The organism is Kluyvera sp. (assembly GCF_047971185.1).
Classification (GTDB): Bacteria; Pseudomonadota; Gammaproteobacteria; order Enterobacterales; family Enterobacteriaceae; genus Kluyvera.
This window is the reverse complement of sequence record NZ_JBKDZH010000072.1, coordinates 1-43,525: the sequence shown is the minus strand read 5'-3', so window position 1 is coordinate 43,525 and position 43,525 is coordinate 1. Positions and strand designations below refer to the sequence as shown.

Genomic DNA, 43,525 nt, shown 5'->3' with positions numbered 1-43,525 from the left:
GCCGCCGAGCCTATGGGTCGGTGTCGGCGTAATCCGAGTCACCGAGTTATGGATACCGCCGCGCTGGCCGGTAATTTCTGAACCCGGCAGGTTCACAATACGTTCCTGCGCGTGGTACATCATGGTCATCCCGGCCGGTACACGCTGGCTCACTACCGCACGCGCGGTCAGCGCACCGTTGTTGTTGAAGACTTCAATCCAGTCGTTGTCTTCAATACCGATCTCTTTGGCATCTTCTTCGCTCATCCACACTACCGGGCCGCCGCGGCCTAAGGTCAGCATCAGCAGGTTGTCGCTGTAGGTGGAGTGAATGCCCCATTTCTGGTGCGGCGTCAGGAAGTTCAGCGCCTTCTCCGGGTTACCGTTCGATTTACGGCCCATCACCTCTTTCACCGAGCGGGTGTCGATTGGCGGACGGTAAACCAGCAGGCTTTCACCGAAGTCACGCATCCACTGGTGATCCTGATACAGCGACTGACGACCCGAGAGCGTACGCCATGGGATCAGCTCGTGAACGTTGGTATAGCCCGCGTTATAGGAGACATGCTCGTCTTCCAGGCCAGACCAGGTCGGGCTGGAGATAATCTTGCGCGGCTGCGCCTGAATATCACGGAAGCGAATTTTTTCGTCTTCTTTATTGAGCGCCAGATGGGTATGGTCGCGACCGGTAAATTCGCTCAGCGCCGCCCAGGCTTTCACCGCCACCTGGCCGTTGGTTTCCGGCGCCAGGGTGAGGATCATCTCCGCGGCGTCAATCGCCGTATCTAGCATCGGCTGGCCTTTGGCCGGGCCTTCCGCCTTGGTGTAGTTGAGCTTGCGCAGCAGATCCATCTCGCTCTGGGTGTTCCAGGCAATGCCTTTACCGCCGTTGCCGATTTTCTCCATCAGCGGACCGATAGAGGTAAAGCGCTCGTAGGTCGCCGGGTAATCACGTTCAACCGGGATAATGTGCGGTGCGGTTTTGCCCGGGATCAGGTCGCATTCGCCTTTTTTCCAGTCCTTCACGTCTAACGGCTGCGCCAGTTCGGCGGCGGAGTCGTGCTGGATTGGCAGCGTGACAACGTCGGTTTCTTTACCGAGGTGGCCAACGCACACTTCAGAGAATTTCTTCGCGATGCCTTTATAGATTTCCCAGTCGCTTTTCGATTCCCAGGCCGGGTCAACGGCGGCAGACAGCGGGTGAATAAACGGATGCATATCCGAGGTATTCATGTCGTCTTTTTCATACCAGGTCGCGGTTGGCAGCACGATGTCGGAATACAGACAGGTGCTCGACAGACGGAAGTCCAGCGTCACCACCAGATCCAGCTTGCCGTCGAGGCCGTTATCCTGCCATTCCACTTCTTCCGGCTTCACGCCGCCCTGCTTGCCAAGATCCAGCCCCTGAATGCCGTGCTCGGTACCCAGCAGGTACTTCAGCATGTATTCGTGGCCTTTACCGGAGGAGCCCAGCAGGTTCGAACGCCAGATGAACAGGTTTCGCGGATGGTTTTTACCGTTTTCCGGCTGCTCCGCGGCAAAGCGGATGGTGCCTTCTTTCAGCGCCTTCACGGTGTAATCGACCGGGGTCATACCGGCTTTTTTCGCTTCGTCGGCGATGCGTAGCGGGTTGGTGCCCAGCTGCGGCGCGGACGGCAGCCAGCCCATGCGTTCTGCACGGACGTTGAAGTCCAGCAGATGGCCGGTGTAGCGTGATTTATCCGCCAGCGGCGACAGCAGTTCCTGCGCGGTAACCGACTCGTAGCGCCATTGGCTGGAGTGGTTATAGAAGTAGGAAGTGCTGTTCATGTGACGCGCCGGACGCTGCCAGTCAAGAGCAAACGCCAGCGGCTGCCAGCCGGTCTGCGGACGCAGTTTTTCCTGGCCCACATAGTGCGCCCAGCCGCCGCCGCTCTGGCCGACGCAGCCGCAGAACACCAGCATATTGATCAGGCCGCGATAGTTCATATCGAGGTGATACCAGTGGTTCAGACCGGCACCGACGATGATCATCGAGCGACCGTGGGTTTTATCGGCGTTATCGGCAAACTCGCGTGCGGTACGGATGATGTGCGCGCTGGAAACACCGGTGATTTTTTCTGCCCACGCAGGGGTATACGCTTTAATATCTTCGTAGCTGGTTGCGCAGTTTTCGTCGTTCAGGCCGCGTTCCAGGCCGTAGTTGGCCATGGTCAGGTCGTAAACGGTGGTGACCAGCGCGGTAGAGCCGTCGGCCAGCTGCAGGCGTTTCACCGGCAGTTTGTGCAGCAGGATATTTTCCAGTTCGACGCTGGCGAAGTGCTCGGTACCGTCACCGCCAAAGTACGGGAAGCCTACCTGGGCGACGTCGTCCTGGCTGCCCAGCAGGCTGAGGCGCAGCTCAACTTCTTCGCCGGTTTTGCCATCACGCTGTTCGAGGTTCCACTTGCCTTTGTCGCCCCAGCGGTAACCGATAGAGCCGTTCGGCGCAATCATTTCGCCTTTTTCATCAAACGCGACGGTTTTCCATTCCGGGTGTTCTTCCTGGCCCAGGCCATCAACCAGATCCGCAGCGCGCAGCATACGGCCCGCAGCGTAGTAGCCATCGCGCTCTTCCAGCATCACCAGCATCGGCATGTCGGTATAGCGACGTACGTAGTCGGTGAAGTACTGGCTCGGTTTGTCGAGGTGGAATTCACGCAGCATCACGTGACCCATCGCCAGCGCCATCGCCGCATCGGTACCCTGCTTCGGTGCCAGCCACAGGTCGCACAGCTTAGCGATTTCTGCGTAGTCCGGGGTGATAGCAACGGTTTTAGTGCCTTTATAGCGCACTTCAGTGAAGAAGTGGGCGTCCGGGGTACGGGTCTGCGGAACGTTAGAACCCCAGGCGATGATGTAGCTGGAGTTGTACCAGTCGGCGGATTCCGGCACGTCGGTCTGTTCGCCCCAGGTCTGCGGAGACGCTGGCGGCAGGTCGCAGTACCAGTCGTAGAAGCTCAGGCAGGTACCGCCAATCAGCGACAGATAACGTGCGCCGGACGCGTAAGAGACCATCGACATCGCCGGGATCGGCGAGAAGCCCGCCACGCGGTCCGGGCCGTAGGTTTTCACGGTATAGACGTTAGATGCGGCAATCAGCTCATTCACTTCCTGCCAGGAAGAACGCACAAAGCCGCCACGGCCACGCGCCTGCTTGAAGCTTTTGGCTTTATCCGCATCTTCAATAATGGAGGCCCAGGCATCAACCGGATCGCTGTGCAGTTTTTTCGCATCACGCCACATTTTCATCAGGCGTTTACGCATCAGCGGGTATTTCAGGCGGTTGGCGCTGTAGAGGTACCAGGAATAGCTCGCACCGCGCGGGCAGCCGCGAGGTTCGTGGTTAGGCAGGTCCGGACGGGTGCGCGGGTAGTCAGTCTGCTGGGTTTCCCAGGTGACCAGACCGTTTTTAACGTAGATTTTCCAGCTGCAGGAACCGGTGCAGTTTACGCCGTGCGTTGAACGCACAACCTTGTCATGCTGCCAGCGCTGGCGGTATCCATCTTCCCAATCCCGGTTGGTATCTAGAATCTGTCCGTGCCCATCGGCAAATGTTTCACCCTTTTGTTTAAAGTAGCGAAACCGGTCCAGGAATTTACTCATCGGGTCTCTCCTGTTTGGAGCCTCACGGCTCTCTGATAAATCGACATTGCTGAATTTGCAGCGAAGGTAACGCGCTGAAAGATGGAGGGAATTGATAACGATCAAGGAGGACTTGCTTAACAACCACCGCAAAAATATCACATACCACCAAGGTGGTATTATCTCTTATTTTTCAACCCACTGTAAAATAAGGGGATTTATGGAAAATATAATATTTCCAGGTGTAAAAAACAGCGCGGGCGGTATTAAGGGGTAGAAACATTCCTGCTACAACTAAGCCTCACCGGCACGCTGCCGACAGAGTGAGTAATACCAGTAGTATGTTGTAACTAAATGAATAAAATAATAAAGGCGCGAATAATCGCGCCTTTATTTATCAACGACGATAGCCGTTATTTCTTCGCTTTACGCCCATACACGGCCCACGTCACGATAACGCAAACAATGTAGAACACGAGGAACACTTTCATTGCGCCAGCCGGTGAACCGGTTAAATCCAGCGAAGTACCAAACGCCTTCGGAATAAAGAAGCCGCCGATCGCGCCAATCGCCGAAATAAAGCCCAGCGCCGCCGCCGTATCGGTTGCCGCTTCACGCATCGCTTTCTCGTCGGAGCCGCCTTCTGCTTTCACGCGGTCCATGGTCAGCTTACGGAAAATCACCGAAATCATCTGGAAGGTCGAGCCACTGCCCAGCCCGGCGGTCAGGAACAGCGCCAGGAACACCCCGTAGAAGGCGATAAAGTTGCCGCCCTCACCGTTGCTCGGCAGCGTCATAAACAGCAGCGCGCTGAACAGCGCCATCAGGATAAAGTTAATCAGCGTAACGCGAGTCCCGCCCAGACGGTCAGAGATCGCCCCGCCTGCGGAACGCGCCAGCGCGCCGATGAACGGCCCGAAGAAGGCGTAGTGCAAAATCTGGATATCCGGGAACTGGGTTTTCGACAGCATCGCAAACCCGGCAGAGAAACCGATGAACGAGCCGAAGGTCGCCAGATACAGCAGGCTCATGATCCACAGGTGACCACGCTTCAGAACCGGCAGCTGCTCTTTCAGCGACGCTTTAGAAGTGGCCAGTTCGTTCATACCAAACCAGGCGGCAATAGTGAAGATGGCCAGGAACGGCACCCAAATCCACGCGGCGTTCGCCAGGAACAGCTCAGAGCCGTCCGGCTGCTGTACGCCCTGGCTGCCAAAGGCGGCAAAGATAGACAGCGAAATCGCCAGTGGAGCCACCAGCTGCATCACGCTCACGCCCATGTTGCCCAGCCCGCCGTTAAGGCCCAGCGCGCCACCCTGCTTCTGTTTCGGGAAGAAGAAGCTGATGTTCGCCATGCTGGAGGCAAAGTTCGCGCCGGCGAAACCGCACAGCAGAGAGATGATGATGAAGGTGCTAAACGGCGTAGTGGTATCCTGAACCGCGAAGCCCAGCCACACGCAAGGAATGATTAAGATCCCGGTGCTGAACGCCGTCCAGCGACGGCCGCCGAACATCGGCACCATAAAGGAATACGGTACGCGCAGCAGCGCCCCTGACACCGACGGCAGCGCCGTCAGCATGAACAGCTGGTCGGTGGTAAACTGGAAGCCCACTTTTGGTAAATTGACCGCAACGGCGCTGAACAGCATCCATACGCAGAAAGCCAGCAGCAAGCACGGTACTGAAATCCACAGGTTCCGGCTCGCGACGCGATGGCCGCGTTCCTGCCAGAATGCCGGATCTTCCGGACGCCAGTCGGTAATGACAGCGCCGGTTGCCCTTTCGGGGGCAGTGGAGTGACTCATAGACACCTCTGATTATTAATATCAACCCTCGCCACATTAGGGTTTACACCGCGAGGTAAGTTGATATAAATCAAAGGAAAAGTTGGCTGTGGAATGCGCAAAAAAACAGCATCACCCTTAGGGAGTAGTCTTTTTTGCCTAAAAAAACCTGTTTTATCACGTGGCTGTTACGTTGCTACCCCTCTACCCCCGACACCCTGACCATTCCGGAAATAAAGGAGTAACTCTTTATAGGTATGGGTATACTCCAGGCGATAGCCGAAAATAACGCCACTCGCCGGAGAGTCTTCCGCCAGGAGCCGTATCACACAATGTTTAGACGTTTTTTTACACCACTCACGCTGGTGAATCAACTGGCCCTCATCGTCCTGCTGTCTACCCTCATCGGGGTGGCGAGCATGATGATTTCCGCACGCCTGGTCAACGGCGTCCAGGGCAGCGCGCACGCCATTAACCAGGCGGGGTCACTGCGCATGCAGAGCTACCGCCTGCTGGCGGCTATTCCGGTGCAGGAGAGCGACCAGCCATTGTTTGATGAAATGCAGAAAACCGTGTTCAGCCCGGAACTGCAGCTGGCGGCCGAGCGCGATGGCCAGGTGCCACAGCTCAGAGCATTGCAGCAGTACTGGCTTGCGCATCTGGCCCCCGATATTCGCGACGCCAGCAGTCAGGATGAAGTGCAGCACGATGTTTCCGGCTTCGTAAACCGAATTAACCAGCTGGTGACGGTCTTCGACCATACCACCGAAGAACGGATCTCTCATGTGGTCTGGATGCACCGCCTGATGGCTTTCTTTATGGCGCTGCTGTTTCTCTTTACCGTGTTCTGGCTGCGCACCCGCCTGCTGCATCCGTGGCGTCAGCTGCTGCGCATGGCGGAAGCCATTAGCCATCGCGACTTCACCTACCGCGCGCAAATCAGCGGGCGCAACGAGATGGCGACGCTGGGCATGGCGTTAAACAACATGTCCGCTGAATTAGCGGAAAGCTACGCCTCGCTGGAACGCCGGGTGCAGGAAAAGACCGCGGGCCTGGAGCAAAAAAACGCCATTCTCTCCTTCCTGTGGCAGGCCAACCGTCGCCTGCACTCGAGCGCCCCGCTGTGCGAGCGCATCTCGCCGGTATTGAACGGGCTGCAGGAGCTGACGCCGCTGCGTGAAATTGAAGTGCGGGTGTACGACACCGAAGATGAAGAAAATCACCAGGAATTTAGCTGCCATTCAGGCTGGGAATGCGATGATAAGGGCTGCTACCTCTGCCCGCGCGATGTCGACATGTCGGCGGCAGACGGCGCAACGCTGAAATGGCGTCTTACCGACCCGCGTAACCAGTACGGCATCCTGCTGGCAACCCTGCCCCACGGGCGCGAACTGAGTCACGATCAGCAGCAGCTGGTCGACACGCTGCTGGAGCAGTTAACCTCAACGCTGGCGCTGGATAAACAGCTCGAGCGCCAGCAGCAGCTGATCGTCATGGAAGAGCGCGCGACCATTGCCCGCGAGCTGCATGACTCCATCGCCCAGTCGCTCTCATGCATGAAAATGCAGGTCAGCTGCCTGCAGATGATGCAGAACGAACAGTCGTCCGCGGAAAGCCGCGAACTGCTGGGTCAGGTGCGCAACGAGCTGAACACCTCGTGGGCGCAGCTGCGCGAACTGCTGACCACCTTCCGCCTGAAGCTGACTGAGTCGGGCCTGCGCCCGGCGCTGGAGGGCAGCTGCCAGGAGTACAGCAAACACTTTGGTTTCCCGGTGTTGCTGGATTACCAGCTGCCGCCGCGCCATGTACCGTCGCATCAGGCGATCCACGTGCTGCAAATCGCCCGTGAAGCGCTCAGCAATGCGCTGAAGCACTCTCAGGCCACGGAAGTCAAAGTGACCGTGACCCAGCAGGGTAACCAGGTCAAGCTGGTGGTGGCGGATAACGGCTGCGGCGTGCCGCAGCACGCTGAACGCAGCAACCATTATGGTCTTATTATTATGCGCGACCGCGCACAGAGCCTGCGTGGCGATTGCCAGGTTCGTCGTCGCGAAAGCGGCGGTACTGAAGTCGTGGTCTCGTTTATCCCCGAAAAATCGCTTTCAACTTTCCAAGGAGAAATCCATGAGTAATCAGGAACGGGCTACTATCCTGCTAATTGACGATCATCCGATGCTGCGCACCGGGGTGAAACAGCTGGTCAGTATGGCATCGGATATTCAGGTCGTGGGCGAAGCCAGCAACGGCGAGCAAGGCATTGAACTGGCAGAAACGCTCGATCCGGATCTGATTTTGCTCGATCTCAATATGCCCGGCATGAACGGCCTGGAAACCCTCGACAAGCTGCGCGAAAAGTCGCTCTCCGGCCGCGTCGTGGTGTTCAGCGTCTCTAACCATGAAGAAGATGTTGTCACCGCCCTGAAACGCGGCGCGGACGGCTATCTGCTGAAAGATATGGAACCGGAAGATCTGCTGAAAGCGCTGCAACAGGCCGCCGCCGGCGAAATGGTGCTGAGCGAAGCCTTAACCCCGGTACTGGCCGCCAGCCTGCGCGCTAACCGCGCAACATCGGATCGCGACATCAACCAGTTAACGCCGCGCGAGCGCGATATCCTGAAGCTGATTGCCCAGGGGCTGCCGAATAAAATGATCGCCCGCCGTCTGGACATCACCGAAAGTACCGTGAAGGTACACGTGAAGCATATGCTGAAGAAAATGAAGCTGAAGTCTCGCGTTGAAGCCGCGGTCTGGGTCCATCAGGAACGTATTTTCTGACTGCCCGCCTCTTAATTGTCGTGGCAGCCCCTGTCACGCACAATTAAGGCGTCATGCTCGACCAGCCGTTTTCCATCGGCGTAAAGCTGACGACCGGTTCGGTCAACGCCAGCGTGATCTCATTGGAGGTGACGCGCTGCCCTTTTTTATCTTCCACCACCACTGACAGATGCCAGGTATTGCTGGCTCCAGGCGTAGGATCCCACGTCGGCATAATGATGCTCCACCCTTCCGTACTGCTATTGGACGGCGGCGGCGTCAGGCTGAGCGCGGTCGTATCCCCCTGCCAGGTCAGCGATTTCACGCCGTACTGGTCGCGCACCTGCATTTTCAGTTCTACCGTTTCGTTGCTAGTCAGGTTCCACGGCGGCGTCGCCAGATACACCGTCAGGCTCTTACGCTGGCGATACTCCATCACCGGCAAACTGTTACGTTCCGGCGCGTCGTAACGGCTACCGCGCAGAGTACGGGTTTGCGCCACTTCATCCGCCGCCAGCTGCTTCTTCAGCGGCACGCCGAAGCGGAAGTTAACCTTCATGCCGAGGTTGTTCTGGTTCACCCCGCTCTCGCCCTGCTTGTGCTGGGCGCTAAAGGTGAGAAGCGGAATGGGGGTATAGTTGAGGCCGAGCGAAACCGCGACCGGGTTATGGTAGCCGGTGCCGCTGCGGAACAGATCGACGCTCTCGCCAAAGTACTGTTCTACGCTCAGGCTGGTATTAATGTGATTCCAGGCGGGGATCCAGGCCTGCGCGGTCACGTCGTAGCCGCGCGCCATACGCTGTTGCAGCGTGGTGCCGCTGTTTTCCCAGGCGTGAAGCGGATGGTAGTAGTTGGCCGAGAAACGCAGGTTTTCCCCCCATGCCTCCGCGCCAACGCCGCCTCGGTTGAGGTCATCACCCAGCAGGCTATCGTAAAAGGTGTTATAGCCCAACAGCCAGCGCCCGGCGACCCAGCGCTGGCCCACGCCCAGGTTACCCACCGTGCCTTCATCCTGCTGGCTAAGCCCAACCTGGGTCCAGGTGAGATAACGCGTATTGTCCTGCAGCGGTACAAACCAGCTGCCGTGGCTACCGGTCAGCTTGCCCTCTTTATCCACCAGCATCTGAAAATCGGTGTTTCCCCACGGCGACAGCCAGCTGTCCAGCTGTTGATTGAGCTCACTGTTCAGCTTTTCCTGCACCTGCGTCAGCGCGAAAAGCCGCGCCTGCTCACCGGTATCCAGGCCGTTATCGGTCATGCTCGCTTCACCAAAAGACTTCACCATTTCGGCAAACTGCTTTTCGCCATCGTGACTTTCCGGCGCGATACCGAGATCCGGCAGATTATCGAAAGGGTGTTTCGCCTCTTCAACAAAGTTCTGCCGCGCCCGCGCGCTGCCGCTGGTCAGTACCAGCAGGACGAGAAATGACGAATAAAAACGCAAAGACAAAAGCACAACCTCATAGCCAGCGACAAACTGAGGTCGGAAGTCACCCACCCCAAAGTCTTTAGTTTACCCCCTTTACCCCCATCCTTCAGCCTTCGCGCCCCATTCCAGGAATAGACTGAAAGGCTACAAAACCACCGTTTTATGTGCCGCGCAGGCCAGCAACGCTTTCAGCTCAGGGATGCAGGAACCGCAGTTCGTCCCGCATTTCAGGCGATTGCCCAGCTCGTCGACCGTTAAACAGCCTTGTTTTTCAATGGCTTCAGTGATGATTTTTTCGCCAACGCTGAAACAGCTACACACAATTTTCCCCATCGCCGGGCGTGCCAAATCGCGCCCGCACAGCAGTGCATGGCGTTCCGCGAGGGTCTGCGGCGCTTCGGCAAAGGCGCGTAAGATCAGCGCAGCGTCAATCTCCGGCAGCGTTCGGCTACTCCAGAAGCCGAGCATCAATCGTCCCTCCTGCCACGCCAGCAGATGCCAGGTCTCGCCGAGGCTGGCCACCTGAATCTGCCAGCCCTGCTGCTGGCACACCGCCAGCAGTTCCGCCTGAATGGCGCGATCGCCGCACAGCGTCAGATGATGTAGCCCCGGCGCGGCTTTTCGCCACCAGTGCAGATGCCGCGGCAGCGTGAGCGGCGCACGCGAGAACAGTTCGCCCTGCCACTGCGGCCGCCACGGCGCAATTCGCACCGCCGTTTGTTTACTCTCTGGCTGCCCGGAGTACGGGTCGACTACCGGCGCAACCAGACTGTTGACCTTCCCCTGGCGAGCAAAGCAGTCATTCCAGTGCATCGGGGTAAACAGCGAGCCCGGACGCTGTGCTTCAGAGACGACCACCCGCGCAACCATCACGCCGCGCGGTGAGCTAACGCGTGCCAGCCCGCCGTCCTGTAGCGCAAAATGGGTGGCGTCCTGCGGCGCCACTTCAACAATGGGCTGCGCAATGTGCTGCATCAGGCGTGGCACGCTGCCGGTGCGGGTCATGGTGTGCCACTGGTCGCGAACCCGTCCGCTGTTAAGGATCAGCGGATACAGCGGCTGGCGGCGCGCCTGCATCCCGCTGGGCGTCACCGGCACCATGCGTAGCTGGCCGTCGGCCCGCCAGCCACGCAACAGATCCAGCCCGTTACCGCGTCGCGTCACCGGCCAGCGTACGGGGGCCAGTTGATCCCACTGTGCTCGGGTCAATTCCGCTAAGCCGCTGATATCAAAAGCCCGCTCGCCATCATTTTCAAAGCCGGAGAGCGCCGCATGTTCACTGAACACCTCATGCGGATGCTGCCAGCTGAACGCCTCGGCGAAACCCAGCTGCCCCGCCACCTGGGCGATAATCCACCAGTCGGCGCGGGCTTCTCCCGGCGCGGGCAAGAAAGCCCGCTGGCGGGAAATACGCCGTTCGGAATTGGTGACGGTACCGTTTTTCTCCCCCCAGGCCAGCGCCGGAAAGCGAATATCGGCATACCGCGACGTGTCGGTATCGGCGGCGACGTCAGAAACCATCACCAGCGGGCAGGCCGCCAGCGCCTGGCTAACCGCGTGGCTATCCGGCAGCGACACCGCCGGGTTGGTGCCCATAATCCACACCGCCTTTACTTCGCCGCGCGCGATGGCGGTAAACAGATCCACCGCCATCAGCCCCGGCGTCTGCGCCAGACGCTCAGTCCCCCAGAAGCGCGCGACGCGGGCCAGATCTGCCGGTTCGAAGTTCATCTGCGCCGCCAGCATGGTCGCCAGGCCGCCGACCTCGCGCCCGCCCATCGCATTTGGCTGTCCGGTCAGCGAAAACGGCCCGCAGCCCTCGCGGGCGAATTTACCGCTGGCCAGATGGACGTTAATGATGGCGTTACACTTATCGCTGCCGCTCGATGACTGGTTAATCCCCATGGTGTAGAGCGTGATAGCGCGCGGCGCGGCAATAAACGCCTGATAAAATGCCTGCACCTCCTCCTGTGACAGCCCACAAAACTCGGCCACTTTCTCGACCGTCCAGCCCTCGGCGGCGGCCAGCGCGGCCGGCGCATCGGCATAGCGGTCATCGACGGCACCGGCCTGGGCCAGCGCCTGTAACAGGCCGACAAACAGCCCGCCGTCGGTACCCGGGGCAATCGCCAGATGATGGTCGGCAATATCGCAGGTCGCGGTGCGTCGGGGGTCGATCACCACCACCTTCATCTGCGGGCGATTCTGTTTGGCCTGCACCAGCCGTTGATACAGCACCGGATGCGCCCAGGCGGCGTTTGATCCCACCAGAATCACCAGATCGCTGCGCTCAACGTCCTCATAGCTGCACGGCACCACGTCGGCGCCAAAAGCGCGTTTATAGCCCGTCACCGCCGAGGACATACACAGCCGGGAGTTGGTATCGATATTGCCCGCACCGATAAACCCTTTCATCAGCTTATTGGCGGCATAATAGTCTTCGGTGAGCAGCTGCCCGGAGGCATAAAAGGCCACCGCCTGCGGGCCATAGCGGTCAATGATTGCTTGCAGACGTTCGCCCGCCGCCGCCAGCGCCTGCGGCCAGCTAACCCGCTCGCCATCCAGCTGCGGAGACAATAAGCGCCCTTCCAGCCCGATGGTTTCGGCCAGCGACGCGCCTTTTACGCACAGTCGGCCAAAGTTCGCCGGATGATGCTCATCGCCCTGCACGCTGACCATACCGTTCTCGACCCGCGCCAGCACGCCGCAGCCTACGCCGCAATACGGACAGGTGGTTTTGGTTTCCGTCATGAGGCCTCCGCGCGCATCACCAGCGCCTGATTACCCACCCACACCGTGCCGTCCTCGATTTTCACCGGCCAGGCGCGCACCACCTGCTCGCCGCTCTCGCACTGCCGCCCGTCGCGCAGGCGAATACGCTGTTTATACAGCGGCGAGATAACGATCGGCTCGCCGCTCGCGTCGCCCAGCAGCCCACGCGACAGCACGTTGGCCTGGCTGCCTGGCTCCTGGTTATCCAGCGCGTAAACCTTGTCGTTGAGGCGGAACAGCGCAATCTGCATATCCCCCAGCCGCGCGCCGATTCCGGCCTGCGGCGGAATATCCTCCAGCGAGCAAATGGCCTGCCACGGTTTGCGGCTGCCCGGCAGCGATGGCAACTCGGCCACCACCGCCAGCTGCGGCTGGCCGCGCACCGCCTGACGCTGCACCGCTTCGTCCGGCGTATCGCTGTTAACGAAGGAGCGGAACAGCGCCAGACGCTGCGGATCGCTGAGGGTGGTTTGCCACTCGCACTGGTAGCTGTCGATCACCCGTGCCATCTCCTGCTCCAGCTCCTCGCCAATCCCCAGCGAATCCTCGAGAATCACGCGGCGTAAATAGTCGATCCCGCCTTCCAGATTATCCATCCAGGTGCTGGTCCGCTGTAAACGATCGGCGGTGCGGATATAAAACATCAGGAAGCGGTCGATGGTCCGCAGCAGCGTGGCGTCATCGAGGTCGCTGGCGAACAGATCCGCATGGCGCGGCTTCATCCCGCCGTTACCGCACAGATACAGATTCCAGCCCTTGTCGGTGGCAATCACACCCACATCTTTCCCCTGCGCTTCGGCGCATTCCCGGGTGCAGCCGGAGACCGCCATTTTGATTTTGTGCGGCGCGCGCAGCCCTTTGTAGCGGTGTTCCAGCGTCACCGCCAGAGCGGTAGAGTCCTGCACGCCGTAGCGGCACCAGGTTGAGCCAACGCAGGATTTCACCGTCCGGAGCGATTTGCCGTAGGCGTGGCCGGTCTCAAAACCGGCATCGCGCAGCTCACGCCAGATTTCCGGCAGCTGTTCCAGCCGCGCGCCGAACAGGTCAATCCGCTGGCCGCCGGTAATTTTGCTGTACAGCGCGTAGCGTTTGGCAATCTGGCCGATGGCAATCAGCCCGTCCGGGGTTACTTCACCGGCGGGCATCCGCGGTACGACAGAGTAGCTGCCGTCCTTCTGAATATTGGCGAAGTAGCGATCGTTGGTGTCCTGTAGCGGCAGATGCGCCGGTTTCAGCAGATAGTCATTCCAGCATGACGCCAGCACCGACCCCACCAGCGGTTTGCAGATTTCACAGCCGTCGCCGTGGCCGTAGCGGGCAATCAGCTGTTCGAAGGTATGAATGCGGTTAACCCGCACAAGGTGATAAATCTCCTGGCGCGAATAGGCAAAGTGTTCGCAGATATCCTTCTTCACTTCGACGCCCTGCTGCGCCAGCTGGTACTCCATCACCTGTTTAACCAGCGCGCTACAGCCGCCGCAGCCGGTGGCCGCTTTGGTGCAGCTTTTGATCGCGCCGATGTGGGTCGCGCCGTTGCTGACCGCCTGGCAGATGTCGCCTTTGCTGACGTTATGGCACGAGCAGATTTGCGCGCTATCAGGTAATGCCGCCACGCCCAGCGCTTTTGGCGCGCTGCCTTCCAGCGCGGGCAGGATCAGCGATTCCGTGCGCGAAGGCAGCGGCATGGCGTTCAGCATCATTTGCAACAGCGTGGCGTAATCGCTGGCGTCGCCGACCAGCACGCCGCCAAGCAGCGTTTTTCCATCGCCGCTGACAACAATCTTTTTGTAGATCTGCTCCGGGCCGTGGATCCACTGATAGCTCTGGCTACCTGGGGTGCGGCCCTGCGCGTCGCCAAACGAGGCCACGTCGACGCCCAGCAGCTTGAGTTTGGTACTCATGTCCGCGCCGGTAAATTCACTCGCCTCACCGGCGAGCGCGGCGGCCGTCACGCGGGCCATCTGGTAGCCCGGCGCGACCAGACCATAGATTTTATTGTCCCACAGCGCGCATTCACCAATGGCGTAGATATCGTCGCTGGAGGTGCGGCACTGGTTGTTAATCACAATCCCGCCGCGCTCGCCGAGGCGCAGCCCGCCGCTGCGCGCCAGGCTGTCCTGCGGGCGGATCCCCGCCGAAAACACCACCATGTCGGTGGTCAGGCTATCGCCGTCGGCAAAGTTCAGCGTCAGGCCGTGCTCCGATTCGACGATAGCGGTGGTGGCTTTACTGGTGTGGACACTCACCCCCAGCGCGGTAATTTTCTCGCGCAGCATCGCCGCACCGCCGTTATCAAGCTGTACCGCCATCAGGTTGGGCGCAAATTCCACGACGTGGGTCTCCAGCCCCAGCTGACGCAGCGCATTCGCCGCTTCCAGCCCGAGCAGACCGCCGCCGATAACCACGCCGCGGGCGGCGGTTTTCGCGCGGGCGGCAATGGCGTCGAGATCGTCCAGCGTGCGGTAAACAAAGCAACCGGGCAGCGCGTTGCCGGGAATCGGCGGCACAAACGGGTACGAGCCGGTCGCCAGCACCAGTTTATCCCAATGCAGCTCGTGGCCGTCGGCATCGCGAATCAGGTGCGCCTCGGTATCAATCGCCGCGATCTGCTGCGACAGACGCAGCTCGATACCATGCTCGGCAAAGAAATCGCCGTCCACCAGCGACAGCGACTCGGCGCTGCGCCCGGCAAAGTACTCTGACAGGTGCACGCGGTCGTAGGCGGCGTAGCGCTCTTCGCCAAACACCACAATCTGATACTGCTGATGCAAATTACGGCTGACGCACTGCTCAAGAAAATGGTGGCCGACCATGCCGTGGCCCACCACTGCTAATGTTGATTTGGTCATTGTTTGCGTTCCTGCAGCCGACGGCTGCGTCGTGAAGGGGTCGAAGATCCAACCCGCTTGCGCAGGCTGCGTGGAGTGCAATAAATCGCTAAAGGCGGCGGCGCTGGCGCAGTCCCCGAAGAGCAGTACGCCAGTGAGCTGGCCGTCGCGTACCAGCAGGCGGCGGTAGTGGCCGGTTTGAGGGTCGAATGAAGTCCACTGCTCGTCGCCCTCCTCGGCGTGGACCTTTCCGGCGCTGAACAGGTCAATACCGGTGACCTTGAGGCGCGTGCCGGCGTCCTGCCAGTGAAAATCGGTCATCGGCTGGCCGCACAGCCGCGCCGCCAGCACCTCAGCCTGCTGCATACAGGGGGCGACCAGGCCAAAGGTTTGCCCGTCCACTTCGCAGCATTCACCAATGGCGCTGACGCCCGGAATCGCCGTTGCCAACTGCCGGTCCACCACGATGCCGCGCTGGCAGGCCAGCCCGGCGCGCTGCGCCAGCGCGATATTTGGCCGTACGCCGGTCGCCATCACCACCCGGCGAGCAGCGATGCGTCGGCCGTCGTTGAGTACCACCGCCTGCGGGTCAATCCTGGCGATGCCGGCGTTCAACTCACAGGCAATGCCGCGTTCCATCAGGCGCTGCGTTAACAGCGCAGCCGCCGGCGGGTCGAGCTGTTGCTCCATCAAGCGGTCGCTGCGATGCACTAACGTGACGTTGTCACCTCTTTGTCGGAGCGCCGCCGCCGCTTCCACGCCCAGCACGCCGCCGCCAATCACCACCGCCTCCCCCGGCGCGGCCAGAATGGCCTCGACGTCTGCCTGGGTGCGAAAGGCAAAAACATGCGGCAAATCAATACCCGGCAGCGGCGGCAGGAACGGCGATGAGCCACAGGCGAAGACCAGTTCATCCCACGCCAGCGTGCGCGTGTCGGTGATCACCTGCCGCGTCTCAACATTCACCGCCAGCGCCGTCTCGCCGCAGCACAGCGTAATCCCATGCTCGGCATACCAGCCTTCGGGCTGAAGCCGCGTCTGGTTAAATGATTTTTCACCGCCCAGCACCGGCGACAGCTGAATGCGGTTATAGGCCGGGTGCGGTTCATCGCCAACAATCGTTATCGCAAATCTGTGCGGCGCCATAGAGACCAGCTTTTCCGCCAGCCGGGTTGCCGCCATGCCGTTGCCGATCATCACCAGTTTCCGCATAGATCCGCCTTACGCCGCTTTCGGCTGTTTTTCGTAGAGGAAATGCAGGATCTGCTGGCGCAGATGGTGATAGCGGCTATCCTCCGCCAGCTGCACCCGGTTACGCGGGTGCGGCAGGTTAACGTCGAGAATTTCACCGACGGTGGCCGCCGGGCCGTTGGTCATCATCAGCACCCGGTCCGAGAGCAGCACCGCTTCGTCTACGTCGTGGGTGATCAGCACGATGGTGGTGTTCAGCGCCTGCTGGATCTGCATCACCGAATCCTGCAAATGCGCGCGGGTCAGCGCATCCAGCGCGCCGAACGGCTCATCCAACAACAGCACTTTCGGCTTCATCGCCAGCGCGCGGGCAATGCCAACACGCTGCTTCATGCCGCCGGAGATTTCACCGGGACGCTTATGCATCGCGTGGCCCATCTGCACGCGATCGAGGTTGTGCTCAATCCACTCCTGACGCTCGGCTTTACTCATGCTGCGACGAAAGACGTGGTCTACCGCCAGCGCAACGTTATCGAAGCAGGTCAGCCACGGCAGCAGCGAGTGGTTCTGAAACACCACCGCGCGCTCCGGCCCCGGCCCGGCAATCTCCCGGTTGTCACAGATAAGTCCGCCTTCGGTCGGTAACGTAATGCCAGCGATCAGGTTGAGCAGCGTCGACTTACCGCAGCCGGAGTGGCCAATCAGGCTCACCGTCTCCCCTTCGTGAATATCAAACGAGACGTTCTGCAAGGCCAGAAACTCGCCGCTGGCGGTATGGAAACGCTGGCTCACGGCCTGGACCTGAATTAATGGTTTCATGGTGTTCTCCTTACTTTTCTTGCCAGCTAAAACGACGCGCAATGAGCATCAGCCCCTGCTCCAGAAGAAGCCCCACCACGCCGATAATGACGATGGCGATGAGGATGTTTTCCACGTTGAGGTTGTTCCACTCGTTCCAGATCCAGAAGCCAATCCCCAGGCCGCCGGTCAGCATCTCCGCCGCGACGATCACCAGCCACGCGATGCCAATCGACAACCGCACCCCCGTGAGGACCGACGGCAGCACCGCCGGGAAAAGGATTTTGCGCATCACCGTCCACTCGGAGAGCTGCAATACGCGCGCCACGTTGAGGTAGTCCTGCGGGATCCGTCGCACCCCTTCGGCGGTGTTGATCACCATCGGCCAGATCGAGCAGATAAAAATGGTCCAGCTGGACGCGGGCTCCGCCTTCTGAAACAGCAGCAGACCAATCGGCAGCCACGCCAGCGGGCTGACCGGGCGCAGCAGCGCGATTAGCGGCGTAAACATGCGCGAGAAAAAGGTGAAGCGGCCAATCAGAAAGCCCAGCGGGATCCCCGCCAGCGCCGCCAGGCCAAAGCCCACCGCCACGCGCTGCAGCGATGCCAGCACGTTCCAGCCCACGCCAACGTCGTTAGGGCCGTTGTTGTAGAACGGGTCGGCGAACAGCGTCAGCGCCGAGTCCAGCGTGCTGAGCGGCGTCGGAAAGCCTTTGCTGTTGATTGCCGCCAGCTGCCACACCAGCACCAGCAGGCCTAAGCCCAGCAGCGCCGGAATGGCCCGTTCGGCAAGATGACGCATCGCGCGACCAACGGCGGGCGCCTGACGACGGACCTGCACCGGCGGTAGGGTGATGACTTCACCTGCGGGCGCAGGCGCGTTAACGGTTTTGGGTTTCGTGTTCATCTCATGCTCCCAGGTGTTGAATAGCGAAACTGCGGGCGTATCCGGCAGGGTCAGCCCCGGTCCAGACCGATCCGTCAATCAAGGTGCTGCTGCGCAGGGTTTGCGTGGGCGCGGTCATGCCGCCCACCGCCTGCGCGGCCTCTTTCCAGACGTCAATGCGGTTAATGCGCTGGGCGATGGCCAGATAATCCGGGTCGCTCTTCAGCAGGCCCCAGCGGCGGAACTGGGTCAGGAACCACATGCCGTCGGACAGCCACGGGAAGCTGACTTCCCCCTGGTCGAAGAAGCGAATCGGATGCGCGTCCTGCCAGCGGCGACCGAGGCCGTTGTCGTAAGCGCCGAGCATACGGCCGGTAAGGTATTGTTCTTTGGTATTCAGCCAGCCGCGCTGGGCGAGGATCTTCGCGGTTTCCCGTTTGTTATCGTCGGAAGCGTCAATCCAACGCGCGGCATCCAGCAGCGCCGCCACCAGCGCCCGGCTGGTATTCGGATGCTGCTCTACCCATTCACGGCGCGTTCCCAATACCTTTTCCGGATGCTCCGGCCAGATATCCTGGCTGGTGGCGGCGGTAAAGCCGATGCGGTCGTTGATGGCCCGCGCGTTCCACGGCTCACCGACGCAAAAGCCGACCATATTGCCAATCCGCATGTTCATGACCATCTGTGGCGGCGGCACCACCACGGTGCGCACATCGTCAAAGGGATGAATACCGCCGCTGGCGAGCCAGTAATAGAGCCACATGGCGTGAGTGCCGGTGGGAAAGGTGTGGGCGAAGGTGTAGCTGCCCGGCGCGCTATTGCCGACGTGTTTTTTCAGCGCGGCCAAATCGGTAACGCCCTGCGCCTGAAGATCGGCTGACAGCGTGATCCCCTGCCCGTTGCGGTTCAGGGTCATCAGGTTCGCCATCGCCTGCGGTTTACCGGCGACGCCCAATTCCAGGCCATACAGCAGGCCGTACAGCACATGCGCCGCATCCAGCTCGCCGTTCACCAGCTTGTCGCGCACCGCCGCCCAGCTCGCCTCTTTGCTGGGCACCAGGGTAATGCCGTATTTTTTATCGAAGCCTTTTAGCGACGCGATCGCCAGCGGGGCGCAGTCGGTCAGCGGGATAAAACCCACCTTGACCGTCTGCTGCTCCGGCGTGTCGGATCCGGCCGCCCACGCCGATGACATGATCCCCGGCAGCAGCATCGTACCGCCCAGCACCGCACCGGCCTGAAGAAACCGCCGCCGTGAAAGTGAAAACGTCTCGCCCATACTCGCTCCTGAATGCAAAAAAAAAGCGCCCGGCAATGCTTACGCATTGCAGGACGCCTTTATCCTCGTGGTGCACGAACCGCCGTTGGCCCGCCACCCACTCTGTGTTCTCTGGGGTTAACTAATGCAATTTGAATGCCAGGTCGCGATCGCCGCGTCAGCGCGGAAAAATGCCAACCGCATCACCTTTTTTGCACCGACGGAAAGCATTTATGCCCGTTCATTGTGCAACGGCGACGGCGCATCGTGCTGCCACAGGGTTTTCACCGCCAGCAGCGCGCGGGCGATCTCCACCATTCGCTGATTCTTCTCCATCGCCATTTTGCGCAGGCAGTGCCAGGCCTGCTCCTCGTTCATCTGCCGGTGGGTCATCAGCACGCTTTTGGCTTTATCAATCAGCCGCCGCTCCTCCAGGGTGTCCTTCAGCGACGCCAGCTGGCCGGAAAGCTGCTCCAGCTCGCGCGCCTGCTGGCGCACCAGCGGCAGAAGCTGCCGGTCGAGGTGTAGCTGCATGCTGTCGCTGGCGGGGTCGTCATGCTGCGGGTCGGGCGCGTCAGGCCTGTCATCATCGGCGAGTAGCCCGTCCACCACGGTCATCAGCTCGCCGATCAACAGCTCTTCCAGCCCGCGCATCTGCTCCAGGCGCTGGGTCTGTAGCGCGAACCAGCGCAGCGCCGTCTGGCCGCCGTCTTCGCCGGGCTGGCGAGTACAGGCGATACGCCTGAGCTGCTCAATGGCGATGCCCGCCTGGCATTCGGTGTAGAACAGCATTTTCAGCGGACTGGTCGCCAGCGACAAAAAACCGTCAAAGCAGGGCTGCTGGCCGTCGATACGGTCGACCAGCCGCTGGCGTAGCTCGTGGCTAAAGTTCCCCTGCGCAAACCCCTGCGCACCCAGCGCACGCTCTTGCCCCACCAGTTCTTTACCCTGCATAAAGCTGTAAAGCGCCACCAGCCGCCCGGCCAGCGTCGGGTCATCAATGCTGTCGTTGAGCTGAGGAATGATATTAAGCAGATGGCGAATGGTGCGGCTGAACTGGCTGGTGGCCGTTTCGGCGGTCACCTGCTGACTGATGACGTTTTCGCGCAGGGCAGGCAGCTGTTCAAGCGACCACACCGCGCGGGCAATACGCTGGCACAGGCCGCTGGCGGAGGGAAGATCGCGCGGCGATAAATGCAGCAGCAGCGTGCGGGCCTGTTCATCCACCAGCGCGGCGCTGGCGCGCCGCTCTGCGCTATATAATCGGCCCTGCGAGCATAACCAGATGTTGGATGCCCCCCGCTCACACTGTAACATATGCACCACGTGGCTAAGCTGGCTGACCAGTTGCCCCTGCTGCGCCAGCTGCTGAAGCTGTTCTTTCTGCACCTGGCGCGCATAACGAAACCACTCGATAGCGCCGGGTGTATCATCTTCACGGTTTATCATACGCACTCCCGGTAGAGGATTTACCTATATCTTCCTGAAGCAATAACCGTGCCTTAATTAAGGAGTTCAGATGCAACGTATCGTCATTATCGCCAACGGGGCTGCCTACGGCAGCGAATCACTGTTTAACAGCCTGCGCCTTGCCATCGCGCTGCGCGAACAGCAGGGCGACCTTCATCTCCAGCTGTTTTTAATGTCCGACGCCGTTACCGCTGGCCTGCGAGGGCAAAAGCCGACTGAAGGCTACAACATCCAGCAGATGCTGGAGATCCTCACCGCCCAGGGCGTGCCGGTGAAGCTGTGTAAAACCTGCACCGACGGCCGCGGCGTGACCACCCTGCCGCTGATCGACGGCGTGGAGATTGGCACCCTGGTTGAGCTGGCGCAGTGGACGCTGGCCGCAGATAAAGTGCTGACCTTCTGATTTCGTCGCCTTTATCCCGCTTTTAAAGGATATTGTGTTACCTCTGCCACATTCCGCGCAGGAATGTCATGAGCGCTGAAAGGATTCAGGAATATTGTCATTTTTGTAGCAGCGTTACGGCAATTTTTGATCAATATCAGCATCCACGTACTGCGTCTCTGGTGTTTTGCGATTATTGAATTGTGAACAACATCACAAGCAGGATTTCGTCGCAGGGAGCGCATTGACTCATGGCAGCGGGGTATTTTGGTGATGGTTAAGGCAAGTTTGACGTTATTTGGCGGGGATACGGTGGTGGTGCGTTGCTCTGAGCGTTGCCACATTCATTTAATGAGCACCCAAAAGAGCGCCAGCAATCACGGCGCCGATATTCTGAGCGTACAAAACGAAGAAAAAGCGTATCTGACCGTGCCCTACAGCGGCACCTGGAACGTACTGATTGATAGCCACAGCCAGTCGCTCGAGCACTCTATCAGCTTCGTCGCGGCCTGATCGTTCTCCCCGGAAGCACGCACTTCCGGGGTTTCTACTGTGGCTTACGCCAGCCCAGGCGGATTCACGCCGCCCACCAGCAGACGCACCCGATGAATCAGTTCATTCAGGCCATCATCCGGCATGCCGAGCTTTTGTAACTCTTGCTCAAGCGAGAACAGATACTGCGCGTTAGTGCCTAACGGCCCGCTGGCCTGCGCAATCAGCGGCGCAATCACCTGCACGCTGGTGTCCGACTCATACAGCGCATGGCGCGGATCCATAATAAACACCAGCGCATTGACCGTACGGCCGTCGTCCAGGCTCAGCTTGCACCAGGTTGGCAGGTAACAGCCGGTAATCATCTCGCGCTTCCACAGCAGCGACAGCTCGTTTTCAATTTCATCATCCGGCAGCCGATAGGCCACCCCGGTGGTACGCCCGCCCTCCTTCAGCGCCAGCATACGGCCCGGCTGGCAGGCGCTACCGCGCCCGGCCGTCAGCCGTAAACAGAATGCACGGTGCCAGCCGACCAGGGTACCGGTGACCGACTCGCTGTAGTTGAGCGCCGGGTTCCACATCAGCGAACCGTAGCCAAAAATCCACACCGGACCGCTGTCCGGGCGACAGGCCAGCGTCGCCGCCAGCGATGCCGCGCGCTGTTCAGCGGACCACAGCAGCGATTCCTCAATGGCGCCAAACGCCGTTGTACAATCCGCCTTCATTAAGAAATCACGGGTTAACACGTTAAACCTCCACCACCACTTCTCTTCCCTGCAACACACGCGTCCTCACGGGAACGAATGGCGACCTCCGGAGCTGTCGTTGACGAAATATTATCCAGCTTTATGCCCTGAGATGCAATTTGTCTCCCACGACATTCATATTATGCCTGCGCGTTTATTCGATGATAAAAATAGGAATAACAGCATCTTAATATACTGTTATTTAAAATATATTTAGCCAATACTCTATATTATAGCCATCTTCAGAAAAAAATGGCCGGATGGGTAAATTTTAGTAAAAGTTTACATCCAGTGTGGAAAAATTTGTTAATTTACACAGCTGATTTTTTCTATAATTATAAATACCTGCATACATGGAGAAACACATGACTCACGCACATGAGGCGGTGAAAACTCGCCACAAGGAGACGTCGCTCATTTTCCCGGTAGTGGCACTGGCAATCCTGTTCTTCTGGGGAAGCAGTCAGTCATTGCCAGTGGTTATTGCCATCAACGCGTTAGCGCTGGTCGGTATTCTTAGCAGCGCATTTAGCGTGGTTCGCCACGCGGACGTGTTAGCCCACCGTCTCGGCGAGCCGTATGGTTCCCTGATATTAAGCCTGTCGGTGGTGATTCTGGAAGTCAGCCTGATTTCCGCCCTGATGGCCACCGGCGACGCCGCGCCAACGCTGATGCGCGATACGCTCTATTCCATCATTATGATTGTCACCGGCGGTCTGGTCGGCTTTTCTTTATTGCTCGGCGGGCGTAAATTCGCCACGCAATATATGAATCTGTTTGGCATTAAGCAGTATTTAATTGCCCTGTTTCCGCTGGCTATTATTGTGCTGGTGTTCCCGACATCGCTGCCGGGCGCTAATTTTACAATCGGTCAATCGCTGCTGGTGGCGCTGATCTCCGCCGCCATGTACGGCGTATTCCTGTTAATTCAAACCAAAACCCACCAGAGTCTGTTTGTCTATGAGCACGAAGATGACGGCGACGATGACGACCCGCACCACGGTAAACCGTCGGCGCACAGCAGCCTGTGGCACGCGGCCTGGCTGGTCATCCATCTGGTGGCGGTGATTGCGGTCACCAAGATGAACGCCAACCCGCTGGAGACGCTACTGACTGCCGCGAACGCACCGGTGGCCTTTACCGGCTTCCTGGTGGCACTGCTGATCCTCTCGCCGGAAGGGCTGGGGGCGCTGAAAGCGGTGCTGAATAATCAGGTCCAGCGCGCGATGAATCTGTTCTTTGGTTCGGTGCTGGCGACCATCTCACTGACCGTACCGGTCGTGACGCTGATTGCCTGGATGACCGGCAACGATCTGATGTTTGGTCTGGGCATGCCGGAGATGATCGTCATGGTCGCATCGTTAATTCTGTGCCATATCTCGTTCTCTACCGGGCGGACCAACGTGCTGAACGGCGCGGCGCACCTGGCGCTGTTTGCCGCTTATCTGATGACGATATTTGCCTGATATTGCGAGCCGACGCGAGAACACGGCTCATAGAATGTAACGCGCGCAGAAAAGCTGGAATGCCTCACGCATCGCACGCGTTCACTAAGTGAAATGGCTCAGGATGTCCACGTAGAATCTGCGCTAAGCCGGAGCTTCTCCGGTGAGGCGCAATGTTGCGGGGGCTTGATCCCTGGCGGCATAGGTTGCTGGATAGAGAAAACCCCCGCACGTTGAGAGGCGTAAACCTGACAACATAACGGGGGGCTATCTTGAAACCTGACCCTTCAAGAATAGCCGCGAACCGTTGTTGTTGCAATAGAGGCGGCTATATGACGCTCGCGCAGTTTGGCGTCGCTTTCTGGCACGATCTTGCCGCTCCTGTCGTTGCGGGAATCATCACCGCAGCGATTGTGAGCTGGTGGCGTAACCGGAAGTAACGCGCTGAGGGCGTCAGGCTGCCGCAATGGCAACGTGCGCCCGAAACGGGCCGCAGGGGTCACAGCCTGCGGCCTTTTTTGCGCCGATAAAAAAAGCCGGACCGCGATAAACGGGCCGGCTTTTGCATGCAGGGGCTGAACTTACTTGCTGGTATCCAGCTCGTCGAAGCCTTTCACCAGATCGTCGATAGCTTTCATCTGCTTGAGGAAGGGTTCGAGTTTGTCCAGCGGCAGCGCGGACGGGCCGTCACAGCGAGCGTTGTCCGGATCCGGATGCGCTTCGATGAACAGACCGGCGATACCCACAGCCATACCGGCGCGGGCCAGTTCGGCAACCTGCGCGCGACGGCCGCCGCTTGCTGCGCCGAACGGGTCGCGGCACTGCAGAGAGTGGGTCACGTCGAAGATGACCGGCGAGTTGTTCGTTGCTTTTTTCATCACGCCAAAGCCCAGCATATCCACAACCAGGTTGTCGTAGCCGAAATTAGAGCCACGGTCGCACAGGATCACCTTGTCGTTGCCGCCTTCGATGAACTTATCAACGATATTACCCATCTGGCCCGGGCTAACGAACTGCGGCTTCTTAACGTTAATGACCGCGCCGGTTTTCGCCATCGCTTCGACCAGATCGGTCTGGCGCGCGAGGAACGCTGGCAGCTGGATTACGTCAACCACGTCGGCAACCGGCTGCGCCTGGCTGGCTTCGTGAACGTCGGTGATGATTTTCACGCCGAAGGTTTGCTTCAGCTCCTGGAAAATCTTCATCCCCTCTTCCAGACCTGGACCACGGTAGGAGTGGATAGAAGAACGGTTGGCTTTATCAAATGAAGCTTTGAATACGTAAGGGATGCCCAGCTTCTGGGTCACGGTCACGTAGTGTTCGCAAATACGCATCGCCAGGTCGCGTGACTCCAGCACGTTCATGCCGCCGAACAGAACAAACGGCAGGTCGTTTGCTACCTTGATATCACCAATGCTAACCACTTTTTCTTTCATAAGATCGCCTTGTTAGGGTATTTCCGCGATTATAACCGAGGTTATTACCGTTTAGTGAAGAGTAATTTGTTTATGCGAGATGGTATTAATCTGCGCGCGAATCATTTCGCTAATCGGATCTTCCGGGCATTGCTCAACGAAATAGTTCAAATCGTTCAGTGCGATATGCTCACATTCGAGCTGCGCATAGATCAGCCCACGATCGCGAATTTCGTACGGGTCTTCCGGATTAAACTGCAGCAGCGCTTCGCTGGTACGCAGCGCCAGCTCCATCTGCCGCTCTTCCATCAGCGCCGATTTCAGGGTATCGAGCAGTTTACGCACCACTTCGGCGTTATCCGCTTCATCAAGATCTTCGTTGAAAAGCTCCGCCATCGGGCTGATATTGCCCTTCAGCCAGACGTCGAGCGTGTGCTCGTCGAGGGTGTCGCCGTTAAACGGGTTGATCAGCCACAGCTCTTCGCTGTCGACATCGGCGCGCAGCAGCAGCTGGGTAGGGAAAATCACCGGCACCACCGGAATATCGAGCTGGCCGGCGAGCCACAGCACTATCGCCCCCAGCGCCACCGCGCTGCCCTGACGATTTTTCAGCACCTGGTCTAGCCATAGCGCGTCCGACAAACGGTACACGCCGGAGGAATCACCAAAATTCCACTCGTGATAAAACAGTTCAATCAGGCGCTCCATCTGACGCGTCAGCGTCCACGACGGGCTGATCTCTTCCCGCGCCAGCGACAGCAGACAATCCAGCTGCTCGCGCACTTTCTGCGACGGGAAATCATCGCGAATGACTTCAGAGATAAGGATCATGCCATCGCACAGCGGCGCTTTATTAAATTCAAAATCAGCCAGTGACTTCATACCTTACCCCAACAGCGGAACTTTAGTGATGGCGAGTTTAACGATGATGCACAACACCATCAGCGCCAGCAAAAACGCGACAAAGCCGCTTTGCTGGCTGCGCGGACGACGACGTCCAAGCGCAACAAACCCTAAAAAGATGTAAATGATAACGCCAAACAGTTTCTCCGTCAGCCATCCCCCTTCTTCGGTGAAGGGGTAATAGCGCGTCATCACCATTAGCGCCACGCCGCTCAGCAGCAGCGTAGTGTCGATACCATGCGGCAGTACACGCACCCAACGCGCGTCAAACAGCGGGCTGCGGTGGTGCATCCACCAGTAGCGGAGCGCAAAAAATGAGACGGAAAAAATCGCCGACGCGATATGTAAATAGAGCACAAACTGGAACAAATTCACGCCTGCGCCTCCGGTTCACCCGGCCATTGCGCAAGCGTCAGACGATCGTTGTCGCCATAGTCGCGACAGGTTTGCGCCTGCTGATAGCCCGCTGCGGTAAACAATTCGCGAACCGCCGCGCCCTGCTTCCAGCCGTGTTCCAGCAGCATAAAACCGCCCGGCTCCAGCCACGCTCGGCCCTGGCGAATAATGTGTGCCAGGTCGGCGAGCCCCTGATCGGCCGCCACCAGCGCGGTTTTAGGTTCAAAACGCACGTCGCCCTGAGCCAGGTGTTCGTCCTGCTCATCGATATACGGTGGATTGCTGACGATCATCGCGAAACGCTGCCCCTCCAGCGCGCTGAACCAGTCGCTCTGCACAATCGAAATATTGTTGATACCCAGATGAGCGGCGTTGCGCTGCGCCAGCGCTACGGCATCGGCAATAAAGTCGACGGCGGTCAGCTGGCAGTCCGGGCGTTCGCTGGCCAGCGCCAGCGCGACCGCGCCGGTGCCGGTGCCCAAATCGAGAATACGGCACGGCGTTTGCGGCAAACGGGCCAGCGCCTGCTCCACCAGACATTCGGTATCCGGGCGCGGGATCAGCGTCGCCGGGGAGACAAACAGCGGCAGCGACCAGAACTCCCGCGTGCCCACCAGGTGGGCAACCGGCTCGCCGCGTTGACGGCGCGCCAGCAGTTCCGCCAGCGTCTCTACCTGCGCAGCGCTTAATGTGGTTTCGTCGAACGCCAGAATCTGGGTGCGCGATTTACCGGTCACATGCCCCAGCAGGATCTCCGCGTCGCGACGAGGACTTTCGCCCCCCTGAAGCGCCGCGATCGCCTGCTGCAGCCACTCTTTCCAGCTCATCATTCCTGCTCGGACAGCGCCGCCAGCTGGTCGGCCTGGTATTCCTGCACGATAGGCTCAATCAGCATATCGAGCTTGCCTTCCATCGCTTCGTCCAGACGGTAGAGCGTCAGGTTGATGCGGTGGTCGGTGACGCGCCCCTGCGGGAAGTTATAGGTACGGTTGCGGTCACTGCGATCGCCGCTGCCCAGCAGGTTACGACGCTCGGAGGCTTCCGCCTGCTGACGGCGGGCAATTTCCGCCGCGCGAATACGCGAGCCCAGCACCGACATCGCCTTGGCTTTGTTTTTGTGCTGCGAACGTTCGTCCTGACACTCCACCACAATACCGGTGGGCAAGTGGGTAATACGGATCGCGGAGTCGGTGGTGTTAACGTGCTGACCGCCCGCGCCGGAGGAGCGGAAGGTGTCAATACGCAGGTCTGCCGGGTTGATGTCCGGCAGTTCGGCTTCCGGCACCTCTGGCAGCACCGCGACGGTACAGGCGGAGGTGTGGATACGTCCCTGAGATTCGGTGGCCGGTACGCGCTGCACGCGGTGACCGCCGGACTCAAACTTCAGGCGGCCATAGACGCCCTCGCCGCTGATTTTGGCGACCACTTCTTTGAAGCCACCATGTTCGCCTTCGCTGGCGTTCATAATTTCCACGCGCCAGCGGCGCGATTCCGCATAGCGGCTGTACATACGGAACAGATCGCCGGCAAACAGCGCCGCCTCGTCGCCGCCGGTCCCGGCGCGCACTTCGATAAAGGCGTTACGTTCATCGTCCGGGTCGCGCGGCAGCAGCAGCACCTGTAGCTGCTGCTCCAGATCTTCTTCTTTCGCTTTGGCTTCCTGCAACTCTTCCTGCGCCATGTCGCGCATTTCCGGGTCGTCGAGCATCATCTGGGCGGTTTCAATATCTTCCTGAACCTGGCGCCAGTCGGTATAGCAGCGCGCGACATCGCCAAGCTGCGCGTATTCACGCGACAGCGCGCGGAAACGGTCCTGATCGGCGATAGTTGCTGCATCTCCAAGCAGCGCCTGAACTTCTTCATGGCGCTCGTAGAGAGCTTCCAGTTTAGCAACAATAGAAGGCTTCATTGGCGTAAATGCACCTTGTTATAAATAGAGTTTTGCTACTCCAGCCCGAGGCTGTTGCGCAGAATATGCAGGCGTTCGTCATCCCCGTCACGGGCGGCCTGCTGAAGAGATTTGGTTGGCGCGTGGATCAGGCGGTTGGTTAATTTACGCGCCAGATCCTGCATGATGATCTGCGGATCGCCGCCCTGTTCAAGCGCGGCCATCGCTTTAGCGGTGAGTTCTTCACGCGCCGTTTCCGCCTGGGAGCGATAATCACGAATGATTTCGCTGGCGCTTTGCGCGCGCAGCCAGGCCATAAACTCACTGGTTTCCTGCTCGACGATGGTTTCAGCCTGCACCGCGGCGGCTTTACGCTGCGCGAGGTTATGCTGAATGATGTTTTGCAGATCGTCCACGCTGTAGAGATAGGCGTTGGCGAGTTTCCCCACCTCCGGCTCGACGTCGCGCGGTACGGCAATATCCACCAGCAGCATCGGCTGGTTGCGACGCGCCTTCAGCGCACGCTCAACCATGCCTTTACCGATAATCGGCAGCGGGCTGGCGGTGGAGCTGATAATGATATCGGCCTCTTTCAGGCGCTCGTCAACGTCGCTGAGCGCAATGACTTCTGCGCCCACTTCATCGGCCAACAGCTGCGCACGTTCGCGGGTGCGGTTGGCAATCACCATTTTTTTCACGTGGTGTTCGCGCAAATGGCGCGCCACCAGCTCGATGGTTTCCCCCGCGCCAACCAGCAGCACGGTGACCGTCGAGAGGGATTCGAAAATCTGTCGCGCCAGGGTACAGGCGGCAAACGCCACCGACACAGCGCTGGCGCCGATGTCGGTTTCGGTACGCACGCGCTTGGCAACGGAGAACGATTTCTGGAACATACGTTCCAGCTCGCTGGCGTGCAGATGGCCGCGGCTGGAATCGGCAAACGCTTTTTTGACCTGACCTAAAATCTGCGGCTCGCCAAGCACCAGCGAGTCCAGGCCGCTGGCGACGCGCATCAGGTGGCTGACGGCGTCGTTATCCTGGTGCCAGTACAGGCTCTGGCGCAGATCGTCTTCATTCAGCCCGTGGTATTCACACAGCCAGCGGACGATGGCGTCGTGCAGGTTATCCTGCTCTTCGACGCTGAGATAAAGTTCGGTGCGGTTACAGGTCGACAGGACCACTCCCCCCTGCACCATTGGCTGAGCCAGCAGGCTCTCCAGCGCCTGGTCAAGCGTATCTGGCGAAAACGTGACGCGTTCTCGCAGCGCTACCGGGGCTGTCTTGTGGTTAATGCCAAGTGCTAAAAGGGTCATTGTGCGGGAGTAGTACCAGCGTTGATAAGGTTAGTCTGAGCGCATCATACAGGATGCGCGAGATCAATAAAAGGGACGGCCCCCTTTTGGAGTAATAGGTATTACGGGTTAATTTTATGATTTAAGACAACTTGAGCGTAGACGCTGCCCATCGGCGACGCTAGCATTAAGCGTTATAATCGCAACGCACATCAAGGATTGTCATCATGGCCCTGCCTCGCCTGATTCGCCTGCTGCCTTTAGCAGCTCTGGTTCTTACCGCCTGTACCGTTAATGCCCCGAAAGGCCCCGGCAAAAGCCCGACCTCACCGCAGTGGCAACAGCACCAGCAGGAAGTGCGCCAGCTGAGCCAGTACCAGACGCGCGGCGCGTTTGCCTATCTGTCGGACCAGCAAAAAGTCTATGCCCGCTTCTTCTGGCAGCAAACCGGCCAGGACAACTACCGCCTATTACTGACTAACCCGCTAGGCAGCACCGAGATGGAGCTGATTGGCAAGCCGGGCGTCGCGCAGCTGACCGATAACAAAGGCCAGCGCTATACCGCCACCGACGGCGAAGAGATGATTGGCAAATTGACCGGTATGCCGATTCCGCTAAATAGCCTGCGCCAGTGGATCCTCGGCCTGCCGGGTGACGCCACCGACTATACGCTGGACGACCAGTATCACCTGAGCGAGCTGCACTACACTCAGAACGGTAAGACCTGGAAAGTAGTGTACAGCGGCTACGACAGCAAAACCCAGCCGGCGCTGCCGTCCAATATGGAGCTGACCGAAGGTTCCCAGCGCATCAAGCTGAAGATGGATAACTGGATCGCCAAATGACGTCGACCTGGCCCTCTCCCGCTAAGCTGAACCTGTTTTTGTACATCACCGGGCAGCGTCCTGACGGCTATCACACGCTGCAAACGCTGTTCCAGTTCCTCGACTACGGCGACACGCTGACGATTAAACCGCGCAGCGACGGGCAGCTGCGGCTGCTTACGCCGGTCGAGGGCGTACCGGATGAAGAGAACCTGATCATCCGCGCCGCGCGGCTGTTGATGAAAGCCGCAGCCGCGTCACAGCGCCTGCCCGCCGGGAGCGGCGCTGATATTAGCATTGAGAAACGCCTGCCGATGGGCGGCGGGCTCGGCGGGGGTTCTTCTAATGCGGCGACCGTGCTGGTGGCGCTTAACCATCTGTGGCAGTGCGGGCTGTCGGAAGACGAGCTTGCGACGCTCGGCCTGACGCTGGGCGCCGACGTGCCGGTGTTTGTTCGCGGCCATGCGGCGTTCGCCGAAGGCGTGGGAGAAGTACTCACGCCGGTCGAGGTTGCGGAAAAATGGTATCTGGTCGCCCACCCGGGCGTCAGTATTCCGACGCCGATCATTTTTCGCGATCCGGAACTGCCGCGAAATACCCCGGTCAGGTCAATAGAAACGTTATTAAAATGTGAATTCGGCAATGATTGCGAGGTTATCTCAAGAAAACGTTTTCGCGAGGTTGATGATGTGCTTTCCTGGCTGTTAGAATACGCGCCGTCGCGCCTGACTGGAACAGGAGCCTGTGTCTTTGCTGAATTCGACACGGAACTCGCTGCCCGCCAGGTGCTTGAGCAAGCCCCGGAATGGTTGCAAGGCTTTGTGGCGAAAGGTGTTAACCTCTCTCCATTGAAGCAAGCCCTGCTCTGAATCATTCGGTTTCCGTCAGTTCTGCTGACGAAAGAAGAATGGTGATGAGTAACCTGCCGGGCAAACTGAGCTCCGGTGACAACGTCACCCTGTTCCAGACGTTGCATCGCGCTCTTTAATACACCGCCTGGATGAAATCGGCCTGGCCCGCACAGTTTTTGGCCCGTTTCATCCACCACTGGACGCATGCCTGAGGTTCTTCTCGTGCCTGATATGAAGCTTTTTGCTGGTAACGCCACCCCGGAACTAGCACAACGTATTGCCAACCGCCTGTACACTTCTCTCGGCGACGCCGCTGTAGGTCGCTTTAGCGACGGCGAAGTCAGCGTACAAATTAACGAAAACGTACGCGGTGGTGATATTTTCATCATCCAGTCCACTTGTGCCCCTACTAACGACAACCTGATGGAATTAGTCGTTATGGTTGATGCCCTGCGCCGTGCTTCCGCAGGCCGTATCACCGCCGTTATCCCTTACTTCGGTTATGCTCGCCAGGACCGTCGCGTTCGCTCTGCTCGTGTACCTATCACCGCTAAAGTTGTCGCTGACTTCCTGTCCAGCGTTGGCGTTGACCGCGTACTGACCGTAGACCTGCACGCTGAACAGATCCAGGGCTTCTTCGAGGTTCCGGTGGATAACGTATTCGGTAGCCCAATCCTGCTTGAAGATATGCTGCAGCTGAACCTGGACAACCCGATCGTGGTTTCTCCGGACATCGGCGGCGTGGTTCGCGCTCGCGCTATCGCTAAACTGCTGAACGATACCGACATGGCTATCATCGACAAACGTCGCCCGCGCGCGAACGTTTCCCAGGTTATGCACATTATCGGTGACGTTGCCGGTCGTGACTGCGTACTGGTGGATGACATGATCGACACCGGCGGCACGCTGTGCAAAGCAGCAGAAGCGCTGAAAGAACGCGGTGCAAAACGCGTATTCGCCTACGCAACCCACCCGATCTTCTCCGGCAACGCAGTCAATAACCTGCGTAACTCCGTCATCGACGAAGTAGTTGTCTGCGATACCATCCCGTTAAGCGATGAGATCAAAGCGCTGCCGAACGTTCGTACCCTGACCCTGTCCGGGATGCTGGCCGAAGCGATTCGTCGTATCAGCAACGAAGAATCCATCTCCGCCATGTTCGAACACTAATCGGATTTGGTTAAAAAACCCGCTGCGGCGGGTTTTTTTGTCTATAGTGTTTATTTGTATGATATATGCCAACTTCACCTGTCATTTGCGTGACTGATGATGCGCTCATGGATGAAACAGTATTGTGAATAAGTTCCTCTCTCCCCAAGTGATGCCTTTCCGCGCGCTGATCGACGCCTGCTGGAAGGAGAAGTACACCTCGGCCCGCTTTATGCGCGACCTTATCGCCGGGATCACCGTCGGTATTATCGCCATTCCGCTGGCAATGGCGCTGGCGATTGGCAGCGGCGTCGCACCGCAATACGGCCTGTACACCTCCGCCGTCGCCGGGATCGTGATCGCCCTGACCGGCGGCTCGCGCTTTAGCGTTTCCGGGCCAACCGCGGCCTTTGTGGTGATCCTCTATCCGGTATCACAGCAGTTTGGCCTGGCCGGGTTGCTGGTCGCCACCCTGCTTTCCGGTCTGTTTTTAATCCTTTTTGGCCTGGCCCGCTTTGGCCGCCTGATTGAATACATTCCGCTGTCGGTGACCCTCGGCTTCACCTCGGGGATTGGTATTACCATCGGGACCATGCAGATTAAAGACTTCCTCGGTCTGCAGATGGCGCACGTCCCGGAACACTATTTACAGAAGGTGGGCGCGCTGGTGATGGCGCTGCCGACCATTAACGTTGGCGATGCGGCCATTGGCATCGTCACGCTCGGCACGCTGATCCTCTGGCCGCGCCTCGGTCTGCGCCTGCCGGGCCACCTGCCCGCGCTGATCGCTGGCTGCATCGTGATGCTGCTCGTCAACCTGCTGGGCGGCAATGTGGCCACCATCGGTTCCCAGTTCCACTATATTCTGGCCGACGGCACCCAGGGCAACGGCATCCCGCAGCTGCTGCCGCAGTTCGTACTGCCGTGGGATCTTCCCGGCTCCAGCTTCACCCTGAGCTGGGAATCGCTGCACGCCCTGCTGCCCGCCGCCTTCTCCATGGCGATGCTGGGGGCGATTGAATCGCTGCTGTGCGCGGTGGTGCTCGACGGCATGACCGGCACCAAGCATAAAGCCAACAGCGAGCTGATTGGTCAGGGTCTCGGCAATATCGTTGCGCCGTTCTTCGGCGGCATTACCGCCACCGCCGCGATTGCCCGCTCTGCCGCCAACGTGCGCGCGGGCGCTACCTCGCCGGTCTCCGCGGTGATCCACGCGATTCTGGTGATTCTGGCGCTGCTGATCCTCGCGCCGGTGCTCTCCTGGCTGCCGCTGTCGGCGATGGCCGCCCTGCTGCTGATGGTGGCGTGGAACATGAGCGAGGCGCACAAAGTCATCTATCTGCTGCGTAAAGCGCCCAAAGACGACATTATCGTGATGCTGATCTGTATGTCGCTGACCGTGCTGTTTGATATGGTGATTGCTATTAGCGTCGGTATCGTGCTGGCCTCGCTGCTGTTTATGCGCCGCATCGCGCGCATGACGCGCCTGTCGGCGGTTAACGTCACCGTACCGGACGATGTGCTGGTGCTGCGCGTGATTGGCCCGCTGTTCTTTGCCGCCGCCGAAGGGCTATTTACCGACCTGGAGTCGCGGATTGCGGGTAAGCGAATTGTGGTGTTGAAATGGGACGCGGTGCCGGTACTGGATGCCGGTGGTCTGGATGCCTTCCAGCGCTTCGTGAAAAAGCTGCCTGAAGGCTGCGAACTGCGGGTCTCTAACCTCGAGTTCCAGCCGCTGCGCACCATGGCGCGCGCTGGCGTACAGCCGATCCCTGGCCGCCTGGCGTTCTTCCCGAATAAAGACGCGGCGCTGGCGGACGTCACACCGCGCTGAGCCACTTTTGCGGCGGCCAGCGCGCTGGTCGCCGCAGACACATTAGTAATCGAACTGCCGGTAGTAACGGCGAATGTTCAGGTCATGCCCGGTATGATGTTCAAAGTGGGCCGCCAGTCTGTCCACCAGCAGCGTTGACGCGACGCACGGCGCCATTATCCAACGGAAGGCATCATCAATGCCGTTTAGCGGATAGTCGCGTGGGTCAATGACCACCAGATGGTCGGTGATTTTCTGCGCAAAGCGTTCAACGCGTTCGTCCAGCGCCCGGCATTTCCCCTCCCCCTTAACCAGAAATAGCGGAACGTCTTTCTCCAGCAGCTCCAGCGTACCGTGGAAAAACTCCGCCGAGCTTACCGATTTGGTCCGTTTCCACTGCATCTCCTCAAGAATACACATCGAGAACAGATAGACTTCCCCCCACATCTCCGCGCCGCCAATCCACATCATATAATCACGGTCATGATACCGGGCAGCTATTTTATCCGCCAGCGGATCGAACTGGCGCTTCGCCTGAAGCAGGTTTTCCGGCAATAATTCCAGCTGGCGGGCAAAATTCGCATAATCGACAAATTCTCCGTGGCGGTGAATAACGCGGAAAAATAACCAGTACAGCAGCATATATTCATATTCCACGCCGTTCTTGTGGCACATCGGAATATGCCAGCTTGCCGCCGTTGCCAGCGGCGAATCGGCATGACGGGTAATGGCCACGACGCGAATGCCCTGAGCCTTGCACCATTCGGCAATAGCGACTGACTCTTTGGTGTCGCCGGACTTGGATAACGTCACGACCACCGCCTCTTTGGTTAACTTTTTATGTCCGTGATGAATTAATTCCGCCGCCTGCTCAAGATAAACCGGCACATCGGTTAATTCTTTCGCAAATTCATTAATCGCCATCATCGGCGCTAAGGAGCCGCCAACTGAAGCAAAAAATAAGGCGCTACAGCCACTCTGATAAATATCGTCGGCAACGGCTTCAGCCTGTTTACGCGCAGCGATGATCTCGCGAGCACTGGTCAGGTACTCGTCCTGATTAAAACCCAACATAGTTATCTCCTGAATAATCAGATTTTACTTTTTAATACGCGATCGAAATCGTTGAAAATACGTTTGCCCAGATCGATGCCTTTTAGTCCGGCGATATGCCAGGCCAGCATCTGGATTGGGACAACCAGCAGCAGCGGCGCCAGATGGTGTTCACACGGGCAGTTCAGCGCCAGCGTATGCGCGTCCTCCTCGTCGCTGAGCGTCAGCGTGAAGGCCTTCGCGATAGACGGCGTCATGTAGTCGCGCAGCGCCCGGCTGCGTTCATCCGGCTGGTCTTCAATAAACAGCATGATGTGACGGGCATTCGCCTCCAGATAAGGCCCGTGCATATAGGCCTCAAGCTCGAAACCGCTGGAGGGAACGCGCACCGTCTCAGTAAATTTGGTTTCACACTCTTTGGCTACGCCCACCAGCGCCCCGTAGCCGATAGCGACAAAACGCTCGCCGTCGCGCAGCGTCGCGCTGTGCCGCTCGATAAAGCGCGAGGTACGGATTATCGCCGCCGGGATGGCCTCCGCCAGCCGCCGCAGTTCCGCGAGGTAATGCCGCTCTTCATCTTCGCTGGCCCTTCCCTGGCCGCGAGCAATCAGCAGCGCCATCAGCAGCAAATTCAGCACCGTGGCGCTAAAGCCGCGGGTGACGAAGTCCACGCGTTCAATACCGGTATTGATATTCAGCACCCCGTCGCACGCCTGCGCAATCGGGCTTTGCGGATCTGAGGTTAGCGCAAATACCGGCAGTTTCGCCGCCTGCACCTTGCGCATAGCCTCCAGCGTTGACGCGCTTTTCCCGCTCTGTGAAATCGCCACCACCAGATCGGTATGCGGGTCAATCATTTCATAATGGGTGAAGTTATACGGCTCCCTAATCTCCACCAGCACGCCGAAACGCTGCTCAAAGAAATAGCGCGCGCACAGCGCAGCGTTAAGCGAGGAGCCGGTTGCCAATAGCAGAATTCGGCGTACCGGATGCTGGCGGGCAAACGTTTCAATTGCCGCCAGATGCTGCCGGTAGTCGCGGAGGATCTGCGCCAGGCAGGCTGGCTCTTCGCCGATATAGGTCATCATCGTGGGTACCATATGCCTCTCCCGTTAAAACAATCCAATCCACGAACCCGCAATACCGACCAGCGCCATGCCGCCGATAATCGATAGCGGTTTCACCTTGCGCCCCAGCAGCCAGTAGACGATGCCGAAGCTCACCAGCGGCAGCAGACAGGGCATAATGTCGTTGATAATGTCCTGTACCTGCGTCTTCGCCTCGCCGGCGCCAAAAGCGATCGGGATGGTGATATCAATCATTGAGGCCGTCATCGCCCCCACCACCATCAGGCCGATAATCGACGCGCCGTAGGTGAGGCTCTCCATCATTCCGCTTTTCTGGATCCGCTGGAGTACGCCGGTACCCAGCACATATCCCCAGCGGGTAAACAGCCAGCGCACCAGAATGTGCGGCACGTTGAACACCAGCAGAAACAGAATGGGCCCCAGAATATTGCCCTTCAGGGCCAGGCTGGTGCCGATGCCGGTGGCGATCAGCCGCAGCGTGCCCCAGAAGAAAGAATCCCCCAGCCCGGCAAGCGGCCCCATCAGCGACGCTTTGACGTTATCAATCGCGCTGGCGTCCATATTGTTCTGCTGGCTATTTTTCTCCTCCATCGCCGAGGTAATACCCAGCAGCAGGGTGACGATATGCGGCGTGGTATTGAAGAACACCAGATGCCGCTTCAGCGCCCCGGCCAGCTCCTCTTTCCGCGGATAGAGCTTTTTCAGTACCGGGATCAGCGCGTAGACAAAAGCGAGGTTCATCTGCCGCTCATAGTTCCATGAAAACTCCATCTGAAAGGAGCGCCAGAACACTCGACGCAGATCGCGTGGCGTTATGCGGGTTTCGTCCTCTACCTGCGGCGGCAGGGATTCTTCAGAAATCATCTTCGTCGTCATCGCTGACTCCTTGTTCTGTGGTGGTACGGGGTGAATGAAGCGCGGTAACGTTGACCATCACCACCGCCACGATAGCGCCCAGAATGGCTATTCCGGTGACCGGGATTTTCAGATAGGCCATCAACACAAAGCCGAGGAAAAAGTACGGCGCGACTTTCTTATTAATCAGCAGTCTGGCGAGCATGGCGAAGCCAAGCGCCGGAATAATGCCGGTCGCCACGCTGAGGCCGTGTTTGATAAATTCCGGGATCGCATCCAGCAGCGATTTCACCGCGTTACTGCCGACCAGAAACGATACCGTGACCACCGTCGCCAGCATTAACGACAGCCCGAATCCGGCAATCAGGTGCATACGCTCAATACCGCGCGTATCCGCCTGTTCGGCATAGCCATCGGCCTTCTGGCTAAGCCAGGGAATAAACATCCCCAGGTAGACGTTTTTCAAAATCAGGGTCAGGGTGGCAATCGGCAGGCCCAGCAGCAGCGCCGTTTCCGTGCCCGCACCGGAGGTAATCGCGAACGCCACGCCGAGTATGCCGCCGGTGACCACATCCGGCGGAATCGATGCGCCCACCGAGAAAGAGCCAATAAACGCCAGCTCCAGCGTGGCCCCCATAATGACGCCGGTTTGTACATCCCCCAGCACTAATCCGGTCAGCAGGCCGGTGACGATGGGCCGCGAAATGAGCGATGTTCCCATCGCGTATTCTGATTGCGCGATAAACGCCACCAGACCGAGTAACAGAGCCTCTACCATAATCTGTCCTCCGGAATTAAAGGCATTCCGCTAAAAGCTGTTTGCGATCGTTCGGGACCTGGCGAATTTCGACCTCAACGCCGCTGTCGATGAGCTGCTGCAGCTGCACGATTTCTTCCGGCAATAAATTAATCGCCTTAGAGATATTCTGGCTGCCCTCTTTCGCTTTAATCCCACCCAAATTAATACTGTTGATACCCTCAACGGCATTCACGATGCGCCAGGCATCCGTCACCGATTCCACGACAATAAATAATTTGTATTTGTCCGTGACGCCGCTTTTTATCGACTCGATTGAGTCATCGATATTTTTAATCACTAGCTTCACCGAAGGCGGTTTAGCGAGCTTGATCGTGGTTTTCCGCAGCTCATCGTTGGGCACATTGTCGTTAGCGATTAAAATACAGTCGGCACCAACATATTGCGTCCAGGAAAAAGCTACCTGACCGTGAAGTAAACGATGATCTACCCTTAAAAAATTAATCATGATGCCTCCTGTGTTCAGAAGTCTTTATCAATGGTCGTCGCACTGGCAATGGTATGATTGCAGTACTGAATGCTCTCTTTAGCGCTAGCTAATGCTTCAGAAATTAATTTCTCGGTATCCCTTTCCTGCGTGGAAATAAGTAAGTCGATAATTAGCGGTAAATTCAGGCCGGACAATAAATGAAAGTGCGGGCGCGATAAAAAGCGGACAAATTCATTATTCACGCTGCCGGCGAAGATATCGGTAATCACAATCAGCTCATCGTCGGCGGGAAAACTCGCCAGCAGTGATTCGACCTGTTGGGTCAGGTCAACGTCATCCTCTACATAGGCGCACAGGGTGTGAATATCCGGCTGTTTACCGAGAATCAGCTCCACGGAGTTCAACAGGCCGTTTGCGAAAGTGCCATGGCTGGCAAAAATATAGTGTCGTTTCATCCTTACCTCGAAAGCGCATTCCACTGCTTTCTCTTATTGCAACCGGCATGCCAGAAACAGTGGCGCGCCGGTCAGGCTCAGAATGAAAAGATGAAGTGTGTTAAAACTCTTGATCTTGCTGGATATATTCGGTCTCGCGCGTCAGGATATCGTGAATGTAACAAAGCTCAACGCGGGGGATTTTGACACTATATCCGCTTTCTATGACACTAAAGGCCTCTCGCAGAATAACCAGTTCGCTCTCCGGACACTGTTTTCCGGCATCATGCGTCGGCGAGGCATTACGGATCAGCCGCTCAATCAAGCAGCTAATATGCACATACAGCGCCACCTTGCGATCGTTAGCCACCTGGCAGCCGGCAAGGTGCTCATAGCGCAGTAAAAACTGCTCTACCTGGTTTATCACTTTCCCCGTATCAAGGATCGTTACCGACTCAATGACCCGGCGCAGCGAGAAGTTTTTGAGCAGCAGGTTATTAATCTCGCTCACCTGCTCAGCCGTCGCCAGCTCGCCAAAAATGCGCATCAGCGGCCTGCTGCCCTCGCCGGACATCAGCGAATCCAGCGAGATCCACGGCAGCGCGTCGAGATGAGGATCGAGAGTGCCGACCACCGCCAGCACCTCGTAGCGGCTGAGCAGCGGCTCGCGACGTGCCGGGCAGGCCAGCGTATCGACATCGCAGGCCACAATCTCAATCGCCAGCGCAGCCGGGATGCTGGCGCTTAATAGCGCCGACAGGTTAGCCGCCGCGCCCATACCGGTCGCGCAGGTGGTAAAAATGGCCTTCGGTTTATCGGCTTGCGGGTAATACAGCTGATGCTCAACGGCCAGCGCGCCGCCAATCTCCCGCACAATATCTTCCAGCATATCCCCCTGCAGTATGCGTTCTCCCACATACATCGCCATGCTGGTCGAGACATTATTGACGATGGCCACCGGCGTCGACAGGCGGCGATTAAAGTGGCTGTGAATCGCCTTTAGCGAGCCCATATCGACCAGAATAATCAGCCCGGAACCCAGCGCATGGCTCTCAATGTAGTGCTGAACCTGGTTGGCGATCGCCTCCGGGGTCACATCGAGCGGCATATCAAACGACTCGAACAGTTGGCTTTTCAGCAGCCGATTCGCCACGTTGGCGATACTGCTGGCGGTCGCATAGCCGTGGGCCAGGACGATCGCCCGGGTCACCTGCTGCTGGCTGACGGCACCGTTTTTTTGCAGCCACAGCACCAGCAAGAGCAGATCCACGCGACGCGGTTCGATATCAAGCTTCAGCGCCAGCGCGGCGAGAATCGCCTCGCAGAAGCGGTACAGCAGCGGAAATTTCTGCGCGAGAAAATTCTCCAGCTGGCGGCTTTTCTCGCGGCTAAAAGTGGACAGCGTCTGGCGGGAGCGATGGATAAGATAGTGGCTCAGGGCATAAATACAGTTGCCGTTAAACTGAATATTGAAGCGTTTTTCCAGCCGATAGAACGCTTCCCGCACCTGCTGCGTGGCCAGCAGCAGCATGTGGGTACTGTGGGCGTCCGGGTTATCGAAAATCAGCCGGTCAAAGAGCGTTTCAATCTCTTCACCCATGCTTTTTTGCGCCTCCTCCCAGCTGCTTTTTTGACTCAGCACCGCCTCGTACAGCGCCAGCACTCGGCACTGGGTATCGTAAATCAGGCTCTGCGCCGGGTCGCGCGCGCGCTGTAGCCAGTGCAGGCTGGTCTGGGGCTCAACAAGCAGCGGCTCCTCCTGCGGGAGCGGCTCATTGAGCGCGGGCGTGGCGGCCACGATGTTCTCCGGCAGATCGTGCAGCGTCACGTTAAGCACTTCGCTGCCCGGCCGCCGGGCCCAGGCCGAAGCCACCGCGTATTTGATCACATTCTTCATCTCGCCAACATTGCCGCGGTAAACATAGTGCGCCAGCCCCTGCAACAATCTTGGCGTCAGCTGTAGGCGTGTGCTGAGCGTGCGCGCTTCCTGCCAGAAAAATTGCTGCATCAGCGCCTCTTTCTCGTGGCGGCTGCGATGCTGTAAATCCGGCAGGCTGATGAGAATCGGGATACGACGAATGAAGGTGGTCAGGAAGGTGCTGTGAATGTCTTCGGTGGTAGCAAAGACCAGCCGCAGCGAGACAGGCAGCCCCTGCGCGGTCTCCCCAACGCGGTATATCTCTTTACGATCCAGCCAGGTAAAGAGTTTTTCCTGCCCTTCCGCGTTCAGACGATGAACTTCATCGAGAAACAGCATCCCGCCGTTCGCCGCCTCGAAGGCCCCCGCTTTATCACCCTGTGCGCCGGTAAAAGCGCCTTTGACATAGCCAAACAGGTTGGCAGCCAGCAGTTCCGGGTTGTTGGCATACTGTGCGCAGTTAAAGCTGACAAAGGGAGCATCAGGGGCCAGCAACCCCTGAGCGATAGCGTATTCGTGCATCAGTTCCGCCATATAGCTTTTCCCGGTGCCGCTGTCGCCGGTGATAAGCAGCGGCAGCCCGCCGTCAGGATAAAACAGCGCGGTTTTCATCTGTTCAATGGGCTTTCGCAGGCTACCGTCATGGCCGGTCAGCAGTGAAAAATGGTCGACCGGCTCCGGCTGTCGATCGCTCTCAGCAAGCAGTTCCGCCATGCTGGCGTACTCGTTACGGGAGAGGGGAAAGAACTGCTGGCTGAACGCCTTCTTATGCAGGAAGTAAACCGGGCGCGTGTTGATCTTCACCAGGACATCCTGAGCAACCAGCTGGTTGAGATAATGGCTGGCGGTATTGCGCTGCATGGCAAAACGTTGAGCCAGGTCGCTGGCGGTAAAAACGTCGCTCAGGTTATCGGGGTCAAAGAAATCGGTCTGATTTTGTAGAAAAGCCAATAGTTCCGTTTTACGCATCGCATCCCCCATCATCACCATCACAGGCTTTTATGATGCGGGAAATCGACCCGGCGTTGGCGCATAATTTATTTTTTGTGCTCTGAACCACAAAAACCAGCGCGGGACGCCTGGTCGCGAGGATAAAAAAATCCGGAAGCGTCAAACGCTTCCGGATTCGTCGGCCCGTCAGGGCTCGCGAGCAAGCCTGAAAATTCAGGCTTTCAGCAGTTGCTCAGCCGTCGCCTTCACGCTCGCCAGCAGGACTTTAACATCCTCCAGGCACACGGTCGGGTTCAGCAGCGTCAGCTTCAGGCAGGTAACGCCATCAGCTTCGGTGACGCCGACGTTGGCGCTACCGGAAGCCAGCAGCACGTCGCCGATGCGCTGGTTGAGCAGCGCAACAAACGCCATATCGTCGCTTGCCGGGCGGAAGCGGAACAGCACGCTTGCCAGCTGCGGCTCCATCACCAGCTCCAGATGCGGCTGGGTTTTGACAAACTCAGCCACATCACGCGCCAGGGTGACGCCGTTATCAATGATTTCGGCATACTGCTTTTTGCCCAGCGCTTCGAGGCCCATCCACAGCTTCAGCGCGTCGAAACGGCGCGTGGTCTGCAGCGACTTCGACACCAGGTTCGGTACGCCGTGCTCTTCGTCGAAATCAGAGTTCAGGTACGCCGCCTGGTAGCGCATCAGCTCATAGTGGCGTGCGTCTTTCAGCAGGAACGCGCCGCAGCTGATGGTCTGGAAGAACTGCTTATGGAAGTCCAGGGTAACGGAATCCGCCAGCTCAAGGCCGTTCAGGAAGTGACGATACTTCTCAGACAGCAGTAACGCCCCACCCCATGCCGCATCCACGTGCATCCAGATCTGATGTTCTGCCGCCAGCGCCGCGATGTCCGCTAACGGATCGATTGCGCCTGCATCGGTGGTGCCAGCCGTGGCAACAATCGCCATCACCTGCTCGCCGTTGGCTTGCGCCTGAGCCAGCTTGGCTTTCAGGTCAGCCAGGTCCATGCGTGAGAACGCATCGGTCTTCACCTGAGTAACGGAACGGTAGCCCAGCCCCATCAACGCCATGTTTTTCTGCACGGAGAAGTGCGCGCTTTCAGAGCAGAACACTTTGATTTTGCTCAGGTCGCCGGTCAGGCCATTCTGCTGAATGGAGTGACCCTGACGCGCAAAGAACGCGTCACGCGCCAGCATCAAGCCCATCAGGTTGCTCTGAGTGCCGCCGCTGGTGAACACGCCCGCGTCGCCCGCGCCGTAGCCTACCTGCTCGCGCAGCCATTCGATCAGTTTGATCTCAATGATGGTGGCCGACGGGCTCTGGTCCCAGGAGTCCATGCTCTGATTAGTGGCGTTGATCAGCACTTCCGCCGCCTGGCTAATCACCAGGCTCGGGCAGTGCAGATGCGCCACGCACTGCGCATGGTGAACCAACAAGCTGTCTTTGAGAAAGTATTCAACCGCACTCTCAATAGCGGCCTGGTTGCCCAGGCCCTGAGACTAAAAAATCAGGTTGATACGTTCACGCAGTTGCACAAAGGTTTTAACCTGATCCATCTCAGGCTGCTTAAACCATTAAACGACCGCTAGCGTACTCTGCTCGATAGAGTCCTGATAAGCTG

Annotated in this window: 33 protein-coding genes and 1 pseudogene; 10 read left to right on the top strand and 24 right to left on the bottom strand. The window is 58.6% G+C overall.

The window, feature by feature from the left end; genetic code table 11:
- Positions 1–3,603 (bottom strand): nitrate reductase subunit alpha (locus ACK5JN_RS18565; RefSeq protein WP_416871500.1); only part of this gene is annotated, 3,603 nt, incomplete at its 3' end.
- Between the two features lie 392 nt (positions 3,604–3,995).
- The gene (locus ACK5JN_RS18560) at positions 3,996–5,387 is read right to left on the bottom strand and encodes a NarK family nitrate/nitrite MFS transporter (RefSeq protein WP_416871499.1); all 1,392 of its coding nucleotides are present in this window, start codon (positions 5,385–5,387) and stop codon (positions 3,996–3,998) included.
- 311 nt (positions 5,388–5,698) lie between these two features.
- On the opposite strand from ACK5JN_RS18560, the gene narX reads away from it, so the two are divergent.
- Both narX and narL read left to right on the top strand, forming a co-directional pair.
- A complete protein-coding gene (gene narX, locus ACK5JN_RS18555; RefSeq protein ID WP_416871498.1) occupies positions 5,699–7,498 on the top strand; it encodes a nitrate/nitrite two-component system sensor histidine kinase NarX in 1,800 nt (599 codons plus the stop codon).
- Positions 7,491–8,141 carry a two-component system response regulator NarL gene (narL, locus tag ACK5JN_RS18550; RefSeq protein ID WP_035895589.1) on the top strand — a complete coding sequence of 217 codons (651 nt, stop codon included), beginning with the start codon at positions 7,491–7,493 and terminating at the stop codon, positions 8,139–8,141. The genes narX and narL overlap by 8 nt, the downstream gene beginning before the upstream one ends.
- A gap of 43 nt (positions 8,142–8,184) precedes the next feature.
- Here the strand turns inward: narL and ACK5JN_RS18545 are convergent, their stop codons facing one another.
- The 7 genes from ACK5JN_RS18545 to nasR all read right to left on the bottom strand — a co-directional run bounded on the left by ACK5JN_RS18545 (position 8,185) and on the right by nasR (position 20,731).
- Positions 8,185–9,576: a YchO/YchP family invasin gene (locus ACK5JN_RS18545; protein WP_416871497.1), complete on the bottom strand. Its 1,392-nt coding sequence runs from the start codon at positions 9,574–9,576 to the stop codon at positions 8,185–8,187.
- 117 nt (positions 9,577–9,693) lie between these two features.
- Entirely contained in the window at positions 9,694–12,300 is a 2,607-nt protein-coding gene (locus tag ACK5JN_RS18540) for a molybdopterin-dependent oxidoreductase (RefSeq protein WP_416871496.1), read from the bottom strand.
- Positions 12,297–16,361, bottom strand: a complete 4,065-nt coding sequence (gene nirB / locus ACK5JN_RS18535) for a nitrite reductase large subunit NirB (protein WP_416871495.1) — start codon at positions 16,359–16,361, stop codon at positions 12,297–12,299. The genes ACK5JN_RS18540 and nirB overlap by 4 nt, the downstream gene beginning before the upstream one ends.
- 9 nt (positions 16,362–16,370) lie before the next feature.
- Positions 16,371–17,159: an ABC transporter ATP-binding protein gene (locus ACK5JN_RS18530; RefSeq protein ID WP_416871494.1), complete on the bottom strand. Its 789-nt coding sequence runs from the start codon at positions 17,157–17,159 to the stop codon at positions 16,371–16,373.
- Positions 17,160–17,169: 10 nt separating this feature from the next.
- Positions 17,170–18,045 (bottom strand): nitrate ABC transporter permease, encoded by an 876-nt coding sequence (ntrB, locus tag ACK5JN_RS18525; RefSeq protein ID WP_416871493.1) that lies wholly within the window; start codon positions 18,043–18,045, stop codon positions 17,170–17,172.
- Between the two features lies 1 nt (position 18,046).
- A complete protein-coding gene (locus ACK5JN_RS18520; RefSeq protein WP_416871492.1) occupies positions 18,047–19,303 on the bottom strand; it encodes a CmpA/NrtA family ABC transporter substrate-binding protein in 1,257 nt (418 codons plus the stop codon).
- Between the two features lie 210 nt (positions 19,304–19,513).
- Positions 19,514–20,731, bottom strand: coding sequence for a nitrate regulatory protein NasR (nasR, locus tag ACK5JN_RS18515; RefSeq protein WP_416871491.1), 1,218 nt, complete (start codon positions 20,729–20,731; stop codon positions 19,514–19,516).
- A gap of 70 nt (positions 20,732–20,801) precedes the next feature.
- On the opposite strand from nasR, the gene ACK5JN_RS18510 reads away from it, so the two are divergent.
- Together ACK5JN_RS18510 and ACK5JN_RS18505 are read left to right on the top strand one after the other, a co-directional pair.
- The gene (locus tag ACK5JN_RS18510; RefSeq protein ID WP_416871490.1) at positions 20,802–21,155 is read left to right on the top strand and encodes a DsrE/DsrF/TusD sulfur relay family protein; all 354 of its coding nucleotides are present in this window, start codon (positions 20,802–20,804) and stop codon (positions 21,153–21,155) included.
- Positions 21,156–21,401: 246 nt separating this feature from the next.
- A complete protein-coding gene (locus ACK5JN_RS18505; RefSeq protein WP_416871489.1) occupies positions 21,402–21,647 on the top strand; it encodes a DUF1883 domain-containing protein in 246 nt (81 codons plus the stop codon).
- A gap of 44 nt (positions 21,648–21,691) precedes the next feature.
- Here the strand turns inward: ACK5JN_RS18505 and ACK5JN_RS18500 are convergent, their stop codons facing one another.
- Positions 21,692–22,372 carry a gamma-glutamylcyclotransferase gene (locus ACK5JN_RS18500; protein WP_416871488.1) on the bottom strand — a complete coding sequence of 227 codons (681 nt, stop codon included), beginning with the start codon at positions 22,370–22,372 and terminating at the stop codon, positions 21,692–21,694.
- A gap of 365 nt (positions 22,373–22,737) precedes the next feature.
- Between ACK5JN_RS18500 and chaA the strand changes: the two genes are divergently transcribed.
- Together chaA and ACK5JN_RS18490 are read left to right on the top strand one after the other, a co-directional pair.
- Positions 22,738–23,838, top strand: a complete 1,101-nt coding sequence (gene chaA, locus ACK5JN_RS18495; RefSeq protein WP_416871487.1) for a sodium-potassium/proton antiporter ChaA — start codon at positions 22,738–22,740, stop codon at positions 23,836–23,838.
- Positions 23,839–24,149: 311 nt separating this feature from the next.
- On the top strand, positions 24,150–24,257 hold the full coding sequence (locus ACK5JN_RS18490; RefSeq protein ID WP_416871486.1) for a type I toxin-antitoxin system toxin Ldr family protein: 108 nt from the start codon (positions 24,150–24,152) through the stop codon (positions 24,255–24,257).
- Between the two features lie 141 nt (positions 24,258–24,398).
- Here ACK5JN_RS18490 and kdsA read toward each other — a convergent pair whose 3' ends face one another.
- From kdsA to hemA, 6 genes are read right to left on the bottom strand one after another with little or no spacing between them, the layout of a single operon-like run.
- Positions 24,399–25,253, bottom strand: coding sequence for a 3-deoxy-8-phosphooctulonate synthase (gene kdsA / locus ACK5JN_RS18485; RefSeq protein ID WP_416871485.1), 855 nt, complete (start codon positions 25,251–25,253; stop codon positions 24,399–24,401).
- A gap of 51 nt (positions 25,254–25,304) precedes the next feature.
- Positions 25,305–26,114 (bottom strand): invasion regulator SirB1, encoded by an 810-nt coding sequence (gene sirB1 / locus ACK5JN_RS18480; RefSeq protein ID WP_416871484.1) that lies wholly within the window; start codon positions 26,112–26,114, stop codon positions 25,305–25,307.
- Positions 26,115–26,117: 3 nt separating this feature from the next.
- The gene (gene sirB2, locus ACK5JN_RS18475) at positions 26,118–26,510 is read right to left on the bottom strand and encodes an invasion regulator SirB2 (protein ID WP_416871483.1); all 393 of its coding nucleotides are present in this window, start codon (positions 26,508–26,510) and stop codon (positions 26,118–26,120) included.
- Positions 26,507–27,358: a peptide chain release factor N(5)-glutamine methyltransferase gene (gene prmC, locus ACK5JN_RS18470; protein WP_416871502.1), complete on the bottom strand. Its 852-nt coding sequence runs from the start codon at positions 27,356–27,358 to the stop codon at positions 26,507–26,509. The genes sirB2 and prmC overlap by 4 nt, the downstream gene beginning before the upstream one ends.
- On the bottom strand, positions 27,358–28,440 hold the full coding sequence (gene prfA / locus ACK5JN_RS18465; RefSeq protein ID WP_416871482.1) for a peptide chain release factor 1: 1,083 nt from the start codon (positions 28,438–28,440) through the stop codon (positions 27,358–27,360). Before prfA ends, prmC begins: the two co-directional genes overlap by 1 nt.
- A gap of 35 nt (positions 28,441–28,475) precedes the next feature.
- On the bottom strand, positions 28,476–29,732 hold the full coding sequence (gene hemA / locus ACK5JN_RS18460; protein ID WP_416871481.1) for a glutamyl-tRNA reductase: 1,257 nt from the start codon (positions 29,730–29,732) through the stop codon (positions 28,476–28,478).
- Positions 29,733–29,938: 206 nt separating this feature from the next.
- Between hemA and lolB the strand changes: the two genes are divergently transcribed.
- The 4 genes from lolB to dauA all read left to right on the top strand — a co-directional run bounded on the left by lolB (position 29,939) and on the right by dauA (position 34,369).
- Complete coding sequence (lolB, locus tag ACK5JN_RS18455; protein WP_416871480.1) at positions 29,939–30,556, top strand: lipoprotein insertase outer membrane protein LolB; 618 nt, start codon at positions 29,939–29,941, stop codon at positions 30,554–30,556.
- Positions 30,553–31,404 (top strand): 4-(cytidine 5'-diphospho)-2-C-methyl-D-erythritol kinase, encoded by an 852-nt coding sequence (ispE, locus tag ACK5JN_RS18450; protein WP_416871479.1) that lies wholly within the window; start codon positions 30,553–30,555, stop codon positions 31,402–31,404. The genes lolB and ispE overlap by 4 nt, the downstream gene beginning before the upstream one ends.
- 204 nt (positions 31,405–31,608) lie before the next feature.
- On the top strand, positions 31,609–32,556 hold the full coding sequence (gene prs / locus ACK5JN_RS18445) for a ribose-phosphate diphosphokinase (RefSeq protein WP_416871478.1): 948 nt from the start codon (positions 31,609–31,611) through the stop codon (positions 32,554–32,556).
- 151 nt (positions 32,557–32,707) lie between these two features.
- Positions 32,708–34,369 (top strand): C4-dicarboxylic acid transporter DauA, encoded by a 1,662-nt coding sequence (dauA, locus tag ACK5JN_RS18440; protein WP_416871501.1) that lies wholly within the window; start codon positions 32,708–32,710, stop codon positions 34,367–34,369.
- 42 nt (positions 34,370–34,411) lie between these two features.
- On the opposite strand, the gene ACK5JN_RS18435 is transcribed toward dauA, so the two are convergent.
- From ACK5JN_RS18435 to ACK5JN_RS18400, 8 genes and pseudogenes are all read right to left on the bottom strand, one after another.
- On the bottom strand, positions 34,412–35,422 hold the full coding sequence (locus tag ACK5JN_RS18435) for an SIS domain-containing protein (RefSeq protein WP_416871477.1): 1,011 nt from the start codon (positions 35,420–35,422) through the stop codon (positions 34,412–34,414).
- A 17-nt stretch (positions 35,423–35,439) separates the two neighbouring features.
- Positions 35,440–36,501 carry an SIS domain-containing protein gene (locus ACK5JN_RS18430; protein ID WP_416871476.1) on the bottom strand — a complete coding sequence of 354 codons (1,062 nt, stop codon included), beginning with the start codon at positions 36,499–36,501 and terminating at the stop codon, positions 35,440–35,442.
- 12 nt (positions 36,502–36,513) lie between these two features.
- Positions 36,514–37,365, bottom strand: a complete 852-nt coding sequence (locus tag ACK5JN_RS18425; RefSeq protein WP_416871475.1) for a PTS system mannose/fructose/sorbose family transporter subunit IID — start codon at positions 37,363–37,365, stop codon at positions 36,514–36,516.
- Positions 37,343–38,122 carry a PTS mannose/fructose/sorbose/N-acetylgalactosamine transporter subunit IIC gene (locus tag ACK5JN_RS18420; RefSeq protein ID WP_416871474.1) on the bottom strand — a complete coding sequence of 260 codons (780 nt, stop codon included), beginning with the start codon at positions 38,120–38,122 and terminating at the stop codon, positions 37,343–37,345. Before ACK5JN_RS18420 ends, ACK5JN_RS18425 begins: the two co-directional genes overlap by 23 nt.
- A 16-nt stretch (positions 38,123–38,138) precedes the next feature.
- Positions 38,139–38,609 (bottom strand): PTS sugar transporter subunit IIB, encoded by a 471-nt coding sequence (locus ACK5JN_RS18415; RefSeq protein WP_416871473.1) that lies wholly within the window; start codon positions 38,607–38,609, stop codon positions 38,139–38,141.
- Positions 38,610–38,623: 14 nt separating this feature from the next.
- Positions 38,624–39,046, bottom strand: a complete 423-nt coding sequence (locus ACK5JN_RS18410; RefSeq protein ID WP_416871472.1) for a PTS sugar transporter subunit IIA — start codon at positions 39,044–39,046, stop codon at positions 38,624–38,626.
- Between the two features lie 100 nt (positions 39,047–39,146).
- Complete coding sequence (locus ACK5JN_RS18405; protein ID WP_416871471.1) at positions 39,147–41,912, bottom strand: sigma 54-interacting transcriptional regulator; 2,766 nt, start codon at positions 41,910–41,912, stop codon at positions 39,147–39,149.
- 195 nt (positions 41,913–42,107) lie between these two features.
- A pseudogene (locus ACK5JN_RS18400) lies at positions 42,108–43,525 on the bottom strand (pyridoxal phosphate-dependent decarboxylase family protein); the annotation flags it as partial.

Bases quoted from the DNA above. Each gene is read 5' to 3' on its own strand.
- nasR (WP_416871491.1), bottom strand. From the start codon at position 20,731: ATGATAAACCGTGAAGATGATACACCCGGCGCTATCGAGTGGTTTCGT.
- nirB (WP_416871495.1), bottom strand. From the start codon at position 16,361: ATGCGGAAACTGGTGATGATCGGCAACGGCATGGCGGCAACCCGGCTG.
- lolB (WP_416871480.1), top strand. From the start codon at position 29,939: ATGGCCCTGCCTCGCCTGATTCGCCTGCTGCCTTTAGCAGCTCTGGTT.
- chaA (WP_416871487.1), top strand. From the start codon at position 22,738: ATGACTCACGCACATGAGGCGGTGAAAACTCGCCACAAGGAGACGTCG.
- narX (WP_416871498.1), top strand. From the start codon at position 5,699: ATGTTTAGACGTTTTTTTACACCACTCACGCTGGTGAATCAACTGGCC.
- ACK5JN_RS18530 (WP_416871494.1), bottom strand. From the start codon at position 17,159: ATGAAACCATTAATTCAGGTCCAGGCCGTGAGCCAGCGTTTCCATACC.
- kdsA (WP_416871485.1), bottom strand. From the start codon at position 25,253: ATGAAAGAAAAAGTGGTTAGCATTGGTGATATCAAGGTAGCAAACGAC.
- ACK5JN_RS18415 (WP_416871473.1), bottom strand. From the start codon at position 38,609: ATGATTAATTTTTTAAGGGTAGATCATCGTTTACTTCACGGTCAGGTA.
- sirB1 (WP_416871484.1), bottom strand. From the start codon at position 26,114: ATGAAGTCACTGGCTGATTTTGAATTTAATAAAGCGCCGCTGTGCGAT.
- ACK5JN_RS18520 (WP_416871492.1), bottom strand. From the start codon at position 19,303: ATGGGCGAGACGTTTTCACTTTCACGGCGGCGGTTTCTTCAGGCCGGT.
- ACK5JN_RS18540 (WP_416871496.1), bottom strand. From the start codon at position 12,300: ATGACGGAAACCAAAACCACCTGTCCGTATTGCGGCGTAGGCTGCGGC.
- ACK5JN_RS18510 (WP_416871490.1), top strand. From the start codon at position 20,802: ATGCAACGTATCGTCATTATCGCCAACGGGGCTGCCTACGGCAGCGAA.
- ACK5JN_RS18405 (WP_416871471.1), bottom strand. From the start codon at position 41,912: ATGCGTAAAACGGAACTATTGGCTTTTCTACAAAATCAGACCGATTTC.
- prfA (WP_416871482.1), bottom strand. From the start codon at position 28,440: ATGAAGCCTTCTATTGTTGCTAAACTGGAAGCTCTCTACGAGCGCCAT.
- ACK5JN_RS18490 (WP_416871486.1), top strand. From the start codon at position 24,150: ATGACGCTCGCGCAGTTTGGCGTCGCTTTCTGGCACGATCTTGCCGCT.
- ispE (WP_416871479.1), top strand. From the start codon at position 30,553: ATGACGTCGACCTGGCCCTCTCCCGCTAAGCTGAACCTGTTTTTGTAC.
- ACK5JN_RS18430 (WP_416871476.1), bottom strand. From the start codon at position 36,501: ATGGTACCCACGATGATGACCTATATCGGCGAAGAGCCAGCCTGCCTG.
- ACK5JN_RS18410 (WP_416871472.1), bottom strand. From the start codon at position 39,046: ATGAAACGACACTATATTTTTGCCAGCCATGGCACTTTCGCAAACGGC.
- dauA (WP_416871501.1), top strand. From the start codon at position 32,708: ATGCCTTTCCGCGCGCTGATCGACGCCTGCTGGAAGGAGAAGTACACC.
- ACK5JN_RS18425 (WP_416871475.1), bottom strand. From the start codon at position 37,365: ATGACGACGAAGATGATTTCTGAAGAATCCCTGCCGCCGCAGGTAGAG.
- ACK5JN_RS18420 (WP_416871474.1), bottom strand. From the start codon at position 38,122: ATGGTAGAGGCTCTGTTACTCGGTCTGGTGGCGTTTATCGCGCAATCA.
- ACK5JN_RS18435 (WP_416871477.1), bottom strand. From the start codon at position 35,422: ATGTTGGGTTTTAATCAGGACGAGTACCTGACCAGTGCTCGCGAGATC.
- ACK5JN_RS18560 (WP_416871499.1), bottom strand. From the start codon at position 5,387: ATGAGTCACTCCACTGCCCCCGAAAGGGCAACCGGCGCTGTCATTACC.
- narL (WP_035895589.1), top strand. From the start codon at position 7,491: ATGAGTAATCAGGAACGGGCTACTATCCTGCTAATTGACGATCATCCG.
- ntrB (WP_416871493.1), bottom strand. From the start codon at position 18,045: ATGAACACGAAACCCAAAACCGTTAACGCGCCTGCGCCCGCAGGTGAA.
- prmC (WP_416871502.1), bottom strand. From the start codon at position 27,358: ATGAGCTGGAAAGAGTGGCTGCAGCAGGCGATCGCGGCGCTTCAGGGG.
- hemA (WP_416871481.1), bottom strand. From the start codon at position 29,732: ATGACCCTTTTAGCACTTGGCATTAACCACAAGACAGCCCCGGTAGCG.